The sequence below is a fragment of the Stenotrophomonas sp. TEPEL genome, from assembly GCF_004348785.1.
In the GTDB taxonomy this organism is placed as follows: Bacteria; Pseudomonadota; Gammaproteobacteria; order Xanthomonadales; family Xanthomonadaceae; genus Stenotrophomonas; species Stenotrophomonas indicatrix.
In genome coordinates, this window is record NZ_QQXJ01000001.1 from 607,543 (window position 1) to 664,707 (window position 57,165).

Below are 57,165 nucleotides of genomic sequence, written 5' to 3' on the forward strand. Positions count from 1 at the left end.
GGATTGATTCGCTCGCTTACAGCGAGCGAATCAATCCGGTGTGCCGACCAACGGTCGGCACCTACCCGCTTCACCATCAGCCCCTTGCTTACAGCGAGCGGCTGATGGTGAAGCTGCCGAACACCGGGGCTTCGCGCTGGCCATTGAACTCGCGGGTGCTGTGGTAGCGGGCTACCGCGAACTTCCAGCGGCCGCGCATCACTGCCACGCCGTAACCGCCGTAGGCGACCACGTGGCGCTTGTCCACGCTGTGGCTGTTGCGGAACGTGTTGCCGTCCAGGGTGATATCGCGGATCACCCACGCCGCATCGGTGGTGGCGAACATGTGCCACGACCAGCCACTGGGCTTGCCACCCCGGGTCGGCGCGGTGTTCTCGCCGGCCGGGCGCAGCGGGGTGCTGCCGAAATCGTCGGGCAGCTTCCAGCCGAAACGCACTTCGCCGCCGACGTTGGCCTTGGTTTCCAGGTTGCCGACCGAGCCGCCGTAATGGCTGATCGCATCCCAGCCCCAGCCATCGGCGTTGATGCTGGCATCGCCCGGCCAGCGGCGCATGCGCTCGTGGGTCAGCATGAACACCGGTTCGTTGTGCAGCTGGTTGTCCCAGCCCTGGAACTTCTCATCACCCAGCACGTCGTGCACCGCGTTCTGCACCTGCCGGCCCTGTGCCCACGGGCCCACCACGCCCAGGGTCAGCTGGGTGGTCTGCAGGTGGTCGCCGCTGCGCGCGTTGTAGCCGAAGCTGGCCACCAGCACGCCCGCATACGGGCGGTCGTCTTCGATCAGGTCCTTCCGGGTGAAATCGGTGGGGGTGAAGATGCCCTGGGCCAGGCTGAAGATCATGTTCTGCTGTTCGAACCTGCCCGGGTGCAGTGCCTCCAGGTGGCTGTTCACCCAGCGCGCCAGGCGCGGCAGGCACGGGTCGTCTGTGTAATCGACCAGGTTGGGCGAGACCAGGGTCAGCTGGGCGCCGTTGGTGTAGCCCTGGTCCTGGTGGCGGCCGCCGAACAGGTCGTTGTCGACGCGGAAATTGACCTGCGGTGGGTGCTCGCGCATCGCGTCCGGGCCGCATTGCTCGGCTGCGTAGGCGGAAAGGGGGAGGGCGGTGGCCAGCAGGCCGGACAATCCAAAGGATGCGAGGTAGCGCATGGATGGGATGATCATCGGGAAGGGGGCTTTTGTCTGTCGTTTTATGCAACGACACGGTACTCCCGGCGCTGTGATGGAACGAGCGCGCTGGGATCACTTGTCTGTTCCGAAAACAACATTGTCTGATCGATACAATCGGTTACCGCAGGCGAAGCGGCAGCGATGGGGCAGGGGCCCCGGGAGGTGGTGCCCAGTCTGAATGGATGTTCAGCTGCAACGCAGCGGCCCGCCCGCAGTGCCGCCGGCTTACATGAATACTCTTGGGTTTGTTGCCCTGCGGCCCGATAATGGGCGCATGGAAATCAAGTCCGACAACCCCGAACACGGCTTCCAGTTCCCCGGTCAGTTCGAGCTCAGCGCGATGGGCCCGGCCAACCGCGGCCTGGAGCATGAACTCCCCCGCCTGCTGCTGGCTGCTGGCGTCGACGTGGTGAACGAGCGCATCAGCTGGAAGCATTCGTCCAACGGCAAGTACGTCTCGGTGCGCCTGGTCTTCCGGGCCGAGAACCGCGATCAGTACGACGTGGCCCACCAGGCCCTGCGCGACCACCCGGAAGTGAAGTGGACGGTGTAGCCGTCAGCTGTCCTGCCGAAGCGGCGGCCCCCGAGGCACGCCCGCCGCGCCCGGCGCTGGTGCGTGACCTGGGGCGCCAGGCCTACGAGCCGGTCTGGCACGCCATGCAGCGTTTCACCGACCAGCGCGACGAGGACACGCTGGATGAGCTGTGGGTGGTCGAGCACGATCCGGTGTTCACCCTGGGCCAGGCCGGCAAGGTCGAGCACGTGCTGGCGCCGGGTGAGATCCCGGTGGTCCACGTCGATCGCGGTGGCCAGGTGACCTACCACGGCCCCGGCCAGATCGTGATCTACCCGCTGCTGCGGCTGCCGCGGCTGGGCATCGGCGTGCGCGACTACGTGTGCCGCATCGAGCAGGCCATCATCGACACCCTGGCGGAATGGAACATCGGTGCCGAACGGCTCGACGGCGCCCCGGGTGTCTACGTCGGCGGCGCCAAGATCGCCGCGCTCGGCATCCGCGTGCGGCGCGGCTGCACCTTCCACGGCCTGGCCTTCAACGTGGCCATGGACCTCGACCCTTTCCACCGCATCAACCCCTGTGGTTACGAGGGGTTGCAGGTGACCACGGTGCTAGACTTGGGCGGTCCGTCCGGGATGGACGCCGTCAAGCCGGTGCTGCTGGACCACCTGGCCCGCCAGTTCGGCCTGTTGCTGCAGCCCGTGCCTGAACTGCCTGATCTCTCTGCGGCCGCCTGACCGCCCCCGGAAACGCCATGACTGAAACCACTGCCCGCACCATTCCCCTGCAGATCGTGCAGGCCGAGCTTCCGTCCACCGCGCCGTTGCAGGCCGGGGTCAAGCAGATGGGTGGGGACAAGATCAACCGTTCGCCGGTGCAGTTCGCCGACGTGCCGGTGCTGCGCAAGCCCTCCTGGATCCGCGTGCGCATTCCTTCGGGCAATGCCGTGCAGAACCTGAAAGCCAAGCTGCGCGAGAACCGCCTGGTGACCGTGTGCGAGGAAGCCAGCTGCCCGAACATCCACGAATGCTTCGGCCACGGCACCGCCACTTTCATGATCCTGGGCGAGGTCTGCACCCGCCGCTGCTCGTTCTGCGACGTGGCACACGGCCGGCCGAAGCCGCCCGATGCCAACGAGCCGGCCAGCCTGGGCCAGACCGTGGCCGACATGGGCCTGAAGTACGTGGTGGTGACCAGCGTCGACCGCGATGACCTGCGCGACGGCGGTGCCCAGCACTTCGTCGACTGCATCACCGCCATCCGCGAGAAATCGCCGGGCACCCGCATCGAAGTGCTGACGCCGGATTTCCGCGGCAAGGGCCGCATGGAGCGCGCGCTGGAGATCCTCGCGCAGAACCCGCCGGACGTGTTCAACCACAACATCGAAACCGTGCCGGACCTGTACCGCAACGTGCGCCCGGGTGCCGATTACCAGTGGTCGTTGAACCTGCTGAAGAACTTCAAGGCGCAGCACCCTGACGTACCGACCAAGTCGGGCATCATGCTGGGCCTGGGCGAAGACTTCGAACAGATCAAGGCCACCATGCGCGACCTGCGTGCGCACAATGTGGACATGATCACCATCGGCCAGTACCTGCAGCCGACCGCGCACCACCACCCGGTGCTGAAGTACTGGACCCCGGACGACTACAAGGCGCTGGAAGTCTACGGTTACGAGCTGGGCTTCAGCCACGTGGCCTCCGGCCCGATGGTGCGCTCGTCGTACCACGCCGACGTACAGGCCAAGGGCGCCGGCGTCCAGTAAGCGGTTGCCGTGGGTGCGGACCGTTGGTCCGCACGCCTCATCCCCGCCGGGCATGGCCCGGCGCTACCGATGGGTGCGATGGGTGTCACCACGACCATGGTGGGTGCGGACCGTTGGTCCGCACGCCTTTGCCTGCATTCACAATTTGCTACACCGGCCCCGCTAGGCTGGTTTTCCACCGGAAGTGGGCGGGTGACAAACCCGGCAACTTTCGGCACTGTCGTGGTGTCTGAACACCCTGCAGTCTCCCCCTTGGCAAGGCGCCTTCGAGCACGTCAATGAAATTCAAAGCCCCCGCATTCCTGATGGCCCTGGCGCTGGTTGCGCCGTTGGCGCTGGCGGCCAAGGCCGACTCGCCGGCGTTGCCGGCGGCGGCTACCGCCGATCAGGTGACCACCTCCAAGCTGGTATACGGCCTGTTGTCCGACAGCCGCTACGCCTATCGCCCGCGTGCACTCGATGAAGCCACCTCCAAGGATGTGTTCAAGCGCTACCTGGAAACGCTGGACGGCGGCAAGCAGTACTTCACCCAGGCCGACATCACCCGCTTCGCACCGTTCCAGGCCGGCATTGCCAACGCCATCCGCGGCGGCGAGCTGGAGCCGGCCTTCCAGGTGTTCGCGGTCTACAAGCAGCGCGTCGGCGAGCGCGTGGCCTATGCGCGCAAGCTGCTGAAGCAGGAACCGGATTTCACCACCGACGAGCGCTTCGAGTACGACCGCAAGGACGTGCCGTGGGCAGCGTCCAATGCCGAGCTCGACGAGCTGTGGCGCAAGTCGGTGAAGAATGACTGGCTGCGCCTGAAGCTGGCCGGCAAGAAGTCCGATGACATCCGCAAGACGCTGGACAAGCGTTACGCCACCCTGGAAAAGTCGGTCAACGAGCTGAAGGGCGAAGACACCTTCCAGTTCTTCATGAACGCCTACACCAGCGCGGTTGATCCGCACACCGATTACTTCACTCCGCGCACCGCCGAGAACTTCAACCAGGCGATGTCGCTGTCGCTGGAAGGCATCGGCGCACAGCTGCAGCGCCAGGACGACATGGTGGTGATCCGCGAGATCATCGCCGGTGGCCCGGCGGCCGTGGACGGCACGCTGAAGCCGGGTGACCGCATCGTCGGCGTCGGCCAAGGCAAGTCCGGGCTGGTGGAAGATGTGATCGGCTGGCGCATCGATGATGTCGTGGCGAAGATCCGTGGCGCCAAGGACACCCAGGTGAAGCTGGAGTTCATTCCGGCCGAAGCGGGCGTCGACGGCAAGCACCACACCCTGGTGCTGACCCGGCAGAAGGTGCGCCTGGCCGAACAGGCCGCCAAGGGCGAGACCATGACCATTCCGGCCGTCAATGGCGAGCCGGCACGCAAGGTCGGCGTGATCAAGCTGCCGACCTTCTACCAGGACTTCGAAGGCCGTCGTCGCAACGCCACCGATTACGCGTCGGCCACCCGCGACGTGGCCAAGCTGCTGGCCGGTTTCAAGACCGACAAGCTGGACGGCGTGGTGCTGGACCTGCGCAACAACGGTGGCGGTTCGCTGGATGAAGCCATCGAGCTGACCGGTCTGTTCATCGAGCAGGGACCGGTGGTGCAGGTGCGCGAATCCGGTGGCCGGGTCACCGTCAACAGCGACCGCAACCAGGGCGTGGCATGGGACGGTCCGCTGGCCGTGCTGATCAACCGTGGTTCGGCCTCGGCGTCGGAAATCTTCGCCGGTGCCATCCAGGACTACGGACGCGGTCTGGTCATCGGTGAAACCAGCTTCGGCAAGGGCACGGTGCAGAACATCGTCGACCTGGACCGTTGGCCGAGTGGCGAAGCCCAGCGCTTTGGCCAGGTGAAGCTGACCATCGCCCAGTTCTTCCGCATCAGCGGCAGCAGCACCCAGCACAAGGGTGTGGTGCCGGACCTGGCGTTCCCGGCCAGCGTCGATGCCACCGAGTTCGGCGAGAGCACCTACGACAATGCCCTGCCGTGGACCCGCATCGCCGCGGTGCCGCACACCCAGTACGGCAACTTTGCGCCGCTGCTGCCGAAGCTGGAAACGCGCCACGACGCGCGCATCGCCACCGACAAGGAATTCCAGTGGTGGAACGAGGACGTGGAGCAGTTCCGTGCCGAAGCGGCGAAGAAGTACGTCTCGCTGAATGAAGCGACCCGACGTGCCGAGCGCGAGCGCCAGGACACCCAGCGCAAGCAGCGCCAGATCGTGCGCAAGGAACTGGGCCTGGCCCTGGACCCGCTGGCCGATGACAGCAGCGATGACGGCCTGACCGGCAACGAGCGCGACATCGTCAAGGATGCCGCCCGCGAGAAGGCCGCCGAGAAGCGTCCGGATCCGTTGCTGCGTGAATCGGCCTCGATCCTGGCCGACGCGGTGAACCTGCTGGAGGCCGACCGTCCGCTGTCGGCGCAGGTGCTGCCGCAGTCCACCGCCGCAGGCCGCTGGGCCGACTGATTGACTGAAAAAGGGGGGCGGAGGGGATCAAGTCGCTAGTGGCACAAACGACTTGATCCTTCCGTCCCCTTTTTGCATGAACCGGGTACAACGGTGGCGGACGGGACCGGTGTTTTCGACCCGGCGCACACGGGCAGGGGGCTACCCTCGGCGATACCGTCTTCGCAGGAGTACCCATGCGGGCCTCCCTTCTTTCTGCTTCCCTGCTGGCTGCCACCAGTGCCTTGGCATTGACCGCCTGTGGTGGTCGTGCCGCCGACAGCAGCCTGTTGCGGGAGTCCTTCGACTCCGGCGACACCTTCTCGCGCACCGTCGATGGCCGCCCGGCCGAAGCCTGCGAAGCTGCCCGGCGCACGCTGCTCAGCCAGGGCTATGCCATCGCACGCTCGGACGATGCGCAGGTGGAGGGCAACAAGAACTTCCAACCGCGCGAGGACGACCATGAGCAGCTGGTGCTGCGTATCTCGTGTGCGTCGCGTGGCAGCCAGGCGTTGGTGTTCGTCAGCGCCGTGCAGGACCGCTATGCACTGAAGAAGAGCCCGACCTCGGCCAGTGTGGGCGTGGGCGCGCTGGGCTCGGTGTCGCTGCCGTTCGGCAGCAATGACGACTCACTGGTGAAAGTGGCCAGCAGCACGATCACCGATGCCGAGTTCTATCGGCGCTTCTTCCAGCGCCTGCAGCAGTACCTGCCAGCGGCAGCGACGCCAGAGCCGCAACCGCAACCGGCCGCGTCGCCGCAGCCTCCTGCCGGGCCTGAGCCCGAACCAGCGCCGGCAGCAACGGACCAGGGCTGAGCGTGCGCGGCAGGGTGATGGCGTGGGCCCTGCTGCTGGGCTGGCCCCTGAGCACGCTGGCCGCTACGGCCGAGTGCAGCCAAGGCCTGCTGCAGCGGCTGGGCTGGCGCTTTGAAACCGCAGCGATCACCACGCCACAGGTACAGGGTGGGCCGGTGTGTACGCGTGCCTCGCTGGCCGAGGCGCAGGCGGCCGGTGATCTGCGCGTGCGTTGGCCGGCAACGCTGGTCGAGGCCGACCGGCAGGCCCTGTTGCAGCAGTTGCTGGATGACCCGGCCACGGTCTGTGCCTACGCCTTTGAACTGGGCGCTGCCGTGCAACGCGCTACGCAGGCACTGCAGGACAATGAATCCTTCCGCTTCACCGGTGTGCAGCTGGGCTGGATCGGCTTTGGCGCACGCGGTGCCCCGGCACAGGGATGGCAGCGGGTGCGCAGCTTCGGCCGCGGCTATGTACCGGCCGCCAGCAACAGCCGCGCACTGGATGCGTTCTATACGGGCCACGTGCGCGCCGAGTGCGGTGTCGGCCGCCAGGTCGCGCAGCTGGCCACGCAGCGCGAGCTGTACGGTGATGCCGCCTTCGATGCGGAATTCACTGCGGACGAACTGTCCATCGGCACCTTCCTTGGCCTGCACGACACCGACAGCATCCTGCTGGGCGCGCAGGCCGGCCAGTTCATGGCCGACGGCAAGGCCGTGCGCACGTCGGCGATGGGGCGGCAGGCCTTTGTCGGGCTGCCGGGCTTCATCGAACACGTCTTCGACAAAGGCACCTTGGACGATCTGAGCAACCAGGCGGAGAACTTCGTTGTGGTGGAGGTGGGCGAGGGCGCGGCGCAGGCACTGGCGGAGCACGGTGGCCTGGCCTGGTACGACCAGCGCAACCGCGTTCTGTGGCAGCTGGCGCAGGGCATTCCGCGTGTCGGTCAACGCTATTTCGAGCGGCTGTTGTACGAGCGCGATCCGGCGCTGCGTGCGCAGCTGGTCCCGCGCTATCGTGACCTCGTGCAGCAGATGGACCAGTTGCTGGACGATGCGTTCTACCAGCAGTTCGTGATCTACGCGCACCCACGCGGTATACGTCCTGTCGGTTATCACATCATCCGCCTGCTCGACCGCAATCCGCGCACGCCGTTTTCCATCGACCTGGCGTTGCACAATCTGCATACCACGCTCTACCGGCGTTGGCGCCAGGCGCAGTTGCGCCACTGCGCAGCCACCGGCAGGCCAGGCAGCCTGACCCTAGACCCCAACTGAAGGTGAAACAATGGATATTGCAATGATCGGCCTCGGCCGGATGGGCGCCAACATGGCCCAGCGCCTGCACCGCGGTGGCCACCGCGTGGTCGGCTACGACCCGGGCGAGGGCGCCCGCCAGCGCGCCGCCGAGGCCGGCCTGGAGGTGGTTGATTCGCTGGCCGCTGCAGTGGCCGCGTTGCCAGTGCCGCGCGTGGTGTGGCTGATGGTGCCCGCCGGCGAGACCGTGGACCAGACGCTGGGCCGGTTGACCCCGCACCTGGCCGAAGGTGACATCGTCATCGACGGTGGCAACTCCAACTACCAGGACTCGATCCGTCGCGCCAAGGCGCTGGCCGAGGATGACCTGGGCTACGTGGACTGTGGCACCAGCGGCGGCGTGTGGGGCCTGCAGGAAGGCTACAGCCTGATGGTGGGTGGCGATGCAGCGGTGGTCGAACAGATCGCACCGCTGCTGCGCACGCTGGCACCGGCCGAGGACCGCGGCTGGGCACGCGTCGGCCCGTCCGGCGCAGGCCACTTCACCAAGATGGTCCACAACGGCATCGAGTACGGAATGATGCAGGCCTACGCCGAAGGCTTCGCGCTGATGGAGCGCAAGCAGGAAATGGAACTGGACCTGGCCCAGGTGGCCGAGGTCTGGCGCCACGGCAGCGTGGTGCGTTCGTGGTTGCTGGACCTCAGCACCGAAGCGCTCAAGCGCAATCCCTCGCTGGATGGCATCGCACCGTACGTGGAAGATTCCGGTGAAGGCCGCTGGACCGTCGCCGAAGCGATCGCGCTGGACGTACCGGCCCCGGTGATCACCCTGTCGCTGCTCGAACGCCTGCGTTCGCGCGAATCCAATTCGTTCACCGACCGCCTGCTGTCAGCGATGCGCAACGAGTTCGGCGGCCACGCCATCAAGAAGTCGTAAGCACCGGCGCCGGGGTCGGATCCCTTTCCGCAGGAAAGGGTTCTGACCCCGCAATTGAAAAGCCTTCTTTGATCGTTTCTACGTCATCCACGCATGGCGTGGATCTACTGTGTCGACGAAGGTCGACACCCACCAAGAGCAGTGGACAACTGTCGAAGGCGGGGTGGGTCCGGTTGCGGGGGTACTTGCAGCGACCCCCGCAACCGGACCCACCCCGCCATCCCACGGAATCCCGCTTTTGACGTTGACGTTGACGTTGATTCGGCAGGTGCAGGGCGCAGCCCTGCCGATCACCCCACCTGCACCCGCCGCCCTTCGCGCGCGCTGTCCATCCCCGCCTGCAGCAACCGCATCACCTGCAGCGCCTGCTGCGCGCTGACCGTCGGCTCGCCCTCACCCTGCATCGCCGCCGCGAAGTCGGCATACAGGCGCCGGTAGTCGCCCGGCAGGTTGTCCACGGTGCTGCGCAGGACGTTGTCCTCCGCATCGCAATGCAGCAGCTCGCCGTGGCGCGGATCGATACCCCATCCCGGCGCACCTGGCGCGGTGCCGCGACGCAGCTGCCCCTCCTGCACGTCCAGGCCATGCTTGATCCAACTGGCCCGCGTGCCATGCACGGCAAAACGGGGTGCAGGCGCAGCGACCAGTGAACCGGCATGCACGATCGCGCGATGGCGTGGGTAGTGCAGTACGGCGTGGAAATAGTCGACGCCGCTGCCGCCTTCGCGCTGCACGGCGAGGTCCGCATCGATCGCCTGCGGACAGCCGAACAGCACCAGCATCTGGTCCAGCAGGTGCGGCCCCAGGTCGTACCACAGGCCGCTGCCCGGCCCGTCCTGCTCGCGCCAGCGTTCGCGCACCTGCGGACGGTAGCGGTCGAAATGTGCGTGGCATTCGGCGATGTCACCGAGCGTGCCGTCGGCAAGCAGCGACCGCAGAGTCAGGAAGTCCGCATCGAACCGCCGGTTCTGGAACACGGTGGCGATGCGTCCAGCGTCGCGCGCTGCGTCCAGCACCTGTTCGGCTTCGCGCACGCTCACGGCAAACGGTTTGTCCACCAGCACATGCTTGCCGGCGGCCAGCGCGGCGATGGCCAATGGCGCGTGCTGTTCGTTCGGCGTGGCGATGACCACCGCATCCACCGCAGGGTCATCGAAGACCTCTTGTGCGGTAGCGCGTACGTGGACGTCGCTGAAGGTGCGCAGCAGCGTATCGCGCTGCGAACTGACCACGCTGTGCAGGGCCAGCCCCGGCGTGTGCTGGATCAGCGGGGCGTGGAAGACGCGGCCGGCAAGGCCGTAGCCGATCAGGGCCAGTTGCAGCTCAGGGCGCATGGGACGACTCCGCGCAGATCGTGAAGTGCAGGACAGGAACCTCAGGGTAAACGAGATGACTACGCGCCCGGAAGCTGAACCATTCCCGCTGCGGGTGCGCCCATTCACGTGAGCGTGACCGCAGCGCCACGCCTGCACTACAAGCACTTGGCGACACTGGGCGCACCAACCAGTAGGAGAACCAAACGATGAGCACCACGACCCGTACGCTGTTGGCTTCCGCCCTCACCCTGGGCCTGGCGCTGTCCTCCTCGGCCGCATTCGCCCAGGACGCCGCAGCGAAGAGCCCGCCGAAAACCGATCATTCGGCGATGACCCATGCAGACCGCCATGATTCCAACGAGCCGGTCACCGACAGCTGGATCACCACCAAGGTCAAGGCCGATCTGCTCGCCAGCAGCAATGTGCCGGGTACCGAAGTAAAGGTGGAGACGGTCAACGGCGTGGTCAGCCTGAGTGGCACCGTTGCCACCAAGGCCGAGCATGACAAGGCCATCGCCACCGCCAAGGGCATCAAGGGCGTGACCCGCGTTGATGCCGCCGCACTGAAGGTCAGTGCCGCCAAGCGTTGATCGACGCCGCAGGTTATCGGCAGGGGCGCTCCCACGGGGGCGCCCCTGTCTTGTGCTGTGGGGCCTGCTCGATGGTGCTGGTGGGCGCCCCGCCGAATGACCCGTTACCCCAGAGATGTGACCGGCTGCGCTATATTGCCGGTTCCGCCGTGGCTGGTCCTGCCCGGATCGCACTCCCCGGCTGAGCTGACGAGGAACTATGGCGCTGGTTTTCAGTGATGACATCTGGGATCGCTGGCGACTGCCTGCTCTGGCACTGGCAGCGGCAGCCATCATCGTGGTCCCGTGGTTGACCCTGCGCAAACTGCAGCAGGACAACGAACTGGCCATGGGCTGGGTGACCCATACCCAGCAGGTGACCGTCGCCCTGCAGCAGCTGCAGACCGACGTGCGTGACATCGAGTCGGCGGCGTTGACACTGTCCAAGGGCGTGGACGCGCCGGGCCTGCGCGAGCGCATGGCCAAGGCCAACGACATTCCCGAGCGCTTGGCTGAACTGGGCCGGATGACCCGCGACAACCCCGACCAGCTGATCCGCATCGGCCGCATCCAGTCGATGCTGGAGGGGCGGCTGGGGGTTGCGCGTGAACTGGCGAAGTCCGAGCCGAACAGCGACCAGCGCGAGCTGGTGCAGGACCTGAGCACGCGCTACCCGATCCGCGGCCTGGTGGAAGAGCTGCAGGCCAGTGAGGAAGCATTGCTGGCCCAGCGCACCGCCCAGGCGGAGCGACAGAAGCGGCAGACCAACTTCGTGTCGTGGAGCTCGCTGCTGGTGCAGCTGGCGCTGCTCGGCCTGGTGCTGTGGCTGCTGCAACGGCAGATCGGCCGCCGCCTGCAGGCAGAGCGGCAGTCGCAGCGCGCGGCGGCACGCGCGGCGTCGGTGCTGCAGACCGTGCGCGAACCGATCGTGCTGCTGGATCGCGAGCTGCGTGTGCAGCTGCACAATCCCGCGTTCTCAGAGTTGTACGGGCTGCAGGATGAGCGCGCCGATGGCCTGCTGCTGGAAGACGTAGGCGAGGGCGCGTGGCGTGACCCGGTGGTGCGCCAGCGTCTGGCCGATGTGTTGCTGCGCGGCCGTGAACTGTGGGATTTCGAACACGAACAACGTACCGGCGACGGCATGTCCCGCTACATGCTGCTCAACGCACGGCGCATGCCGCTGCCTGACACCGACGATGAAGTGGTGCTGCTGACCGTCAGCGATGTGACCGTGCAGCGTGCGGTGCAGACACGTGTTGAAGAACTTAACCGGCAGCTGGAGGGCAAGATCGCCCAGGTCTCGGAGGTCAACCGCGAACTGGAAGCGTTCAGCTACTCGGTGTCGCACGACCTGCGCGCGCCGCTGCGCCATGTCGCCGGGTTCTCGGACAAGCTGTCGCGCCATCTGGGCGAGGCTGCCGACGAGAAGAGCCAGCACTACCTGGGGGTGATCTCAGGTTCAGCGCGGCGCATGGCCACGCTGATCGACGACCTTCTGGTCTATTCGCGCCTGGGCCGGGTGGCGATGCGCCAGCAGACCGTGGACATGCAGTCGCTGGTTGCCGATACGCGCGCGATGCTCGACGCGAACGTGCAGAGCGAAGCCGAGAGCAGTGGCCACGCCCATCAGGTGGAGTGGAGCATCGCGCCGCTGCCGATCGTGGTGGGCGACGAAAACATGCTGCGCCAGGTCTGGCTGAACCTGCTGGGCAACGCGGTGAAGTATTCAGCCAACCGCGAGCCGGCCAAGGTCCGCGTGGACTACCAGCAGCAGCCCGATGGCGGTCATCAGTTCACGGTCAGCGACAATGGTGCAGGCTTTGACATGGCCTACGCTGGCAAGCTGTTCGGTGTATTCCAGCGCCTGCACAAGGCCAGCGACTATCCCGGCACCGGTATCGGCCTGGCCAGCGTTCGCAGGGTGCTGACCCGCCATGGCGGCCGCATCTGGGCCGAAGCCGCACCGGATGCCGGCGCCACCTTCCACTTCTATCTTCCCCCCGTGCTCGACACGGACAAACAGGGCCCCATCGCATGACGACGCTGCGCACCATCCTCCTGGCCGAAGACAGCCCGGCCGACGCCGAAATGGCGATCGATGCGCTGCAGGAAGCGCGCCTGGCCAATCCCATCGTGCACGTCGAAGACGGCGTGGAAGTGATGGATTACCTGCTGCGCCGTGGCGCCTTCGCTAGCCGCGAAGAGGGCCTGCCGGCGGTGCTGCTGCTGGACATCAAGATGCCGCGCATGGATGGCCTGGAAGTGCTGCGGCAGATCCGCGAACACGATGAGCTGAAGCGGTTGCCGGTGGTGATCCTTTCCTCCTCGCGCGAGGAAAGCGACCTGGCCCGCAGCTGGGACATGGGCGTGAACGCGTATGTGGTCAAGCCGGTGGACGTGGACCAGTTCTTCGGCGCAGTGCAGACCCTGGGCAAGTTCTGGGCACTGATCAACCAGGCTCCGGAGATCGAGTAGGCCCATGCCCCTGACCGGTCCTGCGCTCGGCGCATTGCGCATCCTGCTGGTGGAAGATTCCCCGGAGGATGCCGAGCTGATGTCCGAACAGATGCTCGATGCAGGCCTTGAGGCCACCTTCGAGCGTGTCGAGAGCGCGGACGACCTGCGCCATGCGCTGGCGCGCTTCCAGCCGGACATCGTGCTGTCCGACCTGAGCATGCCCGGCTTCTCCGGCGACGAGGCGCTGCGCATCGTGCGCGATGCGTTGCCGGAGGTACCCTTCATCTTCGTCTCCGGCACCATGGGCGAGGAAAATGCGGTGGCGGCCCTGCAGAAGGGAGCCAACGACTACATCATCAAGCACCAGCCGGCGCGCCTGCCGTCGGCCGTGGCGCGCGCGGTGCGCGAGGCACGCAGCGCCATCGAGCGCTCGCGGGTGGAAACCGAGCTGATGCGCGCGCAACGGCTGGAAAGCCTGTCGTTGCTGGCCGCCGGGCTCAGCCACGATCTGCGCAACATCCTGCAGCCGCTGCTGATCATGCCGGACCTGCTGAAGGCGCGTACCGAGGATCCGCAGCTGCACCACCTGGCCGACGTGATCGCCGAGTGCGGTCGCCGTGGCCATGAGATGGCCGAATCGATGCTGTCGTTCGTGCGCGGCTCGCGCAAGGCCAGCGAACGCATCCACATCGATGACCTGTTCCAGGCCGTGGCGCTGCTGTTGCGCAGCAACGTGCCCGATGGCGTCCGCCTGGACCTGGTGGTCGAGGATGAGGGGCTGGTGGTCGATGCCAACTACACCGAGCTGCAGCAGGTGTTGTTGAACCTGGCGCTCAATGCCATCCAGGCGATGCCCCATGGGGGCAACCTGAGCCTGACCGCCAGCCATGGTGGCCAGCGCGACGGCGAGGACTGGCTGCGCATCGCGGTGGTCGATGAAGGCACCGGCATGGATGCGGACACGCTGGCGCACCTGTTCAATCCGTTCTTCACCACCAAGGCCGATGGCACCGGGCTGGGCCTGATTTCCTGCAAGCGCATCGTTGAAGGTGCCGGTGGCAGCATCCACGTCGACAGCCAGCTGGGGCGGGGCACCTGCTTCGAGCTGCGCTTGCCGATGCATGCCAGCGCCGAGGGCGGCGAACCGATTGAACAGCTGGTGGCACTGGGCAGTGGCCAGTCGATCCTGGTGGTCGATGGGGAAGCCACCCGCCTGTCGCTGTTGGGCAATGCACTGTCCAGCCAGGGCTATCAGCTGCAGTTGGCCTCCGATGGCCCGGCTGCGCTGCGCTGGATGCAGCAGGAGGCGATGCCGGCGCTGGTGATTGCCGATGCCGGCTCCAAGCTGCTGTCGGCCAGCCAGCTGCTGGGCGAAATGGCCACGCTCGGCTACGGGCATGGCGCGGCGCTACCGAAGGCTGTGGGTAGCGCCGGGCCATGCCCGGCGGCATTTCATGAATCGCGGTCCGTGGGTTCCCACGGGAACCGCGGCAGGCTTTCCACCGCCTGTTCCAGCCGACGCGACCAGTTCTGGTGGATGTCGGCGTACAGCGGCGAATCGGCGCCCAGCCGCAGCTGCTGGCTGATCCGCAGTTCGCCGGCGCGCAGCAGCGCCAGGTCGACCGGCAGGCCCACCGACAGGTTGGAACGGATGGTCGAATCCAGCGAGACGATCGCCGTGCGTGCGGCATCTTCCAGGCGCGTGGACGGGGTCAGGATGCGGTCCAGGATCGGCTTGCCGTACTTGGATTCACCGATCTGCAGATAGGGCGTCTCCGGCGAGGCGGCAATGGCGTTGCCCAGCGGATAGACCATGTACAGGCCAGGCTGTTCACCGGCAATCTGTCCACCGAAGATCAGCGTCGCCTGGGTGTTCACCCCATCGTGGCCATGCTCGGTGTGCTGGCTCTGTACCTGGCTGTCCACCAGCAGGGAGCCGACGTAGGCCGCAGCTTCGAACAGATGGGCCATGTCGCGCAGGTTCGGCGTGCGCCGCTCCTCGGCATCGCGCTTCAGCCGCGACACCAGCAACTGGGTCGTGGCCAGGTTGCCAGCGGCCATCACCACATAGGCGGCCTGGCCGGGATATTCGAACACGTGCAGTTTGCGGTGCACGCGGACATCGTCCAGCGCGGCATTGGTGCGGGTGTCGGCGGCGAAGACCAGGCCCTCGTCCACCTCGATTCCAACGCAATAGGTCATGTCGGTGCCCTATCATATGCGTCCCGGATTGTAGGCAGGCCGTTGTGACGATGGCATGCCCGCGCTCCACCTGATTGCCGTCACCGGAACCGCATGACCACCGTGCTCCTGAGCCTGGGCAGCAACGTCCATCCCCGCCGCTACCTCCACGCTGCGGTGGCGGCCCTGCGCGAGCGCTTTGGCGCGCTGCGGGTGTCTGCCGCCTACCGCACCGCTGCCGTCGGTTTCGACGGCCCGGCCTTCCTCAACAACGGCGTTGCCCTCGAGACCGACCTGCCGCTGCAGGAACTGGATGACTGGCTGCATGCGCTGGAAGATGCGCATGGTCGTGACCGCAGCGGCCCGCGCTTCTCCGACCGCACCCTGGACGTCGATGTGGTGTTCTATGGCGACCTGGTGGTGGAGGGCCCCGGCCATCTGCGCATTCCACGCCCGGAACTGAAGCATGCCTTCGTGCTGAAGCCGCTGGCTGACATCGCCCCGGGCTTCGTCGATCCGGTCAGCGGCCTGGACCTGGCCACGCTGTGGCGGGCGCACAAGCAGTTTGGCGAAGAGTTCGAGGTCGTGGACCTCGAGTAATGGGTTGTTGTTGCCGCTGCGCTGGCCGGGCATGGCACGGCGCTACCGGTGGTGCCGGCCGCTGGCCGGCAACAGTTCAGCTGACCGTACGCCCGCCATCCACACGCAACGTGTGGCCGGTGACGAAGCTGGCCTCGGCCGCCAGCCAGTACACCGCCTCGGCGATCTCCTCGACCGTGCCGATCCGCGCCAGCGGCGTGCGCGCCAGCAGCGCCTCGCGGGCGAAATCGTCCTTGCCCTGTTCCGGCCACAGGATCGCACCGGGTGCCACCGCGTTCACCCGCACCTTCGGCGCCAGTTCCAGCGCCAGCGAGCGGGTCGCCATTTCCAGCGCGGCCTTGGCCATCGTGTAGGCGACGTGGTCGCGCATCGGGTCGGTACCGTGCAGGTCGGTCAGGTTGACGATGCAGCCGTGCTGGCGGCGCAGGTAAGGCGCGGCGGCCTGGGCCAGCAGCAGCGGCGCGCGCGCGTTGACCGCGTACAGCTCGTCCATCGCCTCGGCGGTGACCTGGCCGAACGGGGTGGGGAAGAAGTTGGAGGCGTTGTTGACCAGCGCATCCAGGCGGCCGAAGTGGGTGACCGCCTGCTCGACCAGATCGGCCAGGGCATCGGCGTCGCGCAGGTCGGCCTGCAACGCCAGCACGCTGCCAGGGCGCTCGTTGTCCAGGTTGAAGGCGGCCTGCTGCAGTTCGGCGCTGGAGGTATGGGCGTGCAGCACCACCGACCAGCCACAGGCGTGGAACTGGCGGGCGATGGCCGCGCCGATCCGGCGTGCGCTGCCGGTGATCAGGGCCACGGGGGCGGTGTCACTCATCGAGGGTCCTCCAAGGCTCGGCTATCCTGTGCACCATTGTCACCGCATTCGAAGACGCCATGCAGCCTACCTTCCCCCTGCCCGAAGCCGATGCCCTGGCCCACAGCGATCAACTGGCCGCCGCCCTGCGTGCCGAGATCCTCGCGCAGGGCGGGGCGATGCCGTTCTCCCGCTTCATGGAGCTGTGCCTGTACGCGCCGGGCTGGGGCTATTACAGCGCCGGTGCCAGCAAGTTCGGCGGCAGCGGCGATTTCACCACCGCACCCGAGCTCGGCAGCCTGTTCGCCGGCAGCGTGGCCAACGCACTGGCGCCGGTGTTCGGCCAGCTCGATGCGCACGCACGGATGCTGGAACTGGGCGGCGGCACTGGCGCCTTCGCCGAGGCGGTGCTGCTGCGCCTGGCTGAGCTGGAGGCGCTGCCGGCCCGTTACGCCATCCTTGAACCCAGCGCGGACCTGCGCCAGCGCCAGCAGGAGCGCCTGCAGCAGAACCTGCCGCCCGAACTGGCCAGCCGGGTGGAATGGCTTGATCGTCCGTTCGAGGACGACTGGGACGGCGTGGTGTTCGCCAACGAGGTGATCGATGCGCTGCCGACACCGCGCTTCCTCATCAAGGATGGCGAGGTATACGAGGAAACCGTCGAACTGGACGCGCAGGGCAACTTCATCCGTGGCGCGCAGCCGGCCGACCTGCTGCTCAACGGCGCGGTGCGCCATCTCGAGCGCTATCTGCAGAAGCCCTTTGCCGACGGCTACCGTTCCGAAGTGCTACCGCAGCTGCCGTACTGGCTGCAGGCGGTGGCCGGTGGCCTGCGGCGCGGCGCGATGCTGTTCGTGGACTACGGCTACAACCGGGGCGAGTTCTACCAGGACGAACGCGATGACGGCACCGTGCGCGCGTTCTACCGTCACCACGTGCACAACGAGATCCATCGTTGGCCGGGCCTGCAGGACATCACCGCATCGGTCGATTTCACTGCCATGGCCGAGGCCGGCCTGCATGGCGGATTTGAATTGGCCGGGTACTGCAGCCAGGCCAGTTTCCTGCTCGGCAACGGCCTGGACCAGGTACTGACCCTGGCCGAGGAGCGCACCGATGAAGTGGGCCGCATCCAGCTGCGCGACCAGGTGAAGAAGCTGACCCTGCCGACGGAGATGGGCGAGCGTTTCCAGGCCATTGGCCTGCAGCGCGACGTTGATTTCGAACCGGCCTTCGAACTGGGCGACCTGAGCTGGCGCCTGTGAGTGCAGCGTTGCCGGTGATCAAGCCGCTGCGGCGGCCGCGACTGTGGACCGCGTTGTGGGTGTTGGCGGTGCTGACGGTGATCGTGGTCTGCATGATTCCGCCGCCGCCGATCCCGCTGCCGGAGAACAGCGACAAGGGCGAGCATTTCCTGGCCTATTTCATCCTGGCTGGCAGCGCGGTGCAGCTGTTCCGGCGTGGCCGTCCACTGCTGTGGGTAGGTGCTGGGCTGGTGCTGATGGGCATCGGCATCGAATTCGCGCAGGGCGCGTTGACCAGCGACCGCATGGCCGATCCGATGGATGCGGTGGCCAACACCGTTGGCGTGTTGGCGGGGATGGGCACCGCAGTGACCCCGCTGCGCGACATGCTGCTGCGCTGGCGCGGGTAAGACAGCCAGGCATGGCCTGGCTCTACTCTGGATCCACACCGCGTGTGGCTGAAACTTTCAGATGCGCGTAGATGCCCAGTAGATCCACGCCATGCGTGGATGGATCTCGCCGGCGCCAACCAAGGTTGGCGTCTACCAAAGGCAGCCAGGCATGGCCTGGCTCCAGTAGATCCACGCCATGCGTGGATGGATCTCGCCGGCGCCAACCAAGGTGTGGCGTCTACCAAGGCAGCCAGGCATGGCCTGGCTCTACGGCAGATCCACACCATGCGTGGATGGATCTCGCCAGCGCCAACCAAGGTTGGCGTCTACCAAAGACAGCCAGGCATGGCCTGGCTCTACGGTAGATCCACACCATGCGTGTCCGCCGTTATTTCCCGAGCGTCACCTCATCCAGCACCCACATCGCCGGGCGCGTGTCGCCGGTGAAGTTGATGCACAGGTCACCCGTGCCCGAGGTGCCCTTCGGCAAAGCCGCGCGCAGGGTCACGAAGCCGTCGGCATCGGTCTGCGCCGGCAACGGCACCTGCGCCAGGACCTTGCCGGTGCAGTCACCGCGACGGATCAGCATTTCGCCGTGCGCGCTCCGGGCCTTTTCGAAACGACGCTTCGGCTCGTCGTGGGCCAGCTGGAAGTAGTACGGAATGCGGCCCGCGCGCACTTCCACGCTGCCGATGCCATCCAGCTGTGCCTGCGGCCAACGCCAGCACGGCTGGAAGATGTCGACGGTGAACACCGCACGCGCACCTTCGCGCGGACCATCATCTTCCAGGCGCAGGACAAGGCCCTTCTCGCCGACGCAGCTGCGCAGTGCTTCGCTGTGCCGCGACAGCAGCGACTGCGCGGTGTACGCCGCCACCGTCGGCTTGGCGGCCAGCGGCTGGCCCTGGTAGAAGGCGGCAGCCTGCACCGTCGCCGGCAGCGTGGACGTCAGTGGCTGCCGGTACAGCGGCGATTGTGCGGTCACCGGCTTGCCGTCGTTGCTGTAACGCACTTCATAGCCCAGTGGATTGGCCAGCGACACGGTCACCGTGTTCGCCGCGCGGTCATCGGTATGGGCCACGCCCACTTCGAATGGCGTCTGCGCGTAGGCCAGGCCCCAGGCCCGATAGCGCTGCAGCTGCGAGGGCAGGCGGGCCAGGAAGTCGCGGAAATCGCGACGCTCCGGCGTGCTCCAGCCGGTCTCGGCCACGGCGGCCAGGCGCGGGAACAGGTTGTGCTGCAGACGCGCGTAAGTGCGCGTGTGCTCGGTGAACATGTTCGCCTGCAGGCCGAGGATGTGCCCGCGCTTGTCGGCGGCCAGTTCGGCCGGCACCGGTTCGTAGTTGTAGAGCTTGGCCAGGTTCACCTGCGTCGGCCGGCCCGGCGGTTCGTTTGGCGAGGCCGTCTGCAGGTAATCCAGGTACAGGTGGCTGACCGGCGACATCACCACATCGTGGCCGGCGCTGGCCGCAGCAAGGCCGCCTTCGGTGCCGCGCCATGACATTACCGTGGCCTGCGGCGGCAGGCCGCCCTCAAGGATCTCGTCCCAGCCGATCAGGCGGCGGTCGTGTTGTTCCAGGAAGGTCTCCAGGCGCTTGATGATGTGGCTCTGCATGGCCATCTCATCCTTGATGCCGAGCGCGCGCATGCGCTGCTGCACCTGTTTTGATGCCTCCCACTGGTCCTTCACCGCCTCGTCGCCACCCACATGCACATACCTGGCCGGGAACAGCTGGATCACTTCTTCCAGCACGTTTTCCAGGAAGGTAACGGTGCCGTCCTCGACGTTGAACAGGTTCGGGAACACGCCCCATTCGCTCAACGGTTTCAACGGCGTGTCGATCGTACCCAGTTCCGGATAGGCGGCGATGGCAGCGGTGGCGTGGCCGGGTACATCGATCTCGGGAATGACCTGGATGTGCAGCTTGGCGGCGTAGGCGATCACGTCGCGGATCTGGTCCTGCGTGTAGAAGCCGCAGTACGGATGCTCCTTGCCACTGACCGGATCGATGCCGGCATCACCGGCCGGAAGGCGGCAGCTGCCGACGTCGGTCAGCTTCGGGTAGCGCTTGATCTCCATGCGCCAGCCCTGGTCGTCGGTCAGGTGCCAATGGAAGGTGTTGAGCTTGTGCGCGGCCATCGCATCGAGCACGCGCTTGATCTCGTCCAGGCTCTGGAAGTGCCGCGCCGAGTCGAGCATGAAGCCACGCCAGCTGAAGCGCGGCGCATCCTGGATCTGCACGGCCGGCAGCACGCCGTTGCTGCCGCCGGTGGCGAGTTGGGCCAGGGTGGTGGCGCCGTAGAACAGGCCGGTCTCGTTGCCGGCCTGCACCAGCACGCCCTGCGCGGTGCTGTCCAGCGTGTAGCCCTCGCCGCTGTCGCGGAAGGTCGGCACGATCTGGAAGCGGATGCTGTTGCCCTTGGCGGCGGCCTTGCCGTTGGCCACGGCCAGTCGCGGCCCACCACTGCGCGCCAGCATGTCGGCGAACTGTGCGGCCACGCGCTGTGCGGCTTCGCCATCGGCATGCAGCACGGTGGCCGCGCCCACGGTGATGCCCGCGCCGTTGCCGCGCTGCACGTTGGCCGGTGCGGGAATCAACATCAGGCTGCCGGCGCGCAGTTGCGGGCCAGGGCCGGTATCGAGTGCCGGGGCATCGGCGGCCCGGGTGGCTGTGGGAAGCAGCGCCAGGCCCAGCAGCATGCTGGCAAGGGGGAAGGGTCGCATCATCTCACTCCTGTGGTGGTCGGCTCGCTGCCGCGCGTGGCCGACGCGCAGGCGGCGATTCCAGTCTCCCATCGTACGACGGGCCCGGAAATCCGGGCCCGTCGCGATGTGCAGCTGGGTGCAGGCTTAGAACTTGAAGTGCAGGGTGGCCATATAGCGACGGCCGCTCTTGTACTTGCCGGCCAGGTGTTCCTTGTCGCCCAGGTACTGGAAGTAGGTCTCGTCCAGCAGGTTCTGTGCATCGACCGTCAGCGACCAGTTGTCGTTGAAGGTGTAGCCGAAGCTGGCGCCCAGTTCTGCGTAGTCGTCCACGCTGGACGGGGCAGCGCCGGCCACGTAGCCGCCGGCCAGATAGCTGTCACGCCAGTTGTAGGTCAGGCGCGCATTGATCGGGCCCTTCTCGTAGTACGGACTGAACGCAATGGCATTGCGCGACTGGTAAGGCAGCGGATCGCCGGTGTTGTTCTCGCCGTTGGCGTAGGTGTAGTTGGCGGTCAGGCCGAAGCCGCTTTCACCGAAAGGCTGCTGGAAGCTGATGTTGAAGCCCTTGACGTGGCCGCTGCCGGCGTTGCGAGGGCGCTGGATGCTGTAATCGCAGTAGCCATCGGCGGTACAGCCGTTGCTGCCGACGATGTTGGCCCAGGTGGCCGGCGACGTATCGCGGATCGAGTTGTACTGGCGCTCGATGGTGGCCGAGGTGTCGATGTAGTTGTCGATCTTCTTGTAGAACACCGACCAGGCCACCACCGCCTGCGGCGCGTAGTAGTACTCGGCCGACGCGTTGTAGTTCCACGATTCATACGGCGACAGGTCGGCGTTGCCGCCCGAGCCGGTCAGCGTGGTGTCGTTGAGGAAGGTGTTGTTGACCATCTGGTTGTACGGCGCCCAGGCGATCACCTTGGCCGCAGAGAAGCGGAACACCCAGTCGTTGTCGGTGTCCCAGGCCACGTTCAACGAAGGCAGCACGAAGTCTTCCTTCTTGGTGCGGGTCTGCCACTTGCTGTCGAGGTCGGTCAGCGTGGGAGTGCCGCCGTAGACAAAGCCGCTGCCCTCGGTCTTGGAGTCGACGTAGCGCACGCCCAGATTGCCGCGCAGCGGGCCGTTGGAGAAGTTCAGCTGCGCATAGGCGGCATTGTTGGTCTGGGTCAGCGCCCAGCTGTTGTTGAGATAGCTGGCCGCGTCGGGGTTGCTGTAGTCGATCGGGCTGTTGCGCACCCAGTTCAGCACGTTGTTGCGGCCAGCCTGGATGTGGCGGCCCTGGTCGGGGCTGAAGCCCTGGATGTCGGTCAACCCGATGGTGCCCACGTCGGCCAGAGTGCCCGGGGTGACGCCGCCATAGACGTTGAGGGTGAAGGCTTCATCGTGCTTGCCGTGGCGTACACCGAACTGCAGCTGGTTGAAGATGCTGTCGAACTGTACGTTGAAATCGAGCTGGGCGTAGGTGTCCTTGCTCTCGGTGGAGAACACGCCGTTGTTGCCGAACCAGCCGCCGGCCGAACCCCAGTTGGATGGATTGCGTGCGCCGGCCGGGTCATCGAAGGTGATGCCCTGTTCCATGTTCCAGCTGTAGCCGCCGTTGTAGAACGGCTCGATGAAGAACTGGGACAGTTCCTTGTTATCTGACTTGCTCTGGCCCACCTGGCCGGTCACGCCCCAGGTCTCGTTCTTCCAGGCGCCGCGCAGGTCAACACCCTTGGTGGTGACCTCGGACAGGCGCACGTTGTTGTCATAGATGACCGTGCCACTGTTGGCGGTGGCGCTTGCGTTGGAATGGCCGCTGGTGGCCACGCCGTTGCGCACGTTGCCGAGCTGGTTCACTGCATTGACCGTGCCCGGGTTCCAGGTCAGGAACGAGTACAGTGACTGGTTGTAGTTGTCGAACTTTTCCTTGATATACATGCCGCTCAAGTTGAACTCGAGCTCATCGGTTGGCTTGAACTGCAGGTTGACCACAGCGCTGTCACGCTTGCGCTCCTGCTGGAACCAGGCGGCATTGAAGGAGTTGGGCACGTCCACGTCGCCGGCCACGCCGGTGGCATTGGTGAAGGTGCTGGCCTTGACGTAGCCGAACACTTCCTTGCCCTGCCGGTCCACGGCCTCTTCATAGTGCTGGGCCGATACCGCGATGCCGAAGGTTTCAGCATCATTCTTCCAGCTGTACAGCGCGGCCGCGTTCGGCTTGCCTTCGCTGGCCTGCTGGCTGTAGCTGTAGCCCACCGATGCGGCTACTTCGTGCTGCTTCAGGTCCAGCGGCTGGCGGGTGTGCATCAGCACGGTACCGCCCAGGCTGCCTTCGGTCAGGCGTGCTTCGGAGCTCTTGATGATCTCGGCACGGCCAAGGATCTGCGGTGCCAGCAGGGTGTAGTCGAAACCACGGTTGGGCTGCTCACCATACAGCCAGATGGCCTGTGCCACCGGGTGGTTGTCGAGGAAGGACAGGTTGAGGCTGGGGTCGGTGCCGTCGATGCTGACGCGCTCGCCCTGGCCGAAACGGCGGTCGAGCGTAACGCCAGGAATCTGCGACAGCGCTTCAGCAACATTGGTGCTGGGGAATTTGCCGATGTCCTCGGCGGTGATCGCTTCGGACACACCGACGTTGTTGCGCTTGGTGTCCAGCGACTTTTCCAGGCTGGCACGGATGCCCACCACCTGCACGGTGTCCAGGTCCTGCGGGTTCTGGTCCTGCGCGTGCGCGGAGAAGGCGAGGCAGCCGACGATGGCTGCCGAAAGCAGAGTCTTGCGGGTATTCATGATGTCTCTCCTCATCACTCGTTGGGTGCCGGCGGCGGCATGCGGATTGCGATTACGGCGTGGAACGGGACGACGTGCTGCGATTGCATTGAAGCCGATTGCAGGTTCAGGCGTCGGCGTGGAGCAGGTACCAGCTGGCAGCGCCGATCACGCCCAGTTGTCCGTGCTCGACTACCTTCACCGGGATGCGTGCCAGCGCCTCGCCCATCGGCCCCTTCTGCAGGTAGCGTTCGACGAAAGTGCTGGTACGCAGGTACTCGCGGATCTGCGGCAGGATCCCGCCGGCCAGGTACACCCCGCCGTGGGCGCCGTAGAACAGGGCCATGTCGCCGATGGTGCTGCCGAGCAGGCCGCAGAACACATCCAGCGCCTGACGCGCCAGCGGATCGGTGCCGGTCATCGCCGCAGCGGTGACCGCATCGGGGCTGGCCAGCGCCGGTGCCTGCCCCTGCAGCGCGCAGATCGCGCGGTACAGGTTCATCAGGCCGGGACCGGAAAGGGCATGTTCGATCGACACGTGCGCGCGGTCGCGCTGCATGTGGCGGACGATCGCCATTTCCAGTTCGGTGCTGGCGGCCAGGGTCGGCTGGCCGGCTTCGGTGGCCAGCACCACCGGGCCGTTGGCGGTGGGAATCCACAGCGCTGCGCCCAGGCCCGTGCCAGGGCCGACCACCAGGGTCGGGCCGCGCGGCGCCGTTTCCGGGCCGCACAGGTGCAGCACGCCGCTGGCATCGACCTGCGCGGCCGCGTAGGCCACCGCTTCGAAGTCATTGACGATGTGCACCCGCTGCAGGCCGACGTCGGCCTCGATCTGCCGCGCCGACAACGGCCACGGCACGTTGGCGGTGATCACCGTGCCGTCTTCGCGGGCATAGCCGGCGGTGGCGACCACGCAGTGCGACGGGCGCGGGCCTTCGGCCAGGAAGTCGGCGAGGATCGCGCTGAGCCCGGCGTGGTCGGCGTTGCGGTACTTGCGGTAATCGAGCACCTGCACCGGATGGGCATCGTCGCCGCTGGCCTGGACCCGGGCGACACGCACATGGGTGCCGCCAACGTCGGCAGCCAGGAACGAGGGCGCGACGCGGGACAGGACATGGGCCGGGGCGGGATGGCTGGCGGTCACGCGGGCTCCTGCTGCAGGTGGAGCCGGCCCCGGGAAGGGCAACGATGGAGCCGGCGATTGGGCGGAGTCTGTAACCGCGTTGACAACGATGTCAACGAGTTCGTGACACTTTCGTTGCTGCGCCGCAACGAATGCAGATCGCCGTAAACGTTTACATGGCGTGAATACTGCATCCCGGGCGGAACCGTTGCAGCAAGGGGCTTCAAGGGCCAAGCGCATTCAGCGGATGGCCGTGCAACGCGCTTGCGCAGTGCAGCATGAGGTGGGGTGACCAGTGCGTGGAAGTTGACAAACGGTCGCTGTCCATCGAAAGAATGTGACAACGTTGTTCCCAGCCACTCTCCGACGCCGTGTTCTGCGGCCGTCGCCGCAGGAGCCTTCCTGATGTCAGCCGTCCCCGCTGCAAGCGCACGCCCGAACGTGGCCTCGTCCATCGCCATCGTCGGCGTGCTGTTCTTCCTGATCGGCTTCTTCACCTGGCTCAACGGCCCGTTGATCACCTTCGTCAAACTCGCCTTCGAGCTGAGCGAGGTCGGCGCCTTCCTGGTGCTGATGGTGTTCTACCTGTCCTACTTCTTCCTGGCCCTGCCGGCGTCGTGGATCCTGCGCCGCACCGGCATGAAAAAAGGCCTGAGCCTGAGCCTGCTGGTGATGGCCGGTGGTGCGGCGTTGTTCGGTGAATTCGCCACCCAGCGCTGGTATCCCGGTGCACTGGGCGGCCTGTTCGTGATCGGTAGCGGCCTTGCGCTGCTGCAGACCGCGATCAACCCGTACATCTCCATCCTCGGCCCGATCGAAACCGCCGCACGGCGCATCGCGATGATGGGCATCTGCAACAAGATCGCCGGCATCCTTGCGCCGATATTGATCGGCACCCTGGTGCTGCATGGCATCGGTGATCTCGACGCTCAGGTGCAGGCCGCCGATGCGGCTACCAAGGCCACGCTGCTCAACCAGTTCGCGGCCAAGATCCACGCGCCGTATCTGGGCATGGCGGCACTGCTGGTCGTGCTGGCAGTGGCCGTGCTGTTCTCGCCGCTGCCCGAAATCAAGGCCTCCGAGGCCAATGCCACACCGGCCGGCGTGCCAGGCAAGGCCGAGCGCAGCAGCATCTTCCAGTTCCCGCATCTGTGGCTGGGCGTGCTCTGCCTGTTCGTCTACGTGGGCGTGGAAGTGATGGCCGGAGATGCCATCGGTACCTACGGCCATGGCTTCGACCTGCCGCTGGACCAGACCAAGATGTTCACCGCGTTCACCCTGTTTGCGATGCTCATCGGCTACGTGGTCGGCCTGGTGTTGATCCCGCGAGTGGTCTCGCAGTCGCGCTACCTGACCGTCTCGGCGGTACTGGGCGTGCTGTTCTGCCTGGGCGCCTTCTTCACCCACGGCTATGTGTCGGTCGCCTTCGTGGCGCTGCTGGGCTTTGCCAACGCGATGATGTGGCCGGCGATCTTCCCGCTGGCGATCCGTGGCCTGGGCCGCTTCACCGAAACCGGTTCGGCGCTGCTGGTCATGGGCATCGCCGGCGGCGCGATCATTCCGCAGCTGTTTGCCGTGCTCAAGCAGCACATCGACTTCCAGCTGGTGTTCCTGCTGCTGATGGTGCCCTGCTACCTGTACATCCTGTTCTACTCGGTGGTCGGCCATCGCGTCGGCCTGCCGCAGGACAAGGTCTGATCGGCGATGATGGACGGCAGCCAACCCCAGGAAAAGCCGATGCGCAGAGCGACCATCAAGGACGTTGCCGAAAAGGCCAAGGTCTCGCTGAAGACGGTGTCGCGGGTGATCAACAACGAGCCCTCGGTGATGCAGGCCACCCGTGCGCGGGTGCTGCGTGCCATCGCCGAGCTCGACTACGAACCCGATCCGTCGGCGCGCAACCTGCGCAGCGGCACCACCTTCGTGATCGGGCTGGTGTACGACAACCCCAACCCGTACCACATCATCGGCGTGCAGAACGGCGTGCTCGCGGCCTGCCGCGAAACCGGCTTCGGCCTGCAGATCCATCCGTGCGATTCCAGTTCGCCGCTGCTGGCCGATGAACTGGCCGACTGGGTGCAGCGCTCGCGCCTGGCCGGGCTGGTGCTGACCGCCCCGATGTCCGAACGTCGCGACCTGGTCCAGGCGCTCACCGCGCGCGGCATCAAGCTGGTGCGGATCATCGCCGCCACCGAAGATCCGGCCGATGGCGCCTGCGTATTCGTTGACGACCGCGAAGCCGCCTATGAAATCACCGAGCACCTGATCCAGCTGGGCCACCAGCGCATCGGCTTCCTCTGGGGTGGCACCTCGCACCGTTCTTCGGGCGAACGCTACGCCGGTTACGAGGCCGCGCTGAAGGACTACGGCATGACCGTGGACAAGCATCTGGTGGTGCAGGGCGACTACACCTTCGACGATGGTTTCCGCGGTGCGCGGCGCCTGCTGGCGCTGCGCGAACCGCCCACCGCCATCTTCGGCTCCAACGATGAAATCGCCGCCGGCGTGCTGGCCGCAGCGAAGTCGGCCGGCATGAACGTGCCCTACGACCTGTCCATTGCCGGCTTCGAGGACAGTCCGTTCTCGCGCCAGTCGTGGCCGCCGCTGACCACCGCCAAGCAGGCCACCGAAGACATCGCCCGCCATGCCGCGCGCCTGCTGATCGCGCAGCTGCGCAGCGATGCCTACGACGATGCGCCGGCGCCGCTGCACAACCAGGGCTTCGTGCCGCAACTGGTGGTGCGCGGCTCGACCGCACCGATGCGTCCCGCCGCCGCGCGCCCCCTCCCTTCCGATCCTTCCTGAGCCTGCCATGTCGCTGTCCGATCCCACCGCCACCCTGATGTTCGCCGAGGCCGCCGAAGCGGCCGAGGTCGTTGCCCGCCAGTTCGCCCGCAACCACGCCGTGATGGAGACGCTGGCAGCCAGCCTGCGCGCTGCGCCGCCGCCGTTCGTGGTGACCTGCGCACGTGGCAGCTCCGACCATGCCGCGACCTACGGCAAGTACCTGCTGGAAACCCAGCTGGGCCTGGTCGTTGCCTCGGCCTCGCCATCGGTGGGTTCGGTCTACGCTGCACCGCTGCAGCTGCGCGGTGCGTTGTTCATTGTCATCTCGCAGTCCGGCAAGAGCCCGGACCTGCTGCGCAATGCCGAAGCGGCCAAGGCCGCTGGCGCGCGCGTGGTGGCGCTGGTCAACGTCGAGGATTCTCCGCTGGCACAACTGGCCGACACGGTCATTCCGCTGCATGCCGGCGTGGAGAAGAGCGTGGCGGCGACCAAGAGCTACCTTGCTTCGTTGTCCGCGCTGCTGCAGCTGGCCGCGTACTGGAAGCAGGACAGCGCGCTGCGCAATGCACTGGACCTGCTGCCCGATGCGATGCGCGAGGCTTGGCAGTGCGACTGGAGCGCGGTGACCGATGGCCTGGTGGAGGCCAACAACCTGTTCGTGCTCGGCCGTGGCCTCGGCCTGGGCGCGGCGCAGGAAGCAGCGCTGAAGTTCAAGGAAACCTGCAGCCTGCATGCCGAGGCCTACAGCTCGGCCGAGGTCAAGCATGGTCCGATGGCGCTGGTCGATCGCGGCTTCCCGGTGCTGGCCTTTGCCCAGCCCGATGAGACCGGCGCCGGCACCCGCGCCGTGGCTGAAGAGTTCACCGCACGTGGCGCCAAGGTGTGGCTGGCCGGTGCCGGCGGCAACCTGCCGGTCGCTGCCGCGCCGCATCCGCTGTGCGCGCCGCTGCTGACGGTGCAGAGCTTCTATCGCGCGATCAATGCACTGGCGCTGCGCCGCGGCTTCAACCCGGATCTGCCGCCGCATCTGAACAAGGTGACGGAGACGGTGTGATGGCAACCGTCCTGCGCAATGCCCGCATTCTTGCCGGCGATGAGTTCCGCGATGACCTTGCGGTGGTGATCGAAGACGGCCACATCAGCGCGCTGCTGCCCGACGCGGCGCCGCAGCTGGGTACGGCCGACGAGCAGGTGGACCTGGGCGGTGGCTGGCTGCTGCCCGGCTTCATCGATGTACAGGTCAATGGCGGTGGCGGTGCGCTGTTCAACAACACGCCCGACGTCGAGTCGCTGCGCACGATTGCCCGTGCGCATCGCCGCTTCGGCACCACGGCGATGCTGCCGACCCTGATCAGTGACGACGTGGACGTGATGCGCGAGGCGATCGGCGCGATGCGCCAGGCCATTGCGCAGGGTGTGCCCGGCGTGATCGGCATCCACCTGGAAGGCCCGTACATCGCACCGGCGCGCAAGGGCACGCACGATGCCAGCAAGTTCCGCGTGCCGGACGAGCAGGAAATCGAACTGGCGTCGTCGCTGGACAACGGCGTGACCCTGCTGACCCTGGCGCCCGAGCGCGTGCCGCTGGAGACCATCCGCGCGCTGGTCGAGCGCGGTGTGATCGTCGCTGCTGGCCACACGGCCGGCACCTATGAAGAGATCCGTGCCGGCCTCGATGCCGGCGTGCGTGGCTTCACCCATCTGTACAACGCGATGTCGCCGCTGCAGGGCCGAGAGCCCGGCGCGGTCGGCGCCGCGCTGGAAGATCGCGACAGCTGGATCGGCATCATCGTCGATGGCGTGCACGTGCATCCGGCCAGCCTGCGGGTGGCGCTGGCGGCCAAGCCGCGTGGACGCTTGCTGCTGGTGACCGACGCGATGCCGCCAGTCGGTGCCGACGATCCGAGCTACGTGCTGTATGGCGAAACCATCACTGCCGTCGACGGCGTGGTGCGCAACGCGGCCGGTTCGCTGGCCGGTTCGGCGCTGGACATGGCCACTGCCGTGCGCAACACCGTGCAGTTGCTGCGCCAGCCACTGGCCGAAGCCGCGCGCATGGCCTCGACCTATCCGGCGCAGTTCCTCAATGTCGATGATCGCCTGGGTTACATCGCCGAGGGCTACCAGGCCGACCTGGTGCTGCTGGACGACGCGCTGCAGGTGCGTGGTACGTGGATCGCCGGCCAGTACGAGGCGGCCTGAGGATGAGCAGCGCGCCGCCACGCCGGTTGGGCTCGATCGACGCCCTGCGCGGCATGACCGTGGCGGCGATGCTGCTGGTCAACAACCCCGGCGACTGGAGCGCGGTGTTCGCACCGCTGCGCCATTCCGACTGGCACGGCTGTACGCCGACCGATCTGGTGTTCCCGTTCTTCCTGTTCCTTGTTGGCGTGTCGATGGCTTTCAGCGTGGCACCGCGCGCGTTGGATCCGGCCGCACGGCCTGCGCTTGCACGTGGCGTGCTGGAACGCGCGCTGCGCATCGCCGTTGCCGGTGTGCTGCTGCACCTGCTGGTGTGGTGGGCACTGCACACGCACCATTTCCGCATATGGGGCGTGCTGCAGCGCATTGCGCTGTGCGCGGCCGTGGTGGGTATGCTGGCGGTGCATGCGCGCCCGCGCGTGCAGGCGGCCGCGCTGGTGGCGCTGCTGGTGGGTTACGCCGCGCTGCTGCTGGGCGTGGGTGACCTGGCGCCGTGGACCAACCCGGCCAGTCGCCTGGATACCACCTTGTTCGCGCCATGGATCTACCAATGGCAGGCCGATACCGGTCTGGGCCATGACCCGGAAGGATTGCTGAGCACGCTGGGCGCATTGGCCAGCACCGTGCTGGGCCTGCTGGCCGGGGGCCTGCTGCGCAGTGGCCGCGCCGGTGCATTGGCCGCGCTGGGTGCGGTCACCGCCGTGCTCGGCCTGCTGCTGGCCATCGTGCTGCCGTTGAACAAGCAGCTGTGGACGCCCAGCTACGTGCTGTGGACCGGTGGCCTGGCCGCGCTGGCATTGTGGCTGGGCCACCTGCTGATCGACCGCAAGGGATGGCCGGCGCTGGGCCGGCGCTTCGGCGTCAATGCCATCACCGCCTATCTGGGTGCCTCGGTGATGTCGGTGATCCTGCTGGCCACCGGCGCCTGGGGGTGGGTCTGGCAACAGTTGGCCGCAGCAATGCCACAGGCGCTGGAGCTGGCCTCGATGCTGCAGGCGCTGGCGTTCGTCGCGCTGTGGTGGGGCGTGGCGTGGTGGTTGGACCGGCGTCGCATTTATCTGAAGATCTGAGCGCGGCAAACATCGTGCAGAACGGCCCATCCACGCATGGCATGGATCTACTGGGCATGGCCCATCCGGGCGTGGATCCATGGCTATCCAGGTGTGCCATGCCCGCTGTGCCATGCGTGGATGTTCCATCCCGGGCGATGGGAAATGAATCGGTTCATCGACATGCGGGCTGCGTGACTACTTCCCGGTTTCACAACGAAAGCGTGACCGACTGCCGATAAATTCACCTGTCGAAACCACTCATGGCAGGGCAGACTGCATCAGCAGTGTCGTACAGAGCATCCGCAGTTCCTGATCCCCGACCCAGGAGTGCTGTATGTCCCATGTCGTCCCGCGCGGGCTGCGCCAGCGCCGCTTGACTGTTTCCCTGCTGCAGATCCTGGCGATGCCCTCGCTGCTCGCCCTGTCCGCCCCTGCCGCCTGGGCCGGCTGCGACGCGACGGCTCCCGTGGCCGGGCAGACCGTCACCTGCAGCAGCACCGCCCCCAATCCCGAGACAGCAGCCATCAGTGCCACTGGCGCGGCGGGCATCACCGTGAATGTTGGCAATGGCGCGCAGCTGCAGCAGGCCGGCGCGGACAGCGCCATCTCCCTGCTCGGCGCGGGCGGGCACGTGCTCACCAATCTCGGTGCCCTCAGCTCGGCGAGCGGTACCGCAGTACAGCTTGGCGGCGGCAGCCGCGTCGACAACACCGGCAGCATCAGTTCCGGCAGCGGTATCGCACTGCAGTTCAGCGGTGCCGGCGACAGCGAGCTGGTCAACCGCGGCACCATCAGTGGCAGCAGCGGCGTGCAGTTCGGCGCCGGCAACGATCGTCTGCAGATGCTGGCCGGCAGCATCAGCGGCGGCGTGCAGCAGGGCGATGGCAACGACGTGCTGCTGCTCAGCGGCGGCACCCTCGACAGCCTCGACCAGGGCAATGGCGATGACCAGCTGACCGTCAACGCCGGCACCATCACCGGGCTGGTGACGCAGGGCAGTGGCCGCGATGATTTCGTCATGACCGGTGGCACCATCGGCGCCCTGCAGCAGGGCGACAACATCGACACCTTCCGCATGAGCGGTGGCCGCATCGTTGGCGCGTTCGAAGATGGCGACCAGGCGTGGATGACTGGCGGCCGCATCGGCCGCGTCAACATGAAACTGGACAAGAACCTGTGGGACATGTCCGGCGGCACTGTCGACGGCAACGTGGTCACCGGCTTCGACACCGACACCATCATCATCTCCGGCACCGCTTATGTAGGCGGCAACATCAGCGTCAGCGGCGGCAATGACAGCGTGACCATCACCGATGGAACCGTGCGCGGTCAGGTGCTGCTGAGTACCGGCAACGACACCTTCAACTGGAATGGCGGCGGCATTGTCTACGGCGCCATCGACGCAGGACCCGATGACGACGTCGCCACGCTGAGCAATCTCAACCAGGGCAACATCGGTGCGGTGCCGCTGTTCGACGGCGGCAGCGGTAATGATCGCCTCAGCTTCAACAACGTCAAGTCCGCTGGAGTGGGGCGCTTGCAGAACTGGGAAGCGGTCAGCCTGGCCAGCAGCACCGAGCTCACCTTCGATGGCGACCTGGTGCTGGGCGACAGTACCAGCGGCACCGGGTCACTCACCCTGGATGACACCAGCACGATCTATGCAGGCAGCGGTACGCATGCAGTGCGTCCTTTCAGCGGCAGCGCGTTGGTCAATGTGGTCAATGCCGGGCGCATCGATCTGACCGGTTCTGCGCCGGGCGATGTATTTACCGTGCGCGGCAACTACCGTGGGGATGGCGGCGGGCTGTACCTGCGTACCGTGCTGGCGGCGGACAACGCCACCAGCGACCGATTGGTGATCGATGGCGGCACGGCCAGTGGTAGCACCGGTATCGGCATCCTCAACGCGGGCGGCAGCGGCGCGGCCACGCTGGTCGACGGTATCCTGGTGGTGCAGGCGCTGAACGGCGCAACCACCGCGCCAGGCGCGTTCTCGTTGTTCGCACCGGTCTCGGCCGGTGCCTACGAGTATTTCCTGTTCAAGGGCGGCGTCAGCGCCGGCACCGGCGAGAACTGGTACCTGCGTTCGACATTGGCGGCCGGGCCGACGCCCGCGCCGAACGGCGGCGGCGAAGTACTGCCACCGCCACCGCCGACGCCACCGGTGGCGCCACCACCGCCGATTCCCCCGGCACCCCCACCGCCGCCAGAGGGTGCCATCGATCCGGACCTGACCGCAGGCGAGACCGCACCGCCGCCACCGCCGCCGGAACCTGCGCCCGTAGCGCCGCCCAGTGATCCACCCGTACCGGACGTGCCGGTGGCCGGTGGCAGCCTGCCCGGTACCGGTTCGCCGCCGCCCAGTGCGGGGGCAAGGCCCGCCGCGCCGGACGGGAACGGCCTGGTGCCGCTGTACCGCCTGGAGACTGCGGCCTACGCCGTGGTGCCACCGCTGCTGCGCGAGACCTCGCTGGCCAGCCTGGGGACCTTCCATGAGCGCCAGGGCGAACAGCGCCTGCTGTACAACCAGGGCGCCTTCCGCACGGCGTGGGGACGGCTGGTGGGGCAGAGCAGCGAGATCCACTGGAAAGGCGATGCACGGCCCGGCTTCGATGGTGACGTGATGGGTGTGCAGGCAGGCCTGGATGTGTGGGCTGCCAGCGGTGACAGCCACCGCAACCAGATCGGCGTGTTCGTCGGCCGTACCCGCGCCGATGGCAGGATCACCGGCCTGGCCGTGGGCTGGGACAACGTGTTGGTCGGCCAGAGCCGGTTGGACGACAAGCACGTGGGCCTGTACTGGACGTTGACCGACAGCGGCGGCGGCTACATCGACGCGGTGGCGATGCAGAGCCGCTACGACGGCCGCACGCGCTCCTCGCGCGGGCTGGGCATCGACCTCAAGGGCGATGGCACCACGCTGTCGCTGGAAGCGGGAAAGCCACTGCTGCAGTTCGGGCAGTCATCGTGGTGGCTGGAACCGCAGCTGCAGGTCATCTGGCAGCGCAGTTCACTGGATGACCAGCGTGATCTGGTGTCGACCGTTTCCTTCGACAACGACAACGCCTGGACTGGCCGCGTCGGCCTGCGCCTGGCGGGCGATTACCAGTTGGCCGACAACGGCTGGCAGCCGTACTTCAAGTTGAATTACTGGCACGGCCGTTCTGGCGAGGACCGCATCCTGTTCGACAGTGATGCGATCATCAATTCGCAGCGCTCGCGCGCACTGGAAGCCGGTGTCGGCATGGTCGGGCGTTTCAACCGCGCGATCAGCGCGTATGCCGTGGCCGACTACACCCGCGAAGTTGGTGGAAGCGACAACGACAAGCGCCGCGTCATCGAAGGCAACATCGGCCTGCGCGCGGACTGGTGACGACCTCCGCTTTGGTGGGTGTCGACCTTGGTCGACACGAATCCAACCGACGCCATAATCCACTCCGATTGGTGCCGACCCAGGTCGGCACGAATCCCCCCGGCGTCATGACCCGCTCTTGTGGGGGTCGACCTCGGTCGACACGAATCCCTCCAGCGGCATGACCCGCTCTGGTGGGTGCCGACCCAGGTCGACACGAATCCCTCCAGCGGCATGACCTGCTCTGGTAGGTGTCGACCTCGGTCGACACGAATCCATCCAGCGCCATGACCCGCTCTGGTAGGTGTCGACCTCGGTCGACACGAATCCCTCCAGCGCCATGATCCGCTTTGGTGGGTGCCGACCCAGGTCGGTACGAATCCCTCCAGCGCCATGACCTGCTCTGGTAGGTGTCGACCTCGGTCGACACGCCCTGGCTACCAATCAAGCAATCCCAACGCCGCTGCATTACAACGGCGAACGCCCCAGCAACGCGCCCGCGTGATCGGCCAGCAGCTGCACCGCGTGCAACAGCCCTTCCTCCGTCAGCGGCGGGCACTGCGCTTCCGCGTCGTCCAGTTCACGCGCCGCCTGCGTCGCCAGCAGCACACCTCCCAGCGCCGACAACGCCAGCAGGCAGCGCGTGGCGCAGGCCAGATCGCGCGCCCGCGCCGGCGTGATGCGCAGTTCCGTCCACGGCTCGCCGTCAGCGGCGTGGCAGCGCGTGACGTCGCGCAGCCGCTTGAAGAAGGCGGGCGTGGGGGCAGCTTCATCGGCTTCGGCCAGCGCGACTTCCAGCGCTTCGGCGGTGGCGTTGGGCAGCTGCAGGTTGGGCAGGGCATCACCCAGCAATGTATGCAGGCGCGGATAGGTGGGGTGGAGCGTGGTCATGGCAACAACCTCACAGGGCTGGGCCACCTGCGGGATGCAAGGTGGCGGGCGGTGCGGGTTGGCGTGCCGGTCAAGAGCAAAGAAGAAGCCGACGGACCCAAAGGTCCCCACGCACCGCCCGCCATGGACCGGCAGGTGGTGCATTGTCGCGAGTGCCTGCATCGAGGCAATCGGTCATCTTTGCTCATTGATTCAGGACGCCAATCCCGGCCAGCGCATGTGGCGCCGGCACAGCGACCTTCGCGCGTTTGCCAGCGTGCCGACATGGGCAAAGTTGTAAATCGCAGTCCGATCCTGACGTGCCTGATGCGACACGCCGCGCGGCGGCCAAGGCGTTATGCTTCGCCTTCATTCAACGACAGGGAGATGTCGATGCGGAACAGCAAAGGATTGCCGGGGCGTGCCCTCCTCATCGCCGCGCTGCTGGCAACGACCGCTGCCACTGCGGCCGACGCCATCGAGATTCCATCACCCGCCGCACAGGCACAGCTGCTGGACATGCTTGAACGCGAGGCGCTGTACCGAGGCAGGGTCGATTGGCCTGCCACGCGCACGCGGCTGAAGGATGCGCAGGGCGATCCGGCCAAGGTCCGGACCGTCCTGGCCGAGGCCATCGGTCGCAGTTCAGGCGGTCACGGCAGCTGGATGACCCCGCAACGACAGCAGCAACGTGTGGAGCGTTTCGCCCGCGAAAACGCCACCGCCGCTGCCCGCAGCGAAAGCGACGCCGCTCGCGCACGTGACCCGCGTATCGGCCAGGTGCTGATCGAGGGCTATGCGGCAGACCCCGGTGCGCCGCCGCAGCAGCTGCAGCAACAGAACATCCAGCGCGCGGTGCGTTGGCAGAACATCATCCGTGAAAAGGACAGCACGCCTCGCTGCGGCTGGATCGTCGACCTGCGCGACAACACAGGCGGCAACATGTGGCCGATGCTGCTGGGCGTTGCGCCGCTGCTGCGCACCTCGGCGATGGCTATCGAGGACGTGGGCTCATTCGAGACCGCCGACGGTCCGGTACGCTGGCAGACCACTGCCAGTGGCGTGCGCATGGGCGAGGCGACGCGCCTGGATTTCGGCCAGCCCGGTTATCTGCCCCGCCAGGTTGGCGCGCCGGTGGCGGTGTTGACCGGCCCGCGCACCGCCAGTTCCGGCGAAGCGACCGTACTGGCGTTCCGTGGCCGCGCGCAGACCCGCAGTTTCGGACAGCCCACGGCGGGTGTATCGACGGCCAACGTGGTGCGCCGGCTGGTGGACGGCAGCGCGTTGGTGCTGACCACCAGCGTCATGCGCGATCGCAATGGAAATGGCGACGGGCGGAAGATCGCGCCGGACCAGGCCACCGTCGGCGATGCCGCCACGGTGGCGGCGGCCGAAGCCTGGCTGCTGGCCCAGCCCGCCTGCAAGGAGGGCTGAACGTTGCTGCTGATCGGCCAACACGAGCGGGTGCTGATTGTCGGACCCACCGAAGCACACCACTGCCTGCGCTGCCAGGCTGAAACCGAATTCGCCCCGCAGCTGCGCTACAAAATGGCGCGCATCGATCTGCTGTTCGGCTTCGTCTACCAGCGCCGCTACGAGCTGTCCTGCACCGGCTGCGAACATGGCTGGGTGCTGGATACCGAAAGCATGGACCAGCAGCTGGGCGGGGTGCCGATCCCATTCCGGCACCGCTTTGGGCTGCCGGTGATGCTGGTGATAGTGGCCGGGCTGGCGGTGGCGCGGTGGATGTGGCGGCATGGACACGTCGCTTGAAGACGCGGGCTGCTAAAGTTGCAGCCAGTAGCCACGCAGTCGGACCCCACCATGGACCACGAAACGCCTTTCGAACCCGCCAACGACCTGGAAGTGCGCCTGTTGCAGGCCCAGGACGGAACCCTCACGGCCTCGCAGTTCCTCGATGGCCTGCTGACCTCGACGGCGTTCGTGCTGCTGGACAAGGCCATCGGTGAAGACGGCGCCTGGGACGAGAGCATTTCGCCGCTGGTGTTGACCAGCGAAAGCGGCGAGCCGATGTTTGCGGTGTTCACCGCGCCCGAGCGCGCGGAGATCTGGCATGAGCAGCTGCCGCAGTTCGCCCACGCCATGCCGATCGCGGTGCATGCACTGCTGTCGGGCATCGGCGAGGGCGTCGGCCTGGTGCTGAACCCCGGCCTGGACGTGGGCATGGAGATGATTCCCGACGCGGTGGAGCAGCTGAAGCAACGCGCGGCGGCGATCACCCGTGGGATGGCGCACTGATAGCGCTGTGGTTGCCGGCCAGCGGCCGGCACTACCGGTAAAAGTGCCGGATAAGCTTCAGCGGGCGGCGGCGATCGCCCGTACACGCGCCTTGGCCAGCGCCTCACCAATGGCCGGGCCTTTGAGGTGTGTGGTGTCCAGGTCCCGCGCCTGCACTGACAGCGCCGCCCGGTGCAGGCGCTTCAGCGTCTCGCCCTGCGGGTAGTCGCTGTCCTCGAAACCCAGCCGGCCGCGCTTGTCGGCCTCGCAGCACAGCGCGATGCGTGCCACCCGCTCCGGCCGGCGCAACGCATCGCAGCGGCCCAGCAGTTCCAGCACGGTGGCATCGCGCAGTTCGTCGATGCGATGCACGTTCAGATGCTCGCGGCATACCGCCTCGGCCAGCTGCTGGTGCTCGGTGGGAATCTTCAGGCGCGCGCACAGGGCTTTCAGCGGTTTGATGCCGCGCTGCTCATGCATGATGTGGCGCGGCCATTCCTCGGCCGGGGTCAGGCCCTTGCCGAGGTCGTGGGTGAGTGCGGCGAAGCCGACCAGGTCATCACCGGGCGCCAGCGTCGCCGCCATGTCGCTGACCATTTCCTGGTGGATGCCGGTGTCGACTTCCGGATGGAATTCCGCGCGCTGCGGCACGCCGTACAACGCTTCCAGCTCCGGCAATATCGGGCCCAGCGCGTGCGCGTCGTGCAGGGTGCGCAGGAACGCGGACGGGCGTTCGCACACCAGTGCCTTGCGCAGTTCCTGCCACACACGTTCCGGTACCAGCGCGTCGAGCTCGCCACTGGCGGCCACCTCGCGCATCAGCGCCATGGTTTCCGGCGCGACGGTGAAGCCGAGCGAGGCGAAGCGGGCCATGAAGCGCGCCGCACGCAGCACGCGTAGCGGGTCTTCAACGAAGGCGGGACCGACATGGCGCAGCACGCGCTGCTCGATATCGCGCGCGCCGCCATAGGGATCGACCAACGTGCCGCTGTCTTCATCGCAGGCGATGGCGTTGATGGTGAAGTCGCGGCGCTGCAGGTCTTCTTCCAGCGTCACCGCCGGATCGGCATCGACCACGAAGCCGCGGTAGCCACGGCCGGATTTGCGTTCGGTGCGGGCCAGCGCGTATTCCTCGCCGGTCTTCGGGTGCAGGAAGACGGGAAAATCACGGCCCACGGCGGTGTAGCCCTGCGCTTCCATCTGCGCGGGCGTGGCGCCGACGACGACCCAGTCACGGTCGCCGGCAGGGCGCTGCAACAGGCGGTCGCGCACGGCGCCGCCGACAAGATAGATCTTCATGGGGGGATGATGGCACGGTAGCGCCGTGCCGTCCCCGGCAGAACACATGGCGTTCGCCGGGCATGGCCCGGCGCCATCGATACAACGTGATCAATCGCCGCCCTGGTCGGCGTTGGCGGCGCAGGTGAAGGCCTTGCGCTTGTCCACCAGACGGCCCATCAGGCGGTCGCTCAGCGGCAATGCATCGCCATTGAGTCGCCAGTCGTAGATCACGCTGAAGGCCAGCACGCGGGCGACATACTCGCGCGTTTCCTTGTAGCTGATGGTCTCGATCCACAGGTCCGGATCGAAGCCCGGGCGCTGGGTCTGCCAGCGTGCGGTCGGCGTCGGGCCCGCGTTGTAGGCGGCGATGGTCACGTAGGGCAGGCCGTCGTACTTGTTCATCAGCTGCCGCAGGTACGCGGTGCCGATGGCGATGTTGGTGTCCGGGTCGTACAGGCTGTCAGCGCCGCCGTAGCCGGTCAGGCCGATGGACCTGGCCACGCCGGCGCCGGTCGCCGGCAGTACCTGCATCAGGCCCATGGCGTTGGCAGGCGAACGCGCGCGCGGGGTGAAAGTGCTTTCGGCGCGGATCTCGGCGGCCACCCAGGCCGGGTCGATGGCATTGCGTGCCGATTCACGGCGGATCGTGGCGTCGTGGTGCAGCGGGAAACGCAGGTCGTACAGGCGTTGCTCCTGCGGCTGCTTGCCGAGCGCGAACACCGCGCGGTCGAACCAACCGTTGTCCTGCGCCACGCGCACGGCGAGGCGACGCTGGGTGTCATCGAAGCGCGACAGCGCATTGTTCCATTCGGCCACCGCCCAGCCGGCGCGGTCGATCTGGTACAGCGCCATCGCCCGTTGGATGGCCGGATCGCGAGCCACCGCGGCCTGCGCCTGCGCACTGTCGTTGGGCTTCCACGGGCACAGCGTGTAGGGCTGCTGCAGCTTGTCCGCAGCAAGGAAGCCATGGAAGGTCGGCGCGCGCGCGGCTTCGCGGAACAGCGGCTGCGCCTGCTGTGCCTGGCCGGTCTTTTCCAGCATGCGGCCTTCGAAATAGCGCCAGCGCGAATCGTTGCGCTGGGTCGGGCCCATCTTGCGGATCGCCGCCAGCGTCGCCGGCCAATCGCCGCGCGACATCGCTTCGCGCGCGCGCCATTCGTGCAGGCGTTCGTCATAGGCCGCATCGGGCACGGCATTCAAACGGCGGGCCGAGTCAGGCAGGTACGACGCTACCGTCCACAGCGCGATCTGGTAACGCACCTGGGCCTGCTGCTCGGCGCTCAGGCCCAGCGCCTGCGCGTACTGCGGCAGCTGCTGTTCGGTAGCATCCGGGTCGGCCTTGGCCAGCTTGGCCAGACCGTCGGTGGCGATGCGCCGGCTGCGCTCGTTGCGCGGCCAGTTCAGGGCGCTGGCGTTGGGCTTGTCGACGAAGGCGGCGTAGGTGTTGGCCAGGGCCAGATCACTGGCCGGCAGGCCGCGCGCGGCCGAACGCATCACCGCCGGCTGCTGTGCATCGGCAGCGGCATCGATGCGTTCCCAGCGCAGCGCATCGCTCAGGCCACCCTGCGCCTGCAGCACGGCGAACACGGCGTCGCAGGCATCGGGCAACGACTTGCCGTTCTTGCGCCACAGATCCTGGGCTTCACCGATCCACTGCGGGTCCAGCTTGCCGGTGGCCTGGCGCGCTGTCAGCTGCGCACAGCGCAGGCCGAGGTTGTCGGTGGGAGCCCAGTTGGCCAGCAGCGTCGGCCAGTCCTGGCGGCGCGCGACAGAGGGCAGCCAGGCGCTGCGGAAGCTGTTGGCCACGGCCTGGCCCTGGTAGCGCTTGAGGAAGGCCTGTGCCTGCGCCGTATCGACGGTGTCGATGTGGCGCCGCAGGTTGGCGAACTCCAGCCAGCCATACGCGGGATGGCGGCTGAGCGCGGCGGCCTGGCCGGGATCGAACTGGCCACGTTCGGCGGCGGCGATGGCGGCCTTCAGCTGGGCGTTCTGGGCATCGAGGGACTGGGCACTCGCGCAGCCGATCAGCAGCGTGGTGGCCAGCGGGAGCAGGGACAGGGCGGTCGAAGATCGTCGGGTCATGACGACCAGCATAGCGGGCAGTGGCTGAATTCAGTTTCGCATTGTGTACACGGCCGAAGACGGCAACGACAGCTGAACAATGGCGGGATCCACACTGCCGCCAGGGTGGTTGTCCGGCGTAGGTTTGGGCTGGGGCAACCGGCCCTGCTGCAGGGAGCGGCACATGGCATTCAATAGCGCAGGAAGAAGCGGCCCACTGGCGGACATCAACGTCACGCCACTGGTGGATGTGATGCTGGTGTTGTTGATCATCTTCATCGTGACCGCGCCGATGTTGTCGCGGCCGATCAACGTGCAGTTGCCGCAGGCCACCGATCGCGTGGTTGATCGCCCCGAGCCACCACCGCCGATCGAGCTGCGCCTGGATGCGTCCAGCCAGTTGAGCTGGACGGGCAGCCGATGGCCATCGGCGATCTGCAGTCGCGCCTGCAGGCGCAGGCCAGTGAGCATGCCGGCAACCTGCCGGAGCTGCGCATCAGCACCGATCCGTCGGCCGAGTACGACGGCATGGCCCAGATCCTGGCTGCCGCCGAAGCCACCGGCATGCAACGCATAGCGTTCGTGCAGTGAGCGGATCACCGGTGCGGCCGTCCCAAGGGAAGGCCGCACGTGCACCGGTAACGCCGGGTCATACCCGGCGGCAGGCCTGCGATGCGCACCGGGCTTGGCAGAGACGTGTTCGACAATTCGCCGGGCATGGCCGGCGCTACCGGAACTCCGCCGGGCATGGCCAGGCGCTACCGTGAGCCCGGCGGGAATGATCCACCGCCACGGGGATGTCTTCGTACGCGCATTCCGGTGAATACGTAGGCAAATGACGTTATCTGCTTTCAGAATCGTCAAATTCGCGTGAAAGAGTGTCGCGCATCACGCCGCGATGTTTACCGCTTGTTTACAAAGGAGACGCTGCCGCCATGCAGGGGGGAGCGCGGCAGTCCATGTCCCGACATTCCTTTGGAGAGAGAGCGAATGAATTACCTGCATCACCGCCCCTTGGCGGTTGCCGTCGCGCTGTGCGTGACCGCACTGGCCCCGTTGGGGGCTGCTGCCCAATCGGCCACCACCGACCTGGATCGCGTCGAAGTCACAGGTACCCGCATCAAGCGCGCTGAAGTGGAAGGCCAGGTGCCGGTGCAGACGCTCAACCGCGCCGACATCGAACGCACCGGCCTCACCTCGATCGGTGAAGTGCTGCAGCAGCTCACCGGCTCGGGCTCGGCACTCAATGCCAAGTTCAATTCGTCGGGCAACTTCGGTTTCCCACCCGACGGTAGTGGCGTCGGCGCGGGGTCGGCGCAGGTGGACCTTCGCCATCTCGGTGCCAAGCGCGTACTGGTGCTGGTCGATGGCATCCGCTGGGTCAATGAATCGTCGGCGTCCGGTGTGGGCTCGGCCACCGATCTCAATACCATTCCGCTGGCCATCGTCGAGCGCATCGAAGTGCTGGAAGATGGCGCGTCGTCGCTGTACGGCTCCGATGCCATCGCCGGTGTGGTCAACATCATCACCCGTCGCGATTTCGACGGCGGCCAGGTAACGCTGAACTACGGTGAATACAGCAAGGGCGACGGCACGCAGAAGGGCGTGGACCTGGCCTGGGGCAAGAGCGGTGACCGCTACAGCCTGTTCCTGGGCGCCAGCTGGACCAAGCAGGATCCGGTGTTCGCCAAGGACCGCGAGCAGTCGCGCTTCCCGATTCCAGGCACCGGCCTGGCCTTCGGCAGCGGCGGCATTCCACAGGGCCGTTTCATGTTCACCGATCCGAACACCGGGGCGGTGCAGAACATCGTGCCCAATACCGGCGTGAGCAACCCGCGTTACGACGGTAGTGCAGGCTGCACGCGCATCGATGACTATCACTGCTTCACCACCGCCGACCGCTTCAACTTCGCCGAATACAATATGGTGCTGACGCCGTCGGAGCGTAAAGGCCTGTTCGGCCAGTTCCGCTTCGACATCACCGACAACGTGCAGTGGTACATCAAGGCCCTGGGCAACCGCCGCGAGTCGACCAACCAGGCCGGCCCGGAGCCGCTGTTCTTCGGCCCCGATGGCGCCACCGGCAATCCGCTGGCCGACAACATCACCGTGTCTGCACTCAACCCGTACAACCCGTTCGGCTTCGATCTGGTCTCCGGCGACAACATGAGCCTGATCGGTCGTCGCCCGGTGGAAGGCGGTGCGCGCGTGTTCAAGCAGAAGGTGGACACCACCTACTTCGCCACCGGCCTGGTCGGTGACTTCCATGCCGCCGACCGCAGCTGGTACTGGGACGTCAACGGCATGTACAGCAAGAACAAGGCCGAACAGACCAACTACGGCAGCTATGACATCTACAAGGTGAACATGGCGCTGGGCGATCCGGCGGTGTGCGCGGCCACGCCGGGCTGCGTGCCGCTGAACATCTTCGGCGGCGTCGGTTCGATCACCCCGGACATGCTGAAGTGGATCCAGCCGGTGGTGCGCGATCGCAGCCAGAACGAGCTGAGCCTGTTCACCGCCAACCTGTCCAGCGAGCTGTTCTCGCTGCCGGCCGGTCCGGTGTCCTTCGCCACCGGTTTCGAGTACCGCAAGTACAAGGGCTCCTACCAGCCAGATCCGCTGACGGTGATCGGCCACTACAACGGCGTGCCGTCACAGCCGACCTCCGGTTCCTATGATGTCAACGAGGCCTATCTGGAGTTGAGCGTGCCGATCTTCGCCGATTCCTCGTTCGGCAAGAAACTGGACCTGAGCCTGGCCGGTCGTTATTCGGACTACTCCACCTTCGGTGGCGAGTTCACGCCCAAGTACGGCCTGCGCTGGCAGGTGACCGATGACTTCGTGCTGCGCACCACCTACGCCGAGGGCTTCCGCGCACCGTCGATCGGTGAACTGTACGGCTCGGCGGCACGTGCCGACCTGCAGCTGTTCGACCCGTGCTCGGTGGGCCTGGGCGGCACGCCGCCGCGTGGCAGCGCGGCCAACTGTGCCACGCTGGGCGTGCCGGCCGGCTTCCAGCAGGCCAACTCGCAGATCTCGGTGACCACCGGCGGCAACCGCGAGCTGGAGCCGGAACGCTCGCGCAGCTTCAGTGCCGGTTTCGTGTGGAGCCCGTGGTTCGGCAACAACGCCTCGTGGTCGGAGCGCTTCGATGTGGAGGTGACCTTCTACCGCCATGCCATCGACGGTGCGATCCAGGCGATCAACGCGCAGACCCAGCTGGACCTGTGCGTGGATACGCTGGACCCGATCTACTGCAATGGCATCACCCGTGCCAGCACCGGTGCGGTCAGCAGTTTCAACAACCGTCTGACCAACCTGGGGTCGATCAAGACCGATGGCTGGGACGTGGACCTGTTCTGGACCCTGCCGCAGACCTCCATCGGCCAGTTCAAGCTGGGTTGGAAAAACACCTTCGTCGGGCGTTACGAGGCCACCGGCGCGGCCGGGCAGAAGCAGCCGCAGAAGCCGGGTGTGGAAGTGGCTGACAGTTCGATTCCGGAATGGACCAGTAATGCCAGCATCGGCTGGACGTTGAACCGCTGGAGTGCCAACTGGACCGTACGGCACATCTCTGAGCTGACCGAAAACTGCGGTGATGCTGCGGCCTTCCCGGTGTGCAGCGACCAGGCCGCAGGCACCAACACACTGTCGGCCACCACCTTCCACGACATGCAGGTGGGCTACAAGATCGACTGGATGAAGGGGCTGCAGCTGACAGCTGGCCTGAACAACGTGTTCGACAAGGACCCGCCGATCTGCCTGTCGTGTTCGTTGAACGGCTATGACGCCTCGACCTACGACATCCCGCGTGGCCGTTACTGGTACCTGCGCGCGGACCTGCGGTTCTGATGTGAGTACAGCAGCGCCGGAGTGATTCCGGCGCTGCTGTTGCCGCGGTAGCGCCGGGCCATGCCCGGCGTGGTTTCCATCAGAACGACCAGGTGAACGTCAGCGCGCCGTTGCGACCATCGCCATACGCACCGTAGCCATTGATCTGCGAGAGGTACTTCTTGTCCAGCAGGTTGTTGAGGTTGGCCTGCACGCTGAACTCCGGCGAGATGCGGTAGCGCACGAAGGCGCTGACCAGTGCGTAGCCGCTCTGCTCGATGCGGCCATAGGCCGGCACCGGGTAGTAGATGCGGTTCTGCCAGTTGGCACCGCCACCGACAGTCAGTTCCTGCAGCGACTGCGGGGTGTAGCTGGTGAACAGCTTCAGCGCGGTCTGCGGCAGGTTGGTGTTGATGTCGGCGTCGTTGGCATCCTTGGCCACGTAACGGGAGGCGCCGAACGTGGCGTTCCAGCCCGGTGCCAGTTCGCCGTTGAGCTCGAACTCGAAGCCACGGCTGACCGTGCCGCGTGCGGCGCGATAGGCGAATTCGTTCTGGCTGCCGGGCACCGGCTCGCCAGTGATCTGGCCGACGTTGTCCTGTTCGATGCGGAACACCGCCAGCGAGGCATTCAGGCGGTTGTCGAACCAGGCGCCCTTGACGCCCACTTCGTAGCTTTTGCCATCCACCGGGTCCAGATAGCTGCCGTTGCGGTCCTTCAACGTCTGCGGCTGGAAGATCTCGGTGTAGCTGGTGTACGCCGAGTAGGTGTCGTTGATGTCGAACACGAGGCCGGCATACGGCGTGGTCACCTTGTGCTGGCGATCCGCGCCTTCGCCCTGGCTCTTCCAGTCGGTGTAGCGCGCGCCGATGATCAGCTTCAACGGATCGGCCAGCGACAGGCGTGCGGCGGCATAGCCGGCCTTCTGGGTGATGGTGCCCTCGCTGGCCAGCGCCAGCGGGTTCCAGTTCGGCTCGCTGATGTTGCCCGTCCAGTTCAGGTAGCTGGCGAACGGGTCCCAGCTCTGGCCGGCGCCGCCGACCTGGTAGTCGCCGTAGTTGGCGTAGTCACGCTTGTTGTAGCTCAGCCCGGCCATGAACTGGTGCTCGCGGCCAAACAGCTGGAACGGACCATCAACGTAGCCATCGACACCGGTGACCTTGCGCTCGGTGTTGTAGAAGCCTGCGGACGGCGAAATGCCCGCACCGGTGGTCTTGTCGAAGTTCGACGCGCCGGTGGTCCAATCGTTGTACGCGGGGTAGAACAGCTTGTCGTCGGCCTTGGTCTGGTCATGCGTTGCGCCGATCTTGAACTTCCAGCCGTTGCTGAAGGCGTGCTGCAGGGTGGCGAACGCGCGCTTGCTGGTGGTGTCCCAGTAGGTCCAGTTCGGGCTGGCGTTGAACGATTCGTCGTACGGGGTCGCGCTGCCGTCGGAGTACTGCATCGGGAAGCCACCCCAGGTCGCGCCGTTGGCGCGCTTCTGCTGGTAGTCGTAGCCCACGCTGAGCTGGGTATCCGGGGTCAGGTCGGCGTCGATCACCGCATAGCCCAGCGTCTTGCGCTGGTTGTAGCGGTCCATCTGCCCATCGGTGTCCAGGTAGCTGCCGATCACCCGGCCGCGCACGGTGCCGCTGGCGTTGAGTGCGCTGCCCACGTCCACGGTGGTGCGGGTGCGGCCCCAGCTGCCGACGTTCACCGACACGCTGCCGGTCAGTTCGGCGCTGTCGGCGTGCTTGCGGATCAGGTTCACCGAGGCGGAAGGATTGCCGGCGCCGCTGAGCAGGCCGGTGGCGCCGCGCACCACTTCCACGCGGTCATACAGGGCCAGGTCCAGGCCGGAGTCACCGTAGCTCCAGTTCTGCACCATCTGCGTGGGCAGGCCATCAAACTGGTACGCATCGATGTAGAAGCCGCGCGCATAGAACTCGGTGCGCTCGCTGTCGGACTGCGTGCTGGTGACGCCGGTGGTGTTGCCCAGCACGTCGATGATGTCGTCCAGCTGCTGATCTTCGATGCGCTGGTGGCTGATGATGCTGACCGACTGCGGGATCTCGCGCGGCGCCAGGTCGAAACGGGTGCCTGCCGAGGTACGGCGCACCGAGTAGCCTTCGGCGCGCTCGCCCTTCACTACGACCTTGTCGAGGGTGGTCGGGTCGGTGGCGGTTTCGGCGAAAGCGGCGGGCGCGACCGCGCAGAGCGCGACGAGCACGGCAACGGACAGCCGCTGCGGCTGCGGGGTACGGAAGGCGGGACGGATCATGCGGATTCCTGCAACGGGCACGCGCGTTCGGCCGTCATCCAGGAGTCGAGGCGCTACGGGTAGGGGAAGGGCGGGCAGGCCGTCCTGGCACCACCGGAAACGAAAGAAATGGTAATACGAACTATTCCTATTTACAAACCATGAACAAACGCGTGCGGCCTCGAGGCTCGGCTCGGTTGCCGTCAGCGGGTGCCCTGCGGCTGCAGCAGCGGCAGCGGGTCCCGCGCGCCATCGGTGCCATAGATGCCCCAATGCAGATGGGGCGGCGTGCCCTTGGCGTTGCCGCTGTCGCCAACATGGCCGAGCAGGTCGCCGGGTTGCACCACCTGGCCGCGCGCCAGGCCATCGGCCCAGTCTTCCAGGTGCGCGTAGTAATAGCGCTCGCGTCCCGGCCCGATCACCCAGACCTGGCGGCCACCGAGTCCGCTGTCGCGGATGTCGGCGACAACACCGGCGGTACCGCTGCGCACCGGCGTGCCGCGCTTGCCGAAGATGTCGATACCCGCGTGCGTGCGGTCGCGCCCGCGCGGTGCGCCGAAGGTATCGGCGATCTGCCGGGGCCGCACGCCGTCCACCGGCACCGGCAGTTGCGTGGCCGGTGGCATGCGCGAGAGTGTCCACAGCATCTTCGGTGCGGCAGCCCACGGGCTGTTCCAGAAGGCCATCGCCGCGATGACCAGGATCAGCAGGAGGGCGCCACGCAGCAGCCAGCGGCGCAGGCGTCTGGCGTTGGAGGGGGAAGCGGTGTTCATGCGTCACCAGTGTAGGAGCAGGACAGGCTCGACGGCATCTGCGTCATGTCAGCGGCACGTCGAACCCGCGCTTCAACGTGCCCAGCGCCACTGACGTGCGGAAGCGCTCGATGTTGTCATCGCCGCCGAACAAGCGTTCGGTGATCGCCTCGTATTCCTCCATCGATGCCGCCGAGAGCAGCAGCAGGAAATCGCCGTCGCCGGTGATCGAGTAACACTGCTGCACGGCAGGGTCGTCCTGCACGCGGCGGCGGAACGGGGCGACCTTCCCGCGCTGTTCGCTGACCACGCGCACCTCGACGATGATGGTCAATGGCCGGCCGATTTTCGCAGCGTCGATCACCGCCACGTTGGCGGCGATCACCCCGCTGTCCTGCAGGCGCCTGATCCGCCGCTGCACCGCTGGCGTGGACAGGTGCACGGCTTCGGCGATCTGCCGCTGCGGCAGGGTGTTGTCCTGCTGCAGGAGGGCGAGGATGGCGCGGTCGAAGCTGTCCAGCACGGGGGCGGTGGCCATGGTGAGCAGAAGTTGCGCGGACGGGCCGTCAATTGAGCCAAGTGCTCGCCGCCGACGCAATAGACTGGCGGCATGCAGACGTCTCGAATCGCGCCGATGTTGCCGGCGCTGGCGGTGCTCGGCTCGGTCACCGCACTGGCCATTGGCACTTCCTACGCCAAGCAGCTGTTTCCGTTGATCGGCGCGCAGGGCACCAGCGCGCTGCGCGTGGGCTTTTCGGCGCTGTTGCTGCTGCTGTTCTGGCGGCCATGGCGCTGGAAGACCAGCCGCGTGGATGCGATCACCATCCTGCGCTATGGCCTCACCCTGGGCCTGATGAACCTGTTGTTCTACATGGCCTTGCGCACGATCCCGTTCGGCATCGCGGTGGCCATCGAATTCACCGGCCCGTTGACGGTGGCGATGCTGTCGTCGCGGCGTCCGATCGATTTCCTGTGGGTGGGTTGCGCGGCGGTCGGGCTGCTGTTGCTGCTGCCGATCGGCGGCGGCCCGGCACTGGACCCGCTAGGCGTGCTGTACGCCATGGGGGCAGCAGCGTGCTGGGGCCTGTACATCGTGTTCGGCAAGCGCGCCGGCCACCTGCACGCTGGGCATTCGGTGTCGCTGGGGCTCCTGGCCGCGTCGCTGGTAGTGGTGCCGGTGGGCGTGGTGCATGCCGGTGCGGCGTTGCTGGAGCCGAAGATCCTGCTGGCCGGGCTGGTGGTGGCGCTGGTGTCCAGCGCGATCCCGATGTCACTGGAAATGATGGCGCTCAAGCGCCTGCCGAAGGAGACCTTCGGCATCCTGATCAGCATGGAACCGGCGGTGGCCGCACTGTGGGCGATGCTGCTGCTGCAAGAGCACCTGCATGGTCTGCAGTGGCTGGCCATCGGCTGCACGGTGCTGGCCTCGGTGGGCAGCACGATGACCGCACGGCGGTTGAAGGTGCCGGTGGCGCAGGCGGGGTAGCGCCGGGCCATGCCCGGCGGAGAGCGTGCGGACCAACGGTCCGCACCCACCAGGGCAGCCTGCCAACGGGGTCCGCACCCACCAGGGCAGGGCAGCGTGCCAACCAAGGTTGGCCCCGACCAGGGTCGGTAGCGCCGGGCCATGCCCGGCGAGCGCAGCGGCAGCGCTCAGCGCAGGGCGTCGGCCGGGACGTCGATTGCCATCGCCAGGGCAAGATGGTCGGAGAACGCAGCGGGCACCGCTTCCACGGTGCGGGTCTGCAGGCCGCTGCTGACCAGGATGTGGTCGATGGCGCGGTCGGGGCGCCAGCTGGGGAAGGTCGGCACGATGCAGCCGGGCGGCTGCAGCCGGGTCTTCTGGTACAGCACCTGCATTTCCGGACGTTCGGCCAGGCAGTTGAAGTCGCCCATCAGCACCGCATTGGGGTGGTCGGACAACAGCTCGGCAATGAAGCCGAGCTGGGCCATCCGCGAACCGGCGCCCAAGGACAGATGCGCTACCGCAACGGCCAGGCCATCGCGGCCATCGCCGAACTTGGCCAGCAGCACGCCGCGCCCGCCGATACGGCCGGGCAGGGCGTGGTCCTGCACTTCCACCGGTTCCAGCTTGCTCAGCAGGCCGTTGGCGCTGGAGGCGACGCCACCCATGCGCCGGTTCGGCTGGTGGCTCCAGTAATTGAAGCCGGCGCGCTGGGCCAGGTAATGGGTCTGGTTGGTGAAGCCCGAGCGCAGGCTGCCCGGGTCGGCCTCCTGCAGGCCGACGATGTCATGACCGCGCGCCAAAGTGGCAATCGCGTCAAGGCTGCTGCGCTTGCGACCCGCCGGCAGCGCATGTGACCAGCTGCGGGTCACATAGTCGCTGTAGCGGCGGGTACTTGAGCCGGCCTGGATGTTGGCCGTCAGCAAGCGCAGGGTCCGTGTTGTGGGGGAAGTCACGGCCGGGAAAACGTCTCTTGGATCAGTGAGCCTGGGCCGCACCGCGTTCGCGGGCGATCAGGTGGTCGGCAATGCGCAGCATGTCCGGGAAGCTCTTGCCCTTCACCAGGTACTTGCCGTTGACGATGATCGACGGGGTGCCGCTGATCTGGCTGCGCTGGGCGAACTGCTTGGCCGAGTTGGTCTTGGCATTGACCGCGAAGCTGCCCATGGTGGCGGCGAACTGCTTCGGATCCACGCCGTAGGCACCGTAGAACTTGGCGATGTCATCGACCGAATCAGCACCGCGCTCGCCCTTGAGGGTCTTCTGCGAGTGGATGGCCGAGTACAGCGCTTCGTGGGTCTTCTCCTGCACGCCCAAGGTCTGTGCGGCGTAGAAGGCACGGGCGTAGTTGTCCCAGGTGCCGCCGAACATGGCCGGCACGTAGACGAAGTTCACATCGCTCGGCAGGCCAGCCTTCCACGGGCCGACCAGCGGCTGGAACGCAGCGCAGGCCGGGCAGACGTAACCGAAGATCTCGACCACTTCGACCTTGCCGGCGGCCGGCTGGAACGGCTGGCCGTTCGGGATCAGCTGGTAGTCGGCGCCTTCCACCGGGGCCGGGCCGGTCAGCGCGGCGGTGGTCGGGGCAGGCGCAGCGCTGTCAGCGGTCTTGTCACCTTCGGCAGCCGGTGCAGCGGCTTCGCCGCCTGCGGCCGGCGCGGCCGGTTCGGTGCTGGCCGGGGTCGCGGCCGGTTCTGCCGGGGCGGAGGTGTTGGTGGTGCCATCGTCGGCCTTGCAGGCCGCCAGGATCGGCAGCAGCGCTGCGAGGGCGAGGGCGGCGAAACGGGTCTTCATGGAAGCGTCTCCAGCATCTGGAAAGGTGGGGCCGGCGTCAGGCGCCGGCCAGAGGGAAATGATGACATGCGGCGGCGACAGCGCCGTGTCGATGGTGTGTGTTGGTTCAGCGGCCGCGGGCGGCGCGGGCCTGGGCGATCAGCGCCGAGGCGATGCGCAGCTGGTCGTCGAAGCTCTTGCCACGGACCAGGTACTGGCCGTTGATGATGATGGCCGGGGTTCCCGGCACCTGGGTGCGCTGGGCAAAGGCACGGGCGGCATCAACCTTCTTCTGCACCGCCTCGCCGCGCAGGGCCTGTGTGTAGCGCTCCGGGGTCACGCCGTAGGCCTTGTAGAAGTTGGCGAGCTCATCGGCCGAGACGTTCTGCATCGGCAGCGTGCCGTCATCGTGCAGGGCCTTGAACACAGCGGCGTGGCTGCGCTTGGCCACGCCCACTTCGTCGGCGGCGTAGTAGGCCAGTGCCCAGGCATCCCAGGCACCGCCGAAGGCGGCCGGAACCGGGGTGAAGCGCACGTCGGCCGGCAGCTTGGCGGCCCAGGCGGCCAGCTGCGGTTCGAAATGGGCGCAGTGCGGGCAGGTGTAGCCGAACACCTCGACCACCTCGATCTTGCCGGCCAGCGGCTGGAACGGGCCAGGCTGGGCGATGCGCTCGTAGTCTTTGCCTTCGACCAGCGGGGCGTTGGCGGGGGTGGCGGCGCAGGCCGCCAACGGCAGCAGCACCAGCAGGGACAGCAGAAGGCGGGGAATCAACCTCATCGACACGCATCTCCGTTGAAAATGACAACGCCGGCGCAGCCGCCGGCGTGAAGGAAACATACCGCAGCGACGGGCCGTCGTGGCGACCGGCGCCGACCAGTGGCAGTCAGGGGGCGGCAGCCGGTCGCGTCGAAGCGCCTTCGGCGGCGAGATCGTCGGCCTTGTTGTGCAGGCCCTGCAGGTAGCTGGAAAGGGCCTGCACCTCCTGCTCGGTCAGCTTCTGCGCCACCGTGGCCATGATCTGGAAGTGCGCCTTGTCGGTCTCGTTGGTCTGCCCGGCCTGGTACTCCTGCAGGCGCCGGGCGACATAGCTGGCGTGCTGGCCGCCGATGTGCGGGTAGGCCGGGCCGGGGTTGCCGGCGCCGCTGGGGCCATGACAGGCCATGCAGGCCGGCAGCCCGCGCTGGGCATCGCCGCCGCGGTAAAGCTGCTGGCCGATCTGGTAGAACTTCATGCCCTTGTACGGGCCCTCGGCCACCGGCGTGTCGTCGGCGATGCCGGCGCTGGCCTTCTGGGTGGCGAAGAACGCGCCGATATCGCGCATGTCCTGCGGGGTGAGGTTCTGCACGAAGGGCACCATCGCCACGGCGGCGCCGGAACTGCGCTGGCCATTGGCGATCAGGGCCATCTGCTGGGCGACGTAGCGCTCGCTCTGGCCGGCGATGCTGGGATACATCTCCACCGTGGAATTGCCATCGGCCCCATGGCAGGCGGCACACGCGGTGGCCTTGGCCTGGCCGGCCTTGGCGTCGCCCCAGGTGGTCTTGCTGAAATCCACCTCGAGCGAGGCGGTCCTGATCGGGCCGTTGTCGGGCAGCGGGGTCAGCGTGGTCTGCGCAAAGGCAGCAGCGGCAACAACAGCAGTAGCAAGGGCGGATACGGCAAGAACGCGAGCGTGGCGCATGCTGAAGCTCCGTATGGACCGGCCGGGCGGCGGCGGCCGGCATCGCCCGGATTATCAACGCCGTTTCCTTGCACGGTCAACGCAGCAGTGCAGCATTTTCCCGCCGGATGGCCCCGGGCCGGGCGCGCGGCGCCGCAACATGCGATCCTATGCGCATGTCATTGCTCATCGAACGCGCCCAATACCACCTCTCTGCCCACAACATGGGGCAGCTGCCGCCCGATGAAGGTTCTGAAGTGGCCTTTGCAGGTCGCTCCAACGCCGGCAAGTCCAGCGCGCTCAACGCGCTGACCCGCCAGAACAGCCTGGCCCGGGTCTCCAAGACGCCTGGCCGGACCCAGCAGCTGGTGTTCTTCCAGGTTACCCCGGACGCCCATCTGGTCGATCTGCCCGGTTACGGCTACGCCAAGGTGCCGCTGGACCTGCAGGCGCACTGGCAGGCCTTCATCGACCGCTACTTCCGCACCCGCGAGGCCTTGAAGGGCCTGGTGGTGGTGATGGACATCCGCCATCCGCTGAAGGACTACGACCGGCAGATGCTGGCCTATGCCGTGCAGCGTGGCCTGCCGGCGCATGCGCTGCTGACCAAGGCCGACAAGCTGAGCCGCAGCCAGCAGATGCAGACCCTGCAGAAGGTACGCAAGGAACTGCATTCATCGTTCGGCGATACGGTGAGTGTGCAGGTGTTCTCCGGCTCGGCCCGTACCGGCGTGGATGAAGCCCGCGGCATCATCGGCGGCTGGCTGGGGCTGGAATAAGGCGCTCCGCTGCGCTCGCCGGGCATGGCCCGGCGCTACCCTGATGTTTTCCGTCACCGCGATCCGGTAGTGCCGGGCCATGCCCGGCGGCACATCATTTCAGCGGCGAGTATTCCGCCGGTACCCACGCATAGGCCTTGCCTTCGCTGCGCACGTGCCCCAGCCCGGGGAAGGGCAGGTGCGCGCCAGCGACCCACCACCCCTTGGCAGTGGCTTCCTGCAACAGGCTGCGCCGGCTGGCCGTAGCTGCCTTGCGATCCGAATCGGCCTCGAATGCTGCTTCCGGGTGTGCGAACTGCACGGCATGGAAATGCAGCACATCGCCCCACACCAGCAGTGACTGGCCCTGGCTGTCGAAACGGTAGGACACATGCCCCGGTGTGTGGCCGTGGGTATCCATCGCCACCGCGTGCCCCGGCAGGGCGTCGCCAGGCTGGAAGGTGTGCAGGCGACCGGCGGCCTGGTACGGCGCGATCGCGTTGCGTGCCAGCGCGAAGGCAAAGCGCACGCCCTGCGGTGCCGTGGCTTCGCTGGCCGGGTCGAGCCAGTAGCGGGCATCGGCCTTGGACAGCCACACCGTCGCATTCGGATAGGCCGGCTTGCCCTGTGCATCGAGGATCCCGCACAGATGATCGGGATGGGCATGGGTCAGCAGCACCTCATCGATCTCGGCCGGGTCTACGCCGGCCGCACGCAGGTTGCCCAGCACCTGGCCCTGGTCAGGGCCGAAGCACTGCGCGGTGCCGGCATCGACCAGGGTCAGGTGCTTGCCCTGGCGCACCAGGAAGGCGTTGATCGCGGTCTGCAGGCCCTTCTTGTCTTCGGGCACATAGCGGCCTTCGAGCAGGCGGCTGACCAGCGATGGCGGCACGTCGACCACTTCCTGCCGGCCGAGCGCAACCACGCCGTCGAACAGGGCCGTGACCTGCAGCGCACCGATGCGCTGGTGTTGCACGCCCGGTACCTGCTGGGTGGGGGCGGGCGAGGTGGCTTCGGCCAGCGCAGGCAGCGGCAGGGAAGACAGGGCCAGCAGCAGGGCGGCGTGCAATGGCAGATGACGCAGGGTCATGGCGGTTGTTCTCGGTGAGTGATGGGCAGGCCCGTTGCGTACAGCGTGCCGTGTTGCGCGTGCGTGCGGCGCTCAAAGCACTGCGCGGAATGCTCAATGGGGGTTATCGGCAGGGCTGCGCCCTGAACCCGCAGAGGCAACGGCAACGGCCGAAGCAACGGCAGAAGCTGGCTTCCTGTGGGGAGGCGGGGTGGGTCCGGTTGCGGGGGACGCCGTGAATACGTCCCTGTAGGCTTGGCCGCGGCATCCATGCCGCGGACACCGTGTCGGAGTGCGGGGTGTCAGCCGCATGGATGCGGCTGCCAAGCCTACAGGGACGTACTTGCGGCGTCCCCGCACTCCGACACCGCCCCACCATCCCACGGAATGCACGCTGTTGCTGTTGCTTCGGCCGTTGCTGTTGCTGTTGCCGTTGCCTCTGCGGGTGCAGGGCGCAGCCCTGCTGAAGAACCCTCAAATATCTGTGGGAGCCAGCCCGTACTGCTCGGCGAAGCGCTTGCTGAAACTCGCTGCGGAACGATACCCCGCGCGTGCTGCCACGGTCTTCAACGGCAGATCGGTGGTGTACAGCAGCTGCATGCCATGGGCCAGGCGCGCTTCGGTCAGCAGCTGGCGCAGGCTGGTGGCTTCGGCCGCCAACCGCCGCCGCAGGGTCGCACCACTCAAAGCGAAGTGCGCTTCAACGTCGCGCGACTGCCAGTCGCGGGCCGGTTCGGCGGCGATGCGGTCGCGGATCTGCTCGCCCAGCGTCGGTGCGTGCGGCAACAGCAGGTTGCCGTGGCCCTGCCGGCACCACGCCAGCACCAGCGTGGCCAGCGCCAACCGCGCTTCGCTGTAGTGGCCGTCCTGCAACGACTGCCGCCAGCTGCGCAGTACCGTGGCGTGATCGCCCAGCGCCTGCCGGGCCAGCGCCGCCCCGGCCGTTGGCAAGGCCTCGCTCCACAGCGTGCGCGCCGCCGCCAGGACTTCCGTGCACAGCGGCACGATCGCGCTGAGGTAGCGGCCGGTCTGCGGGTCCGGTGTGTTGACCACGTCGATGCGGCAACGCTGGGTGATCAGCAGGATGTCGCCGGGCACGAAGGTCAGCGACTGGTGGGCGGTACGTACCTGCTTGCGTCCTTCCAGCAGGACGGCGAACTGTGGCTGCGGTATCTCCACCGAACTGGCTCCGTGCTCGCGGCGGGCGGTGATGCAGGCATAGCCCTCAGCGCGTTGGCAGCCGGCCAGGCTGGCCATCTCCGCCAGTAATGCCATCGCGGTGGGGGGCATGCCGGTCATACGACGTGCGCGCCCAGCAGGCGACCGACACCCGCTGCGGCGGCCATCGCCAGTGCACCCCAGAACATCACGCGCAGGGCGCCGCGCGTGGGTGATGCGCCACCGGCGCGTGCCGCCATCGCGCCGGTCAGGCACAGGCCGGCCAGCGTGCTGGCCGTGGTGGCCGTGGCGACGTTCTGTACCGGCGTCAGCAGTGCGGTCAGCACCGGCAGCGCGGCGCCACAGGTGAAGGCGGCGGCCGACGCCAATGCGGCCTGCAACGGCCGCGCGCGCAGTTCCTCGGTGATGCCCAGTTCGTCGCGCGCGTGGGCACCCAACGCATCGTGGGCGGTGAGCTGTTCGGCCACCTGCCGCGCCAGTGCAGGCTCCAGGCCGCGGTGGCGGTAGATCGCGGCCAGCTCCTCCAGTTCGCTATGCGGGTCTTCGTGCAGCTCGCGCTTCTCCATCGCCAGATCGGCATTTTCGGTATCGGCCTGGGTCTGTACCGACACATACTCGCCGGCGGCCATCGACATCGCGCCGGCCACGGTGCCGGCCACGCCGGTGGCGAGGATCGTGCTGGCCGAGGCGCCGCTGGCGGCCACGCCGACCACCAGGCCGGCGACCGAGACGATGCCATCGTTGGCGCCCAGTACGGCGGCCCGCAGCCAGCCGACGCGATCGGCACGGTGCAGCTCGGGATGTCGTGAATGGCGGCTCATGGCCCTGAGTGTACGAGGGTCAAGAGGGTGTCGGTAGGATGCTGAAACCCGTCACCGTCGCATGACGTAACGAGCCGCCACGCTATAGTGCGCCCTTGCGATGCAAGGCTCCCAGCCCCACATCCCCTGCCACCGTCCAGCGAGCCACCCCCTTGTCGAGCCCCAGCCACGTCGCCGATACGCCCATTACCGACCGCTCGCAACTGGTGGCGGAGATCGCCTCCGGCGAGAAGCCCCGTTCGCAGTGGCGCATCGGTACCGAGCACGAGAAGTTCGGGTTCCGCCTGGATGACCTGCGTCCGCCGACCTTCGATGGCGAGCGCGGCATCGAGGCCCTGCTCAACGGCCTGGTCCGCTTCGGCTGGACGCCGGTGCAGGAGAACGGCAACACCATCGCCCTGCTGCGTGATGGCGCTTCGGTGACCCTGGAGCCGGCGGGCCAGCTGGAGCTGTCCGGTGCGGCGCTGGAAACCATTCACCAGACCTGCGTGGAAACCGGCACCCACCTCAATGAAGTGGCGCAGGTGGCCGGCGAGCTGCAGCTGGGTTTCCTCGGCATGGGCTTCCAGCCGAAGTGGACGCGCGATGAAATGCCGTGGATGCCCAAGGGCCGCTACAGGATCATGCGCTCGTACATGCCCAAGGTCGGTTCGCTCGGCCTGGACATGATGACCCGCACCTGCACCGTGCAAGTGAACCTGGATTACGCCAGCGAAGCGGACATGGTGAAGAAGTTCCGTGTGTCGTTGGCGCTGCAGCCGATCGC

General features: G+C 66.9%; 47 protein-coding genes and 2 pseudogenes (1 of these 49 only partly in view). 28 read left to right on the top strand and 21 right to left on the bottom strand.

Features of this window, described 5'->3' with window-relative positions; translation table 11 throughout:
* Positions 1–88: 88 nt before the first annotated feature.
* Positions 89–1,162 carry a lipid A deacylase LpxR family protein gene (locus TEP_RS02815; RefSeq protein ID WP_132824171.1) on the bottom strand — a complete coding sequence of 358 codons (1,074 nt, stop codon included), beginning with the start codon at positions 1,160–1,162 and terminating at the stop codon, positions 89–91.
* A gap of 280 nt (positions 1,163–1,442) precedes the next feature.
* Here TEP_RS02815 and TEP_RS02820 point away from each other — a divergent pair, with 280 nt between their 5' ends.
* From TEP_RS02820 to gnd, 7 genes are all read left to right on the top strand, one after another.
* The gene (locus TEP_RS02820; RefSeq protein WP_025878705.1) at positions 1,443–1,721 is read left to right on the top strand and encodes a YbeD family protein; all 279 of its coding nucleotides are present in this window, start codon (positions 1,443–1,445) and stop codon (positions 1,719–1,721) included.
* Positions 1,722–1,777: 56 nt separating this feature from the next.
* On the top strand, positions 1,778–2,422 hold the full coding sequence (lipB, locus tag TEP_RS02825; RefSeq protein WP_240790735.1) for a lipoyl(octanoyl) transferase LipB: 645 nt from the start codon (positions 1,778–1,780) through the stop codon (positions 2,420–2,422).
* 17 nt (positions 2,423–2,439) lie between these two features.
* Positions 2,440–3,450, top strand: a complete 1,011-nt coding sequence (gene lipA / locus TEP_RS02830) for a lipoyl synthase (protein WP_059065144.1) — start codon at positions 2,440–2,442, stop codon at positions 3,448–3,450.
* Between the two features lie 278 nt (positions 3,451–3,728).
* Positions 3,729–5,906, top strand: a complete 2,178-nt coding sequence (locus TEP_RS02835; RefSeq protein WP_132824175.1) for a carboxy terminal-processing peptidase — start codon at positions 3,729–3,731, stop codon at positions 5,904–5,906.
* 176 nt (positions 5,907–6,082) lie between these two features.
* A complete protein-coding gene (locus TEP_RS02840) occupies positions 6,083–6,700 on the top strand; it encodes a DUF2242 domain-containing protein (protein ID WP_132824177.1) in 618 nt (205 codons plus the stop codon).
* A 17-nt stretch (positions 6,701–6,717) separates the two neighbouring features.
* Positions 6,718–7,956: a hypothetical protein gene (locus tag TEP_RS02845; protein WP_132824179.1), complete on the top strand. Its 1,239-nt coding sequence runs from the start codon at positions 6,718–6,720 to the stop codon at positions 7,954–7,956.
* A gap of 10 nt (positions 7,957–7,966) precedes the next feature.
* The gene (gene gnd / locus TEP_RS02850) at positions 7,967–8,872 is read left to right on the top strand and encodes a phosphogluconate dehydrogenase (NAD(+)-dependent, decarboxylating) (protein WP_132824181.1); all 906 of its coding nucleotides are present in this window, start codon (positions 7,967–7,969) and stop codon (positions 8,870–8,872) included.
* 290 nt (positions 8,873–9,162) lie between these two features.
* Here the strand turns inward: gnd and TEP_RS02855 are convergent, their stop codons facing one another.
* Positions 9,163–10,206: an oxidoreductase gene (locus TEP_RS02855; RefSeq protein WP_132824182.1), complete on the bottom strand. Its 1,044-nt coding sequence runs from the start codon at positions 10,204–10,206 to the stop codon at positions 9,163–9,165.
* 188 nt (positions 10,207–10,394) lie between these two features.
* On the opposite strand from TEP_RS02855, the gene TEP_RS02860 reads away from it, so the two are divergent.
* The 4 genes and pseudogenes from TEP_RS02860 to TEP_RS02875 form a co-directional block, all read left to right on the top strand.
* Entirely contained in the window at positions 10,395–10,778 is a 384-nt protein-coding gene (locus tag TEP_RS02860) for a BON domain-containing protein (protein ID WP_025878697.1), read from the top strand.
* Positions 10,779–10,977: 199 nt separating this feature from the next.
* Positions 10,978–12,795 carry an ATP-binding protein gene (locus TEP_RS02865; RefSeq protein ID WP_132824184.1) on the top strand — a complete coding sequence of 606 codons (1,818 nt, stop codon included), beginning with the start codon at positions 10,978–10,980 and terminating at the stop codon, positions 12,793–12,795.
* On the top strand, positions 12,792–13,232 hold the full coding sequence (locus tag TEP_RS02870) for a response regulator (RefSeq protein ID WP_025878695.1): 441 nt from the start codon (positions 12,792–12,794) through the stop codon (positions 13,230–13,232). Before TEP_RS02865 ends, TEP_RS02870 begins: the two co-directional genes overlap by 4 nt.
* Before the next feature lie 4 nt (positions 13,233–13,236).
* Positions 13,237–14,643: pseudogene (locus TEP_RS02875) on the top strand (ATP-binding protein); the annotation flags it as partial.
* 23 nt (positions 14,644–14,666) lie between these two features.
* Here the strand turns inward: TEP_RS02875 and TEP_RS02880 are convergent.
* Positions 14,667–15,416 (bottom strand): 20S proteasome subunit A/B, encoded by a 750-nt coding sequence (locus tag TEP_RS02880; RefSeq protein WP_132824186.1) that lies wholly within the window; start codon positions 15,414–15,416, stop codon positions 14,667–14,669.
* A 93-nt stretch (positions 15,417–15,509) separates the two neighbouring features.
* Between TEP_RS02880 and folK the strand changes: the two genes are divergently transcribed.
* Positions 15,510–15,995, top strand: a complete 486-nt coding sequence (gene folK / locus TEP_RS02885; protein WP_132824188.1) for a 2-amino-4-hydroxy-6-hydroxymethyldihydropteridine diphosphokinase — start codon at positions 15,510–15,512, stop codon at positions 15,993–15,995.
* Positions 15,996–16,071: 76 nt separating this feature from the next.
* On the opposite strand, the gene TEP_RS02890 is transcribed toward folK, so the two are convergent.
* A complete protein-coding gene (locus tag TEP_RS02890; RefSeq protein ID WP_132824190.1) occupies positions 16,072–16,809 on the bottom strand; it encodes a pteridine reductase in 738 nt (245 codons plus the stop codon).
* A 59-nt stretch (positions 16,810–16,868) separates the two neighbouring features.
* Here TEP_RS02890 and TEP_RS02895 point away from each other — a divergent pair, with 59 nt between their 5' ends.
* Together TEP_RS02895 and TEP_RS02900 are read left to right on the top strand one after the other, a co-directional pair.
* Complete coding sequence (locus TEP_RS02895) at positions 16,869–18,053, top strand: SAM-dependent methyltransferase (RefSeq protein WP_132824192.1); 1,185 nt, start codon at positions 16,869–16,871, stop codon at positions 18,051–18,053.
* Entirely contained in the window at positions 18,050–18,442 is a 393-nt protein-coding gene (locus TEP_RS02900; RefSeq protein ID WP_132824194.1) for a VanZ family protein, read from the top strand. The genes TEP_RS02895 and TEP_RS02900 overlap by 4 nt, the downstream gene beginning before the upstream one ends.
* A gap of 370 nt (positions 18,443–18,812) precedes the next feature.
* Here the strand turns inward: TEP_RS02900 and TEP_RS02905 are convergent, their stop codons facing one another.
* From TEP_RS02905 to TEP_RS02915, 3 genes are all read right to left on the bottom strand, one after another.
* The gene (locus TEP_RS02905) at positions 18,813–21,152 is read right to left on the bottom strand and encodes a family 20 glycosylhydrolase (protein WP_132824196.1); all 2,340 of its coding nucleotides are present in this window, start codon (positions 21,150–21,152) and stop codon (positions 18,813–18,815) included.
* Between the two features lie 123 nt (positions 21,153–21,275).
* Positions 21,276–23,900: a TonB-dependent receptor gene (locus tag TEP_RS02910; protein ID WP_132824198.1), complete on the bottom strand. Its 2,625-nt coding sequence runs from the start codon at positions 23,898–23,900 to the stop codon at positions 21,276–21,278.
* A gap of 106 nt (positions 23,901–24,006) precedes the next feature.
* A complete protein-coding gene (locus tag TEP_RS02915; protein WP_033832013.1) occupies positions 24,007–25,023 on the bottom strand; it encodes a glucokinase family protein in 1,017 nt (338 codons plus the stop codon).
* A gap of 384 nt (positions 25,024–25,407) precedes the next feature.
* Here TEP_RS02915 and TEP_RS02920 point away from each other — a divergent pair, with 384 nt between their 5' ends.
* The 6 genes from TEP_RS02920 (at position 25,408) to TEP_RS02945 (ending at position 34,419) form a co-directional block, all read left to right on the top strand.
* A complete protein-coding gene (locus tag TEP_RS02920; protein ID WP_080149834.1) occupies positions 25,408–26,700 on the top strand; it encodes a sugar MFS transporter in 1,293 nt (430 codons plus the stop codon).
* Positions 26,701–26,739: 39 nt separating this feature from the next.
* Positions 26,740–27,807 carry a LacI family DNA-binding transcriptional regulator gene (locus tag TEP_RS02925; RefSeq protein ID WP_025878684.1) on the top strand — a complete coding sequence of 356 codons (1,068 nt, stop codon included), beginning with the start codon at positions 26,740–26,742 and terminating at the stop codon, positions 27,805–27,807.
* Between the two features lie 7 nt (positions 27,808–27,814).
* On the top strand, positions 27,815–28,843 hold the full coding sequence (locus TEP_RS02930) for an SIS domain-containing protein (RefSeq protein ID WP_025878683.1): 1,029 nt from the start codon (positions 27,815–27,817) through the stop codon (positions 28,841–28,843).
* Positions 28,843–29,991 (top strand): N-acetylglucosamine-6-phosphate deacetylase, encoded by a 1,149-nt coding sequence (nagA, locus tag TEP_RS02935; protein ID WP_132824199.1) that lies wholly within the window; start codon positions 28,843–28,845, stop codon positions 29,989–29,991. Before TEP_RS02930 ends, nagA begins: the two co-directional genes overlap by 1 nt.
* A gap of 2 nt (positions 29,992–29,993) precedes the next feature.
* Entirely contained in the window at positions 29,994–31,061 is a 1,068-nt protein-coding gene (locus TEP_RS02940; RefSeq protein WP_132824201.1) for a heparan-alpha-glucosaminide N-acetyltransferase domain-containing protein, read from the top strand.
* 316 nt (positions 31,062–31,377) lie between these two features.
* On the top strand, positions 31,378–34,419 hold the full coding sequence (locus TEP_RS02945) for an autotransporter domain-containing protein (RefSeq protein WP_132824203.1): 3,042 nt from the start codon (positions 31,378–31,380) through the stop codon (positions 34,417–34,419).
* A gap of 447 nt (positions 34,420–34,866) precedes the next feature.
* On the opposite strand, the gene TEP_RS02950 is transcribed toward TEP_RS02945, so the two are convergent.
* Entirely contained in the window at positions 34,867–35,289 is a 423-nt protein-coding gene (locus TEP_RS02950) for a hypothetical protein (RefSeq protein WP_132824205.1), read from the bottom strand.
* A gap of 372 nt (positions 35,290–35,661) precedes the next feature.
* Here TEP_RS02950 and TEP_RS02955 point away from each other — a divergent pair, with 372 nt between their 5' ends.
* Genes TEP_RS02955 through TEP_RS02965 form a run of 3 tightly spaced genes read left to right on the top strand, consistent with a single transcriptional unit; the run spans position 35,662 to position 37,527 of the window.
* Positions 35,662–36,702, top strand: a complete 1,041-nt coding sequence (locus TEP_RS02955; protein WP_132824207.1) for a S41 family peptidase — start codon at positions 35,662–35,664, stop codon at positions 36,700–36,702.
* 3 nt (positions 36,703–36,705) lie between these two features.
* Positions 36,706–37,041 carry a hypothetical protein gene (locus TEP_RS02960; protein WP_132824208.1) on the top strand — a complete coding sequence of 112 codons (336 nt, stop codon included), beginning with the start codon at positions 36,706–36,708 and terminating at the stop codon, positions 37,039–37,041.
* Positions 37,042–37,092: 51 nt separating this feature from the next.
* Complete coding sequence (locus tag TEP_RS02965) at positions 37,093–37,527, top strand: SseB family protein (RefSeq protein WP_132824209.1); 435 nt, start codon at positions 37,093–37,095, stop codon at positions 37,525–37,527.
* 57 nt (positions 37,528–37,584) lie between these two features.
* On the opposite strand, the gene TEP_RS02970 is transcribed toward TEP_RS02965, so the two are convergent.
* The 3 genes from TEP_RS02970 to TEP_RS19885 all read right to left on the bottom strand — a co-directional run bounded on the left by TEP_RS02970 (position 37,585) and on the right by TEP_RS19885 (position 41,160).
* On the bottom strand, positions 37,585–38,805 hold the full coding sequence (locus tag TEP_RS02970; RefSeq protein WP_132824210.1) for a multifunctional CCA addition/repair protein: 1,221 nt from the start codon (positions 38,803–38,805) through the stop codon (positions 37,585–37,587).
* 90 nt (positions 38,806–38,895) lie between these two features.
* On the bottom strand, positions 38,896–40,881 hold the full coding sequence (locus TEP_RS02975) for a transglycosylase SLT domain-containing protein (RefSeq protein WP_132824211.1): 1,986 nt from the start codon (positions 40,879–40,881) through the stop codon (positions 38,896–38,898).
* Between the two features lie 18 nt (positions 40,882–40,899).
* Positions 40,900–41,160 (bottom strand): hypothetical protein, encoded by a 261-nt coding sequence (locus TEP_RS19885; RefSeq protein WP_240790768.1) that lies wholly within the window; start codon positions 41,158–41,160, stop codon positions 40,900–40,902.
* On the opposite strand from TEP_RS19885, the pseudogene TEP_RS02980 reads away from it, so the two are divergent.
* Both TEP_RS02980 and TEP_RS02985 read left to right on the top strand, forming a co-directional pair.
* Positions 41,102–41,439, top strand: a pseudogene (locus tag TEP_RS02980) (biopolymer transporter ExbD). The gene TEP_RS19885 and the pseudogene TEP_RS02980 overlap by 59 nt on opposite strands.
* Positions 41,440–41,838: 399 nt before the next feature.
* On the top strand, positions 41,839–44,703 hold the full coding sequence (locus TEP_RS02985; protein ID WP_132824212.1) for a TonB-dependent receptor: 2,865 nt from the start codon (positions 41,839–41,841) through the stop codon (positions 44,701–44,703).
* Between the two features lie 79 nt (positions 44,704–44,782).
* Here TEP_RS02985 and fhuE read toward each other — a convergent pair whose 3' ends face one another.
* From fhuE to TEP_RS03000, 3 genes are all read right to left on the bottom strand, one after another.
* On the bottom strand, positions 44,783–46,942 hold the full coding sequence (gene fhuE, locus TEP_RS02990) for a ferric-rhodotorulic acid/ferric-coprogen receptor FhuE (RefSeq protein ID WP_132824213.1): 2,160 nt from the start codon (positions 46,940–46,942) through the stop codon (positions 44,783–44,785).
* Between the two features lie 182 nt (positions 46,943–47,124).
* Entirely contained in the window at positions 47,125–47,694 is a 570-nt protein-coding gene (locus tag TEP_RS02995) for a M23 family metallopeptidase (protein ID WP_132824214.1), read from the bottom strand.
* Between the two features lie 43 nt (positions 47,695–47,737).
* Positions 47,738–48,211 carry an Lrp/AsnC family transcriptional regulator gene (locus tag TEP_RS03000; protein ID WP_132824215.1) on the bottom strand — a complete coding sequence of 158 codons (474 nt, stop codon included), beginning with the start codon at positions 48,209–48,211 and terminating at the stop codon, positions 47,738–47,740.
* A 72-nt stretch (positions 48,212–48,283) separates the two neighbouring features.
* Between TEP_RS03000 and TEP_RS03005 the strand changes: the two genes are divergently transcribed.
* A complete protein-coding gene (locus TEP_RS03005) occupies positions 48,284–49,159 on the top strand; it encodes an EamA family transporter (RefSeq protein ID WP_132824216.1) in 876 nt (291 codons plus the stop codon).
* 167 nt (positions 49,160–49,326) lie between these two features.
* On the opposite strand, the gene TEP_RS03010 is transcribed toward TEP_RS03005, so the two are convergent.
* The 4 genes from TEP_RS03010 to TEP_RS03025 all read right to left on the bottom strand — a co-directional run bounded on the left by TEP_RS03010 (position 49,327) and on the right by TEP_RS03025 (position 52,593).
* Positions 49,327–50,064 (bottom strand): endonuclease/exonuclease/phosphatase family protein, encoded by a 738-nt coding sequence (locus tag TEP_RS03010; protein WP_025878666.1) that lies wholly within the window; start codon positions 50,062–50,064, stop codon positions 49,327–49,329.
* A gap of 52 nt (positions 50,065–50,116) precedes the next feature.
* Positions 50,117–50,932, bottom strand: a complete 816-nt coding sequence (locus TEP_RS03015; RefSeq protein WP_132824217.1) for a thiol:disulfide interchange protein DsbA/DsbL — start codon at positions 50,930–50,932, stop codon at positions 50,117–50,119.
* 106 nt (positions 50,933–51,038) lie between these two features.
* Positions 51,039–51,689 (bottom strand): thiol:disulfide interchange protein DsbA/DsbL, encoded by a 651-nt coding sequence (locus TEP_RS03020; RefSeq protein WP_025878664.1) that lies wholly within the window; start codon positions 51,687–51,689, stop codon positions 51,039–51,041.
* Positions 51,690–51,795: 106 nt separating this feature from the next.
* Positions 51,796–52,593 (bottom strand): c-type cytochrome, encoded by a 798-nt coding sequence (locus TEP_RS03025; protein ID WP_132824218.1) that lies wholly within the window; start codon positions 52,591–52,593, stop codon positions 51,796–51,798.
* Positions 52,594–52,748: 155 nt separating this feature from the next.
* Between TEP_RS03025 and yihA the strand changes: the two genes are divergently transcribed.
* A complete protein-coding gene (gene yihA, locus TEP_RS03030) occupies positions 52,749–53,351 on the top strand; it encodes a ribosome biogenesis GTP-binding protein YihA/YsxC (protein ID WP_025878662.1) in 603 nt (200 codons plus the stop codon).
* A gap of 94 nt (positions 53,352–53,445) precedes the next feature.
* On the opposite strand, the gene TEP_RS03035 is transcribed toward yihA, so the two are convergent.
* The 3 genes from TEP_RS03035 to TEP_RS03055 form a co-directional block, all read right to left on the bottom strand.
* Complete coding sequence (locus tag TEP_RS03035) at positions 53,446–54,420, bottom strand: MBL fold metallo-hydrolase (protein WP_132824219.1); 975 nt, start codon at positions 54,418–54,420, stop codon at positions 53,446–53,448.
* Between the two features lie 453 nt (positions 54,421–54,873).
* Positions 54,874–55,698 (bottom strand): helix-turn-helix transcriptional regulator, encoded by an 825-nt coding sequence (locus TEP_RS03050; protein WP_132824220.1) that lies wholly within the window; start codon positions 55,696–55,698, stop codon positions 54,874–54,876.
* Positions 55,695–56,399, bottom strand: coding sequence for a VIT family protein (locus TEP_RS03055; protein ID WP_132824221.1), 705 nt, complete (start codon positions 56,397–56,399; stop codon positions 55,695–55,697). The genes TEP_RS03050 and TEP_RS03055 overlap by 4 nt, the downstream gene beginning before the upstream one ends.
* 152 nt (positions 56,400–56,551) lie before the next feature.
* Between TEP_RS03055 and TEP_RS03060 the strand changes: the two genes are divergently transcribed.
* Positions 56,552–57,165, top strand: partial view of a glutamate--cysteine ligase gene (locus TEP_RS03060; RefSeq protein ID WP_132824222.1) — the start only. Its footprint extends 751 nt past the window's final position; only the first 614 of its 1,365 coding nucleotides appear in the window; it begins with the start codon at positions 56,552–56,554; the stop codon falls past the right edge of the window.

Excerpts from the sequence above, each read along its gene's own strand:
- TEP_RS02815 (WP_132824171.1), bottom strand. The coding sequence starts at position 1,162 with ATGATCATCCCATCCATGCGCTACCTCGCATCCTTTGGATTGTCCGGC.
- TEP_RS02820 (WP_025878705.1), top strand. The coding sequence starts at position 1,443 with ATGGAAATCAAGTCCGACAACCCCGAACACGGCTTCCAGTTCCCCGGT.
- lipA (WP_059065144.1), top strand. The coding sequence starts at position 2,440 with ATGACTGAAACCACTGCCCGCACCATTCCCCTGCAGATCGTGCAGGCC.
- TEP_RS02835 (WP_132824175.1), top strand. The coding sequence starts at position 3,729 with ATGAAATTCAAAGCCCCCGCATTCCTGATGGCCCTGGCGCTGGTTGCG.
- TEP_RS02840 (WP_132824177.1), top strand. The coding sequence starts at position 6,083 with ATGCGGGCCTCCCTTCTTTCTGCTTCCCTGCTGGCTGCCACCAGTGCC.
- TEP_RS02845 (WP_132824179.1), top strand. The coding sequence starts at position 6,718 with ATGGCGTGGGCCCTGCTGCTGGGCTGGCCCCTGAGCACGCTGGCCGCT.
- gnd (WP_132824181.1), top strand. The coding sequence starts at position 7,967 with ATGGATATTGCAATGATCGGCCTCGGCCGGATGGGCGCCAACATGGCC.
- TEP_RS02855 (WP_132824182.1), bottom strand. The coding sequence starts at position 10,206 with ATGCGCCCTGAGCTGCAACTGGCCCTGATCGGCTACGGCCTTGCCGGC.
- TEP_RS02860 (WP_025878697.1), top strand. The coding sequence starts at position 10,395 with ATGAGCACCACGACCCGTACGCTGTTGGCTTCCGCCCTCACCCTGGGC.
- TEP_RS02865 (WP_132824184.1), top strand. The coding sequence starts at position 10,978 with ATGGCGCTGGTTTTCAGTGATGACATCTGGGATCGCTGGCGACTGCCT.
- TEP_RS02870 (WP_025878695.1), top strand. The coding sequence starts at position 12,792 with ATGACGACGCTGCGCACCATCCTCCTGGCCGAAGACAGCCCGGCCGAC.
- TEP_RS02880 (WP_132824186.1), bottom strand. The coding sequence starts at position 15,416 with ATGACCTATTGCGTTGGAATCGAGGTGGACGAGGGCCTGGTCTTCGCC.
- folK (WP_132824188.1), top strand. The coding sequence starts at position 15,510 with ATGACCACCGTGCTCCTGAGCCTGGGCAGCAACGTCCATCCCCGCCGC.
- TEP_RS02890 (WP_132824190.1), bottom strand. The coding sequence starts at position 16,809 with ATGAGTGACACCGCCCCCGTGGCCCTGATCACCGGCAGCGCACGCCGG.
- TEP_RS02895 (WP_132824192.1), top strand. The coding sequence starts at position 16,869 with ATGCAGCCTACCTTCCCCCTGCCCGAAGCCGATGCCCTGGCCCACAGC.
- TEP_RS02905 (WP_132824196.1), bottom strand. The coding sequence starts at position 21,152 with ATGATGCGACCCTTCCCCCTTGCCAGCATGCTGCTGGGCCTGGCGCTG.
- TEP_RS02910 (WP_132824198.1), bottom strand. The coding sequence starts at position 23,900 with ATGAATACCCGCAAGACTCTGCTTTCGGCAGCCATCGTCGGCTGCCTC.
- TEP_RS02920 (WP_080149834.1), top strand. The coding sequence starts at position 25,408 with ATGTCAGCCGTCCCCGCTGCAAGCGCACGCCCGAACGTGGCCTCGTCC.
- TEP_RS02925 (WP_025878684.1), top strand. The coding sequence starts at position 26,740 with ATGCGCAGAGCGACCATCAAGGACGTTGCCGAAAAGGCCAAGGTCTCG.
- TEP_RS02930 (WP_025878683.1), top strand. The coding sequence starts at position 27,815 with ATGTCGCTGTCCGATCCCACCGCCACCCTGATGTTCGCCGAGGCCGCC.
- nagA (WP_132824199.1), top strand. The coding sequence starts at position 28,843 with ATGGCAACCGTCCTGCGCAATGCCCGCATTCTTGCCGGCGATGAGTTC.
- TEP_RS02940 (WP_132824201.1), top strand. The coding sequence starts at position 29,994 with ATGAGCAGCGCGCCGCCACGCCGGTTGGGCTCGATCGACGCCCTGCGC.
- TEP_RS02945 (WP_132824203.1), top strand. The coding sequence starts at position 31,378 with ATGTCCCATGTCGTCCCGCGCGGGCTGCGCCAGCGCCGCTTGACTGTT.
- TEP_RS02950 (WP_132824205.1), bottom strand. The coding sequence starts at position 35,289 with ATGACCACGCTCCACCCCACCTATCCGCGCCTGCATACATTGCTGGGT.
- TEP_RS02955 (WP_132824207.1), top strand. The coding sequence starts at position 35,662 with ATGCGGAACAGCAAAGGATTGCCGGGGCGTGCCCTCCTCATCGCCGCG.
- TEP_RS02965 (WP_132824209.1), top strand. The coding sequence starts at position 37,093 with ATGGACCACGAAACGCCTTTCGAACCCGCCAACGACCTGGAAGTGCGC.
- TEP_RS02970 (WP_132824210.1), bottom strand. The coding sequence starts at position 38,805 with ATGAAGATCTATCTTGTCGGCGGCGCCGTGCGCGACCGCCTGTTGCAG.
- TEP_RS02975 (WP_132824211.1), bottom strand. The coding sequence starts at position 40,881 with ATGCTGGTCGTCATGACCCGACGATCTTCGACCGCCCTGTCCCTGCTC.
- TEP_RS02985 (WP_132824212.1), top strand. The coding sequence starts at position 41,839 with ATGAATTACCTGCATCACCGCCCCTTGGCGGTTGCCGTCGCGCTGTGC.
- fhuE (WP_132824213.1), bottom strand. The coding sequence starts at position 46,942 with ATGATCCGTCCCGCCTTCCGTACCCCGCAGCCGCAGCGGCTGTCCGTT.
- TEP_RS02995 (WP_132824214.1), bottom strand. The coding sequence starts at position 47,694 with ATGAACACCGCTTCCCCCTCCAACGCCAGACGCCTGCGCCGCTGGCTG.
- TEP_RS03000 (WP_132824215.1), bottom strand. The coding sequence starts at position 48,211 with ATGGCCACCGCCCCCGTGCTGGACAGCTTCGACCGCGCCATCCTCGCC.
- TEP_RS03005 (WP_132824216.1), top strand. The coding sequence starts at position 48,284 with ATGCAGACGTCTCGAATCGCGCCGATGTTGCCGGCGCTGGCGGTGCTC.
- TEP_RS03015 (WP_132824217.1), bottom strand. The coding sequence starts at position 50,932 with ATGAAGACCCGTTTCGCCGCCCTCGCCCTCGCAGCGCTGCTGCCGATC.
- TEP_RS03020 (WP_025878664.1), bottom strand. The coding sequence starts at position 51,689 with ATGAGGTTGATTCCCCGCCTTCTGCTGTCCCTGCTGGTGCTGCTGCCG.
- TEP_RS03025 (WP_132824218.1), bottom strand. The coding sequence starts at position 52,593 with ATGCGCCACGCTCGCGTTCTTGCCGTATCCGCCCTTGCTACTGCTGTT.
- yihA (WP_025878662.1), top strand. The coding sequence starts at position 52,749 with ATGTCATTGCTCATCGAACGCGCCCAATACCACCTCTCTGCCCACAAC.
- TEP_RS03035 (WP_132824219.1), bottom strand. The coding sequence starts at position 54,420 with ATGACCCTGCGTCATCTGCCATTGCACGCCGCCCTGCTGCTGGCCCTG.
- TEP_RS03050 (WP_132824220.1), bottom strand. The coding sequence starts at position 55,698 with ATGACCGGCATGCCCCCCACCGCGATGGCATTACTGGCGGAGATGGCC.
- TEP_RS03055 (WP_132824221.1), bottom strand. The coding sequence starts at position 56,399 with ATGAGCCGCCATTCACGACATCCCGAGCTGCACCGTGCCGATCGCGTC.